The sequence below is a fragment of the Lachnoanaerobaculum saburreum DSM 3986 genome (assembly GCF_000185385.1).
GTDB classification, from domain to species: Bacteria; Bacillota; Clostridia; order Lachnospirales; family Lachnospiraceae; genus Lachnoanaerobaculum; species Lachnoanaerobaculum saburreum.
In genome coordinates, this window is sequence record NZ_GL622296.1 from 2,482,842 (window position 1) to 2,526,991 (window position 44,150).

Consider the following 44,150-nt stretch of genomic DNA (forward strand, 5'->3'; position numbering starts at 1 on the left):
TAAATCTACATTATATTTTATCTATATTTTCTCGTTGTTTTATGTATTTTATCCAAAATATAGTAATATAATTCCTTAGTATCAATATCCAACAACTCATCCCCATCTTCTATATCTACAAACAAGGTTTCTTCCATATGGTTTCTGATAAGTTTTTTGCCGCCTTCATCCTCACCAAGTGATAAAAGTTCATCAAACCATTTAGATGAAAATATACATGGATTACCAAGTCTGTCATTATATCTGACACTGCAAATACTCTTATCCGAATTTTGGAACTCATTTATTATTTTATTGACAGTCTTTGAGCTTAGAAGCGGCTGGTCACATACCCCAAACATTACACTGTCCAAACAGCCGATACCGTTTAATGCCTTAATTGCAAGCTTTATAGATCTTGACTTACCAAGCTCCGGTTTGTTATTGATAATATCTATAAATCCCTTTGATTTATAGTACTCAAGTATATGAATATCTCTGCCGACTATAATTTTATTTTTAAAATTATAGGCATTTTCATATATCTTTTCCATGTGCTTATAAAGCATCTCTCCGTTTATATCAGCCAAAAGCTTATTTTCTCCAAATCTTTTGCTCTCTCCGGCTGCCAAAATCACCAAATTCATCAATCCACCCTTGGATTTAATAAGCCAAGAACCGCCTCCAATACTCCACCGCCTACTGCACTTGCCTTATCTGAGATGGTAAAGCAATACTCTCTTTTAGCTCTCGGGTCAATATCACCTGATTTCATGCCCGTCTTTACTTTTACACCGTCCTGCAAAAGTCCTCTGACTGTTCCGTCAATATTTGCATATATAGGAGTCTCATCACAATATGCCAACAAATCTCCGGCTTTTACCGTATCACCGATATGTACTACAGTCTTAAATATCCCGTCTGATGTCGCCCTTATTATTCTTTCTACAGTATAACCGCCTATATTTCCCGGAACTCCTGTATTCGGGAAAGCACTCCCGGTCCATAAAACTCTTCCAAGATTATGCCCGCGCTTTGTTTCCACTACTGCATGGCAGTCCACACCTGCTTCAAATCCGGGACCAACTCCTATTACTATTTTTGCATCACTTTTCTTTGTTCCGATATTTGTCTTGGCTATAATGGCATCTATAATTATATCCGGCTTATATTCTCTCATAATATCTCCGCTCTCATCCGCCACTACAGCCACACAATTTGACTTAAGTATAGTATCTACTTCGGAAATATCTTCACACAGCTTTGCCTTAATGCCCTCAACAATCTGCTCACCCTGATATATAGCAGGCGAGAATGCTACAGTTCTTCTAACTGTCGTAGGAGTTTTGATATCGGACATTATTACATCAAAACCGGCTCTGAAAAACTTTGCGGCAATACCTGTTGCCAGATCTCCCGCACCTCTTATCCAAATATTTTTATTCATCACATTCCCTCTTTTAGAAAATTAAAATCGGAAAACTCCATATGATTTTTATATGAAGTTATTGAAACTTTAAAATTTTCAAAATTATTTTCTTTACAATAAAATTCAATATACTTTTTCACCTCTAAAGCTTTTTTCATATCATTTTCAGTATCCGCCTTATTTATCAAAAAGACGGTTTTCCTGTCTCCAACTCCCTTTAGGCCCGCCTTTTTGCTTGTCAAAATAAGTGCTGCGTCTTTTGGAGTCAATATATGTTCTTTATCCCATCCGAAAAACTCCAAAGCTCTTTCATATCTGAAGCATTTCTCACTTAAAGACTCACCGACAGCATCAATCCCCATACATACTATACATACATCGGTACTGACGGGAATTACAGGTTCATTATCCTCTCTCGGTATCTTTATAGGAAGTTTCTTTGCTCCGTCAGCTTCTACAAGTACAATATCTGCATACTTTGTAAAATTCTCCAACTCGCTAAGTTCAAGAGATGACAGTTTTTTGCCTTCATCTGTTCCTACAACTACAGGCTCGTTTCCACTAAAGAGATTTTCAAGTTCTTTTGCCGATTTTATCTCTGCAAATTTTTCAGGTTTTACAATATGTGTGGAGGTGGTGATAACCACTCTCTTACCTGTATTTGCAAAAAAGTTCCCAATATAAAACATGGTGGTAGTCTTTCCACCACCACCGACTAATGAAATCATCATTTACATTCCTGCCAATTTCTTTACATCCATATCTTTCGGTAAAATAAAATTCATAAGCATTGAAAGCACAAATACTCCCGCTACAGAGTTTCCTGCAAAGATATCAGCTATTATCTTCGGGAAATAGTTGAATATATCAGGTGTCTGTGTGAATCCTATACCGATACTTATAGACAGTGCCGCAATAATTGTATTTCTTTGATTAAAACCGCATTTGCCGATCATATTCATACCGCTTACAACTATGGTACCGAACATCATTATTGTACAACCTCCAAGCACAGGCTGTGGCAATGTTGAGAAGAACGCACCTATAGGTGGGAAAAGTCCCGCCAAAATAAGTGTGAGCGCACCGAACATTATGGTAAATCTGTTTACTACCTTGGTCATTGCAATAAGACCTACATTTTGTGAAAATGATGTTATAGGTGTACAGCCAAGAAGCCCCGATACGGCACTTAAAAAACCGTCACATGCAAGCGAACCTGAAATTTCTTTCTCTGTAATATCTCTGTCAAGACCGCCTGCCACCACTGCCGTAGTATCACCGATAGTTTCGGCGGCAGATACAAAGAACACTACTACTATTGATAAAACGGCACTTATATTAAATACCGGCTTATACGGCAATATTCTCGGCAATGCTATAAATCCTACTTCGTTTATGGTCGTAGAAAACTGTTTTAAAAGTTGCTGAATACTTATTATTCCTACTATAAAAGATACAATATACCCTACTACAAGACCGAACATTACATTAAGCTGCTTCAAAAAGCCCTTTGCCAAAGCACTGAATATGATACATGAAAGCAATGTTATAAGACCTACTATCATATACTTCGGAGCTCCGAAATCATCTACATATCCGCCTCCAAAGCTCCTTGCACCTACCGAAAGCAGTGAAAAACCGATAGTAGTAACTACACAGGCTGAAACTATCGGAGATACTATCCTCTTCCAATACCTGTATGTAAGTCCCAGACAACCTTCTACACATCCACCAACTATTATCGCACCTATCATCGTTTGATAATTAAAGTTCGTGGCTATATAGGTCAGAGTTGCCACAAAGGTAAAACTCACGCCCATAACTACAGGGAGTTTTGCTCCTATCCTCCACACCGGATACAGCTGTATCAGTGTTCCGAGACCTGCAATAAACATAGCACTTTGCAAAAGCCTTGCAAGTTCAATTCCGCTGATTCCTGTCTGATCGCTTCCAAGCAACTTTGCCACTCCACATACCATCGCTATCGGTGCCAGATTTGAGACAAACATTGCCATAACATGTTGCAGACCGAAAGGTATCGCCTTTGCAACCGGAACCCTACCGTCCAGTTTGTAAATATTATCAATACTTACATCCGGACTACTTGACTTTACACTCATTTCATCATCCTCCTTAAAAAGATATTATTTATCTTATATCTCCGCAGAGATAATTTACTAAGGATTTGTAACTTAATTTCCCCTAAAATAAACTATGACAAAAAAATATCTAAGTACCCCACAACAGTGAAGTACTTATTATATTTTAGACCAACCTTTATTTGATTGTCTAATAAAAAACTTTCTTTGTATAATTTCGTATAAAAAACTTCGTCCATTCGGATTTCTTTTTTATATAGTACCATTTTTTAGTGTAAAAATCAATAAAATTATTGTTCTTTATAAACCTACCTAAATATTTTTCAGAATTTTGTATTGTGAAAATTTACAAATTTCAGTTTAATGCCATACCTTGGCCGCCTTATCATACTGCGGATTTTCATTCTTTATCAGTTCGTCTATAAACTTCGCATCTTCAAACGGCACGCACCATGCCAGTCCACAGCCTGATGAGAGTTCTTTCGGTACCGGAATAAGCCTGCCCGGAACTTTTTTTTGCATACACAGATTTTCAAATGCCATAGCGGCGGTAGTTGTCTGAAATGTGACTATGTATTTCCAACTTTTCTCTCTCATTTTATCCTTTCTATATAAATATAGCTTAGAGGCATCTACTTTATAGATGTAGTTTTACCTATAGTTTAGAGATATCTCCTTTATTGCCTTTATTGTTTCATCCACCTCTTCCTCCGTATTGAAATATGAGAATGAAAATCTGGCTATACCTTCCTTCTCTGTATGAAAGGCTTTATGTATCAGAGGTGCGCAGTGTGCACCTGCTCTGATTGCAATATCATAGTCCTCTCCTAAACAATCCGCCAAATCGGCTGAAGGTATTTTTTTTAGATTAAAGGATACTATACTTCCATGTCTTATGTTTTCCGGCTCATTCTCTAATGATTCTTTGTCAAAGTAGAACTTAATTCCGTCAATATCTTTTATCCCGTTATAAAATCTTTTCACAAGCTGCATCTCTTTTTTATGAATATTTGCCTTACCTGTCTTATTTATAAAGTCAATACCGGCTGACAGTCCTGCAATACCCATAATATTTAATGTACCCGCCTCAAGCCTTGTAGGATATTCACTTGGCTGATTCTTATTAAAGGACTGTACTCCGCTGCCTCCTACCTTAAATGTGTCAAGCATTATATCACTGTTTATCACAATACCTCCGGTACCTCCCGGTCCGAATAAAGACTTATGACCTGTAAAGCAAAGTATATCAATACCCGTCTTATTCATATCTATATTTATGCTTCCTGCACTCTGTGAAGCATCAACTATCAGATATAAATTATGCTTTTTTGCTATTTCACCGACATACTCTATATCGGCAATCTCACCTGATACATTTGATATATGGTTAATTACTATTGCCTTTGTATCGTGGCGAATATATTTTTCAAATTCGTCATATTTTAATCTGCCACATTCATCTATACCTACAAAATCAAGGCCTACACCTTTCGTACTCTCAAGCTTATAAAGCGGTCTAAGAACACTGTTATGTTCCGTCACAGTGCTTATTACATGGTCTCCTGTATGAAATAAGCCGAATAATGTTATATTAAGTGCTTCCGTAGCATTGGATGTGAATATGACCCTTGACGGATCACAAGCACCAAAAAATGAAGCCAGCTTGACTCTGGCTTCATATACCATTCTGCCTGAGTCAAGCGCCGCCTTATATGCTCCTCTTCCGCTATTGGTATAAGAAACCAAAGCATAATTTATAGCATCTGTCACTTCTTTAGGTTTTTTGAATGTAGTGGCCGCATTGTCAAAATAAATCATTACGGTCTTACCACCAGGTCTGCATTAAGCAGATAACCTGCTATATCATACATATTTGTGACCTCTCCTATAAGCAGTTTTTCAGTCAAACCGTAATTGTTCAGACATGCACCGCATGAATAAATTTTTGCACCTGCATTTGCAAGTACTTTCAAGTCTTCAATGCTCTCTGAACCTTTGGTAGTCATTTTCACTCCTGTATTGTAGAATATTATCTTTGCAGGCGGAATATCCTGTGAGCTTAGTGCATAGATAAAGCCTTTCAATAAAGTCTTACTGAATTCCTCATCTCCGTCACCCATCTTATCAGAGTCAATCACAACCACTGTCTCTTTCAGACTTATCTCATCTTTTTGTGTACCCGATATCTTTGAAACTGTATTTGTATCTGTCTTACTGTCGGAATTTATACCGATAGTAACAATATACTCGGTATCCGACTTCTTCTCATAGCTAAACTCATAGTTTTTTTGTTTTGCCATCTTGTTTAAGTTTTGTACAGCAATCTCATTGTCTACACTTACTTCCACTACTCCGCCACTTCCAAGTTCCCTGATTGCATTCTTTGTCTTTACTACAGGTATCGGACAGGCATCACCTAATGCATTTACTTTTATCATATTTACCTCTTTTCTAATTCACTACTTTTATAACTGCATCTAATTTATCTTTTGATTTTTCTTTTATTTCTCCGACTATTGAAGCCGGCAAATTTATCTTTCTAAGTTCTTCTAAAAGAGCATCCGCCTCATCTGCACTTACTGCAAACATAAGACCTCCCGAGGTCTGGGGATCAAATAAAATCTCTTCCATTGCAAACGGGATATTATCAAAAAAAACATTCTCACCTACATGATTTCTGTTTCTTTGACCTCCCGCTGTTATCAAAAACTCATCTGCAAGTGCTTTTGCCTCTTCAAATACCGGCACTTTACTTGCATATATTTCACAGGACTTGTCATCTCCCATCATCTCTAAAAGATGCCCTAAGAATCCGAAACCTGTGACATCCGTACAGGCATGTATATTATATTTTTTTGAAACTTCACAGGCATACTTATTCAAGGTAGTCATAGACTCTATTGCCTCTTTTAGAGTCTTTTCATCACTCTCACCTATCCTTGCCGCAGTACAGATGATTCCCACACCGAGCTTCTTTGTAAGAATCAGTTTATCTCCTACTTTACCTGTATTGTTTGAATATATCTTTTGCGGTTTGACCACTCCTGTAACACTGAGTCCATATTTCACATCAGTATCGTCTATTGAATGTCCTCCCGCTAAAACTCCGCCTGCCTCTTTTACCTTTTCAAGTCCGCCGCGCATTATCTCACCAAGTATATTCAAATCACTGTTTTGTGGAAAACATACTATATTGAGTGCAGTCTTTACCTCACCGCCCATAGCATATATATCACTTAGTGCATTTGCGGCCGCTATCTGTCCGAATGTATATGGGTCTTCAACCATTGGCGGAAAAAAATCCAAAGTCTGTACAAAGGCTGTATCTTCACTTAACTTATATACTGCCGCATCATCCTTTGCATCAAATCCTACTATTAAATTTTCATCACGGTTTTGTGCCGGCAATCGTTCAAGTATATGACTGAGTATCCCTGCACCAAGCTTGGCTGTACAGCCTCCCCCTTTGCAATAAAGTTTATCCATATTCTCTCCTAAAACATCTGTGTTATTAAAATATTGTAACTCTTTTTAACTATTTCCTGCAATCCGTTATAGAAACAAACTATAGTTTATGTATATTTATTGCACTTGTCAATCAATGAAAGATTTCCGTAATATTTTAATTAATTGAACAAAATATTTTTATATGTTACAATGGGAAGCGGTAATAATTTTTACTATATTCTTTAGGAGGAAATATGCAATTAAAACGATTTTCAATTGTATTTGCGTCAGCACTGATGATTTCTTCATCCCTGCCGCTCGATACATTTGCAGCAACCATAAAAAGAAATGTCACAACTTCAGTCTCACCTGAAGCGACTGAAACTGCTGAAAGTACAACCGAAGCAACTGAAAGCACAAACGGAACAACTGAAAGCACAGCTAAAACCGTTGAAAGCACAAGTGCGGATAACACCGGCACCAACACCGCTCCTGATAAGGTCGGCACAGGTGATATCTCAGCCCCAAGTGATCATATACCGTCTACTGTAAACAACGTTACGGCACCAAGCAATCTTGACCTTGACAGTGTAGTAGCTAAGGCAGGTTTTGAAAAGGTAGGTAACGGAAATACAAACCCTGAACCTGTACTTGGTGAAACTCAGATGGTTCACTATGTTTTAAGAAATGCCTCGGAGCAGGATATCTCAGCTGCCGAATCAAATACAAGTGCTTATGCATATTCTAAGGACGGCTTTAACAATCTGTTCTTAGATCACTCAGGTATAGGCAGATATTACTTCAGAACATACAATACCAAATCAGGTTGGTCCAGATGGATGAACTCTAAGGAAAATGAAAACAATACAGATCCTGAGGACAAAGTTCAGGCTGTTCAGATCAGAGTAAAGGGCTATACAGGTGTGAGAAGTGACCTCTACTATAAGGCTGTTCTAAGTGACGGTACAGTACTTGACTGGGCAAAGAACGGTCAGACTCTCGGTACTGTCGGCACCGACAAATATATCGTAGCTCTTAAGCTTACTCTTTGGGATAAGCAGACAGCATTCAGTGAGCCGACAAAGGTACTTATGGAAGCTCCCGTATATGAGGGTACTTACCTTGATGCAGACGGACAGGTTCAGTACTCATCAGCCAATGCATATACAGGATGGGCATTCTACAACAATGACCAATACTATTTTAAAGACGGTGCAAAGCAAAAGGGATGGCAGTACATTGACGGATACAAGTATTATCTTGATGAGAATACAGGTGCTGTTGTAAAGGATCTTGAGCCGATTATGGGTCTACAGAGTTCTTATCAGATCAGGTTCAATAAGGCCTCTATGACTATGCATATTATGGCTAAAGACGGCAACAACGGATACATCATTCCTTATAAGACATTCATGTCAACCAACGGACCCGCCACACCTGAAGGATCATTTAAGACATATGTAAAATATAGGTGGAAGATAATGCATGACAATATATATTGCCAGTTCTTATCCAGATTTAAAGACGGATATATCATCCACTCACTTATCTACTATGACAAGGGTGATCCTAACAAACTTGATTCCGCTACATATAACTATATGGATGATGCCAGATCTGACGGATGCTTAAGACTCCGTGCAGGTGATGCGGCTTGGGTTTACTACAATACACCGATGGGTACACCTGTAATTGTATATACAGACTATTCAACTAAGGGTCCTGTGGAAAAAGATGCCATTGAACAGCCGATACCGGCTTCACAAACCTTTGATCCTACAGATCCGCTGATGCAGGGAAACAATTAAACATATTAAAGACCATGTGAAAGATTTTTGCATGGTCTTTTTTTACTAAGTTTTTCTTGTTTTTTATTCTATTTTTTATTAGAATACTAAGTAAAGGAGGTCTATCTACTTTTTTATATGGATATTTTAGCAAAATAAAATAAGTTCGTGGTTTTTGCCGAAATATTTTCATGCATCTGCAAATAAATATAGAAAGGAGTTATTTTATGGGTGCAAATTGGATTGTAACAGCTGTTGTAATAGTCTATTTGATTGCTATGCTCTTTATAGGATGGTATTCATCAACTAAAATCAACAGCAACACTGATTTTATGGTTGCAGGTAGGCGACTCGGTCCGCTGCTTATGGCAGGAACTCTGGCCGCAACGGAAATAGGAGGAGGCAGCTCTCTGGGTGTAGTACAAAACGGTATGTCCGGATACGGTTTAAGTGCCGCATGGTATATTATCACTATGGGACTTGCCTTTGTTATTCTTTCCTTTGTCGCTCCGAAATTTCGTGCGGCAACTGTCAAGACTGTTCCTGAATACTTTCGTAGGCGATACGGTAAGGAGTCGGGACTTGTTACCGCAATTATTATGCTGCTTCCGTTGATCGGTCTTACCGCCGGACAGTTTATCGCTTCTTCCGTTATTCTATCTACCATGCTTGGTCTCGGCTACAAGGTTTCCGTTATCATAGTGGCTGTGGTTGTGACTATTTATTCTATTATGGGAGGTCTGTGGAGCGTGACTTTAACAGACTTTGTACAGGTATTTTTGATTATCTTGGGTATGCTTGCCGCAGTACCTTTTGCACTGGGATATGCCGGCGGATGGAATGCGGTTGTTTCAAATGTTCCTAAAGAGACTATGAATATCTTTGCCAAATATGATTTGTTCGGAATCGTTTCACTGGTTATTATGTATGTCGGAACTTTTTCTGTAGGTCAAGAAGCCGTATCACGTTTCTATGCCGCCAAGAATGAGACCGCCGCAAAACAGGGAGCTTGGCTTGCGGCACTGATTAACTTTATCTATGCTTTTATCCCTACCGTCCTAGGTATCATTGTTCTGGCTCTTATAAATATGGGTAAATTTTCGGAAAGTGACTTTGCATCTGTAGGTGCAAGATATGCTCTGCCTATCTTGGCAATCCGTACAATGCCTGCAATTATCTGCGGTCTGCTCTTCTCAGGTGTAATTTCCGCCACTATGTCAAGTTCGGACTCCGACCTTCTGGGAGCAGGCTCCATATTTGCCAACGATATTTATAAAATATATATAAAACCTAAGGCAAGCAGCAATGAAGTTATGAATGTTACCAAGATTACTATGATTATAGTCGGAATTCTGTCAATGCTTATTGCACTCTTTAATACACAGAGTATAGTATCCATATTGATGTTCTGTTTTACACTGCGTGCGGCAGGCTCCTTCTTCCCATATGTACTTGGGCATTACTGGCCGAAGGCATCAAAGGCGGGTACCATTGCTTCTTTGCTTTGCGGAACTGTAGTGGTAGTATACCTTGAGCATATTTCAAAGGGTAATCTGTTCGGCTTACACTTCAGTCAGGCAATTATTCCCGGGCTTGTATTTGCATTTATCGGATTTATAGTATTTTCTATAATTTTCCCACCTAAAAATCCTACTACAGAACTTATACATGAAGATGATGATTGATATAAAGAGTCGCCATAGCTAAACTATGGCGACTCTTTTTATATCAGTTTGTTTTTTGTCTGAATTCTTCCCAAAGTTTATTGTGAAGTTCATTTGCTTCATCACTGATATTCTCTATCAGTTCTCCGTTTTCGATAAGTGAAAGCTTATCCTCAGGGAACACTATCAGATTCTTCCAGTCATCAGATACATACTGCTCAGCAGCTTTATTTGTAACGAAGTAGCCGATATACTCAAAGCACTTTGCCGCAACTTCAGGCTCATTGATATAGTCAAGGAAGGCATAGGCCGCTGCCGCATTCGGTGCCTTTGAAGGTATAAAACTTGCCATTACACCGAAACCCAGCCCCTCTTTCGGATAGACCGCTTTAAGTTCAGGGTTTGCCTTAAGTGCCTGACTTACCTGTGAAGTATACATAAAAGCCGCCCCGACCTCACCGCTTAACAAATAATCCTGTAGATTGTTGTCATTGATAAGGCGAATATTCGGAGCGAGATTCATCAGCTTATCTCCTGCCTGCTGTATCTGTGTCAAGTCATTTGTATTGAAGGAATATCCGAGAGTCTTCAGTGCAATACCGTCTATTACACGATAGTTTCCTACAATACCTACATTTCCTGCCAACTCAGGCTTCCAAAGATCCTCATAACCTGTAATCTCGGTCTTTACAGTCTCGGGATTGTATACAATCAAAGGAATACCTGCACCATAGGGCATTGTATACTTGTTATCAGGGTCGTAAAACTTACCTTGGAATAAAGGATTGATATTGTCATAGGTGGAAATCTTTGATTTATCAAGTTCCGCCACAAGACCGTCCTTGATAGCAAGCTGTACTATATAGTCATCAGCCACAACAATATCATAGTCACCTCCCTTGGTCTCTTCAAGCTTTGCAAGCATTGTTTCATCCAAATCAAAATTGGTATAATTTATCTTTACACTTGTCTTTTTTGTAAAACCCTCCAGTACTTCCTGTGGAAACATACCGTCCCAAGTATATAGATTAAGTGTAGTTCCCTTAAGGCTGTCGTCAGTCTTGCCCGCTTCACTGCTTTGAGCTTGTGAAGATGACCCGCTGTTACTTTGACCACATCCTGTAAGTGCAAGTATTGCACCAAACCCCAACAAACCTAATACCTTAAATTTCATTTAATTTACCTCCAAATAAATGTTGTTGAAAAGTCAGTCTTTTCTTGTTTTTTCTGAAATAAATATAATAAGCACGGTAATCACTAAGATAACAGTGGCAAGAGCATTTATCTCAGGGGTAATACCGGTTTTCATCTTTGTATATATCTTGACGGCAAGAGTATTTACAGAAGGACCGGTAGTAAATATAGATATTACCACATCATCAAATGACATTGCAAATGATAATAACAATCCGGATGCAATTCCAGGCAATATATATGGCAATGTCACATCTCTAAAAGTTTCAAGTTCGCTTGCACCAAGGTCTCTGGCGGCTTCCTCAAGCGAGCTGTCCATTCCCATAAGTCTGGCTCTTACAATAAGGAACACATAAGGTACACAAAATGAAGCATGTGCAATTGTCATGGTCACAAAACCGAAAGGCAGGTTCATATATGAAAATATAGCCATAAATACCATTCCAAGAATAATCTCAGGAATCATTATAGGCAAAGATGCAAAATTGCTGATAAAATCGTCAAAAAATAACTTCTTTCCCCGCATAGCAAGTGCCGCACTCACACCTATTATAAGTGCAAGTACACATGCCGAAAATGCAAGTATAATACTGTTTAAAAGTGCTTTCTTTATATCTCCGTCCCTTAAAAGCATTCTATACCAGTCAAGTGAAAAGCCCTCCCACATGCTTGACAGCTTTGACTTGTTGAAAGAATAGACCACAGTCAAAAGAATGGGAAGATAATTTAAAACAGTCACCACAGCCAAAAATACAATGGCAGCCTTTGATACTTTTTTCAAAACAGACCCTCCAATTCTCCTGTACCTGAAATTCTTTTGTATACTCTAAGGAATAATGTTGTAAGCAACATCAGTATTACACTGAGTGCCGCCGCAAAAGGAATATTTCTAAGCTTTGTAAGCTGCTCCACTATCACACTGCCTATAAGCACTATCTTATTTCCCCCAAGAATATCTGAAATATAGAATAATCCCATACTCGGCACAAATGTAAGTACCACTCCGCTTAAGAGTCCGGGCATTGTAAGCCTTAGTGTAACTGTAAGAAACGCCTCTATTTTGCCGGCACCCAGATCTCTTGCCGCCTCTATCAAACCCCAGTCCATCTTTTCAACACTTGAGTACACTGAAAGTATCATAAAAGGCAATAAAAAATAGACCATACCTACAAGCACCGCAGGATAGGTATATAAAAGCTTCAACGGTGACTTTGTTATGCCGAAAAACATTAACAGCTTATCCAGCACACCATTGCTTCTAAATATAATAATCCATCCGTTCAACCTTATAAGTCCGCTTGTCCAAAACGGAATCATAAGAAGCATCATCATTCTCCTCTTCCACTTCGTATCCAACCTGCCCATAAAGTATCCGAAAGGATATCCTATCAGTATAACAAGTACAGTTGAAACTACAGCAAGTTTTATTGACTCCAAAAATATATTCAAATAAAAAGGCTCAAAAACCTTTTTATAATTATCAGGCGTAAAAGCCGGATCAAAGCCCCATGTCTTTGCCTTTGTAAGAAAACTGATAATCACCATATATACCAAAGGTAAAACCACAAAAATTATTGTAAAAGTATATATCGGTATTCTAAGCAGATATTCTTTTATTTTTTTATTTTTCACCCTTTACCTCCACCATATCATTCTTATCCCAGCCGACGCTTATCTCATCACCTATATTCAGATCTATATTCATGCCCATATGTGATGAGGTGATCTCCTGGCCGTCTCTTAATCTGACTTTTACTTTAGAAAGACCTGCCATAAAGCTGTTTTCCGTCACCACTCCGGCATAGTCCCCCACACCGAGTCTTACATGCTCGGATCTTATGGCAAATATCTTTTCACCTTCTTTATACAGGTTTGCACCGCCCACAAACTCTGCTACAAAGGCGGTCTTCGGAGTATCATATACTTCACTTGGAGTACCTGTCTGCTCTATTTTGCCGTTTCTCATTACTACTATTCTTGACGACATATTAAGAGCTTCTTCCTGATCATGTGTGATATATATAAATGTTATTCCAAGTGCCTTTTGAAGCTTCTTAAGCTCCGTCTGCATCTGTCTTCTAAGCATAAGGTCAAGGGCTCCCAAAGGCTCATCAAGTAAAAGTACACTCGGCTTATTCACAACGGCTCTGGCTATTGCAACTCTTTGCTTTTGACCGCCTGAAAGCTGTGACGGATTTCTCTTTTCAAATCCCTCCAGCTGAACAAGTGAAAGTGCATTTTTTACTTCATTTTTTATCTCATTTTGAGACATTTTCTTTAGTCTCAGTCCATAACCGATGTTTTTTTCTACATTCATATGTGGAAAAAGGGCATAGTTTTGAAATACGGTATTTACATCTCTTTTTTCAGGTGCAAGTGCTGTTATATCTTTGCCGTTAAGTACCACCTTGCCGCCGTCAGGCGTTTCAAGACCTGCAATTATTCTTATTGTAGTGGTCTTTCCGCAACCGCTTGAGCCCAAAAGAGTGATAAACTCTCCTCTTCCTATATCAAGAGAGATATTTTTTAAAATTTTTTCTCCATCAAAACTTTTTTCTATATTTTCTAAACTCAATATAGTATCTGTCATTTTCTTAAATTCCCTCCGGGGTTATTTGATTTTAAACAATATTATATTATGATACCATTTTTTTTACTTTAATTCACTAAAAATATTATTCCCCCCAAACTTTACTTTTACAAGTTAAAATGCTAAAATATAAACATTATTTGATTGGAGTAAGTTATGAATGACAAGATTAGGACAAAAGCAGTAGACCATCTGTTTGATGCCATACTTACACTGAATAACAAAGAAGAGCTTTATACATTCTTTGAGGATGTTTGCACTGTGAACGAGTTGCTTTCTCTATCCCAAAGGTATGAAGTGGCTAAGATGTTGCGTGAGAAAAAGACTTACCTTGAGATTGCTGAAGAAACAGGTGCTTCTACAGCTACTATCTCCAGAGTCAATCGCTCTCTAAACTATGGAAATGATGGTTATGACCTGGTATTTAAAAGACTAGGCATATTAAATAAGAATACTGCTAAATAAACCGGAGTTTTTTCTCCGGTTTTTTATATCAGTCCAAGTGCTTTCTTTGCCAGTTCATCTGCCAAATCATTGTACTTATCTCCTGAATGCCCCTTTACCTTTATAAAATCCACATCTACCAATCTGCTTGCATCTTTATAAAATTCCACATATCTTTTTGTACCTTCTTTTTTAGCCTTCCAGTCACCGTTGCACCACTTTTGTATTCCCTCATAGTCATAGAAAATACTTATACTTTTTATACCGTTCTCAATGCAATACTTCATAGCCGCCATAGAACCCTCTATCTCTCCGGCCACATTCCTCATATCACTCATATCATCCTTTTCAAACTTTTTAAAAAAATGCAATTCATCTTCTCCATGCATCATTACCATTCCGTATGAATATGATTTTGTAGTATCGTCATAGCTTCCGTCTACATATGCAAAAGCTTCAGATTGTTTTTCTTCCCGGTTTTGTGCTTTTTGTGATTTTGCACTGCCGTTTACAAAATCAATTGCGTCCTCTCTGTTTGTAAAACTCTTATATGCCGCACCTGAAAATCCGCTTACAGCACTTTTACATTCATCCCAGCTTTCAAATACTCCCGTCTTTCTACCCGCTTTTACCGCATAATATTTCTTTGCCATATCATCTCCTACTTCCAAAACATCTTCTTTTCTTCATCACTTATATTCTCTGCAAACTCTCTTTTTATCTCCAAAAACTGCTCAATATTTACCAAAACGGAACGCAATGTGGCTCTGTCCTCAAACTCTGTTCCTGTTTTCGGCAATTCACTTGACTTATGTTTTTCTTTAACAAAATATAAATCAATCAGTGCATTCACGGCATTATTTGACTCATGCAGTTTCGGTATCATATTCTGTAGAAAATCCGCTATATCATATGCCTGTGCAGGTCTTGAGTTCATAGCACTTCCCTGAATAAATATATACCTGAGTACCATTATCTGTGATTTTCTCATCTCCATATAGTTGATAAAATACTTCAAATCATAGCTTAGTATATTGTCCTTGTCCGTATATGACTTTGCAACTGCATCATCTATTATCTTTTCCAAGGAATCGAAATCATACTCAAGCTTTGCCTCTGAACCGTTCAAAAATTTTACAAGTCTGTCAAGTATAATCTTTATCTCATTTTCTATCCTTGCCTGATACTCTCTTATATGCTTCAGATTCCTCGGCATATACATATTTAAAAGTATACCAAGTGATGTACCTGTCAACATCAGTGCGGCTTCATTTCTTACAATATCAATATTCATATATTTTTCCGACATTATATGTGTAACCAATACTGCACATGGTGACAAACTCTCATACAGTCCGAAGGCTATACATATAGCCACAAAAACCAGTAGATAGCAGGTAAATGCAGGCACATTATATCCTATTGTATTGAATGCCGCAAAAGCTATAAAAATAGATACTGCAAATCCCGCTATTCTCTTTAGTGCAATCTTAATAGTGGACTTTTTTGTATCCTGAATACTTAGCAATGTTATGATTCCGGCTGAGGATACATACTTTAACCCTAAAAATTCCGCAATTAAAATAGCCACACCGCTGCCGATTGCAATCTTTAATACCTTTGTAAAATTTATTCTTTCAAAAAAATCCATATATCTCCAAATCTATTTTCCCAAAATCTATTTCTTTAAGCTCAATGCCGCTTTCCTTACCGTTTTATATATATTCGGCAGGAAATACTCAAACTTTATAAAAAATCTCTCTCTAAAATCCAGTTCCTTATACTCAAGTCTGTATTCCTTTGATAAGATATTTTTAAAATCTCTTATATTTACATAGGTAAGAAAACGAAGTCGCTTTCTTGCACTTTCCACCTCTTTATGAAACCTGTAGTCGGAATCCTTGTCATATTCATCATACATCCGCTTCACATTTTGATAGTACTCTTCCTGCTTTTTCTTATAATCCCCACTAAACTGTGATGCGGTCCATGATGTCGGTACTCCCATTCTATATACACTCATTACTCTGTCAATATAGTAGGCATCACCATATTTTGCGGAAATTATCTGCATAGGAATATCCCCCACCTTACAGTCAAAATAATACTGTGGCAGTTTCTTCATATACTCGGTTCTAAGCAGCAGCGAAGCTGTAGGATAGTGAGTTCTTTTATTTATCACTTCTTTTGCACCAACTATCCCGCTCATCTCATACGGTCTTATCAGATTAGGTGAAAATGTATTGTCAAGATTTTCCACCTTTGCCGCATGAAAACAAAAACTTATATCCTTATTTGCATCCAGAATATCCACCTGAAGCTTCAGTTTTTCAACATCACACCAGTAGTCATCACCTTCACACATAGCTATATACTTACCGCTTGCTCTTGGAAAGTTATATACCCCACTGGGGTTGGTTACTCCTTTTGAATACATATTTTCATCATGAAAGAGCGGCTTTATAATATCAGGGTATTTTTTTTCATATTCTCTTATAATATCCGCCGTGTCATCTGTAGATGCATCATCATTTATCAAAATTTCTATATCAAAATCTCTTTTCTGTGCCAGAAAGGAATCTATGGCCTTTCTGATATATTTACCATGATTATAGGTAATACAGCATATACTTACTTTCATATATCCACTTTCTACTTATATTAATTATTAATATGTTAATATCAATAACCGATACTTATGCTCATATACTTCAAATATCAGTCACATTTAAAGCCTCTGACCACAGTATCATACTATATCATAAAACAGAGACTTATAGTAAATTTTTAAAATATTTTATAAATTTTGATAACTTGTAGATACATCATCACTATGATATCATTAATCTATTGGAGGCGGATATGACAAAATATAGTTTACTGCAATGGATTGCATTTTTTTACATATATTGCTTTTTGGGCTGGTGCTTTGAAACCGCTTATGCAAGTATTAAGAACAGAAAATTTGAAAACAGAGGTTTTCTCAGGGGACCTTATATACCCATATATGCCTTTGGTGCCATATTTGTGCTTGTGATTACAGACTCATTTCAGGGAAATATTTTAGGTATATACTTCTCGGGAATGATTGCGGCCACTATACTTGAATATGTCACAGGTTATGTGATGGAAAAACTTTTTAAAGTAAAATATTGGGACTACAGTGACCATAAATTTAACCTAAGCGGTTATATATCACTGTCAACTTCCATAGCATGGGGATTTTTATCTGTTGCACTTACAGATTTTTTACAGGTATATGTATACAGATTTGTTTTGGCCTTGACAGATTTTACTTTGAAAACCTCTATCCTTGTTATAAGTATTATATTTTTCTCGGATTTACTTCTTTCAATCAAGGCGGCATTCAGTCTTGCAAGAGCTTATGCCACACTTATGAAGGCAAAGTCTGAATTTGCCGAGGTCAGAGAGAAACTCACAGGTATGGCGGAAGGCTTTGTCAGTGATACTCAAAACAAACTTACAAGTATCAGAGAGACTGTATCAGGTCAAATGAGCAGAGCTAATGACTATATATCAAATGGAAAGATAAGCCTGTCATCACTGAAAGCCGATGTTGAAGGCAGACTTTCTTCACTTTCAAATACAGTGACATCCAAATCCGCTGCATATCTTGAACTGAAGCGCAAATATGAGCTTGCAATGGAAAAATATAATATCAACTTCCCAAAGATGGGCAAAATTATGTCATTCTTTATTAGAAATATGATTAAGGGTAATCCGGGACTTAATAAGAAATATTTAAACCAATTGAGGGAACTTAGTGAAATTAGAAAGAATAATAAATAATAAAACTGCGATTCAAATCGCAGTTTTTTGTAAAAGCTGTACAGCCTGTTATATAAATTTTTTTGTAAGTTTTGATAATTTTATATTATCATTCAATGAAGGATTTTCTATCACCTTCTTTAAAAGATACTCCAAGACCTCACCAATCTTAGGACCTTTTGAGATACCAAGCTCTATCAAATCTCTGCCTGTAATATCAAGCATACTGATTTCATATGCGTGATGCTCCTTCAGTATCCGTCTGCATCTGTTCTCCAACTCATCTATTCTGTCAAGAATATCCGTATTCCTTTTATCACTCTTTAAAATCTTTATATAGTCATAAAAAAGTTCTTCTCCAAGTCTGTGCAGTGACCATCTGATATCCTCATCAGACTCCGGCAAGGAATGTTTTAACTCTGATATAAGTAAATATGTATTATTCTTTGTGGCATTGTCGGACTTAAGTTCAGACAGTATCTTCTTTACAGCTTCTATATTGTCCTCTAAGAACACAGCCCAATACATATACTTCTTATTACCGAACTTCCCGGGATAAAAATCATATACTCTTTTATCAAGCTTAGAAAACTCTTTTCCTATATATTTGCAAAGTCCGCTTGTATAAATAAGCTTAATATTTTGTGCAAAATCTCCGCAGAGCAACTTATTTAACTCTACAAAGATTCTTTCCTTGCTGACATTAACTAAAAGTTTTGCCTTTTGCTTTATCGCCTCAAAGGTATTATCTTCTATTTCAAATCCAAGCTGAGATGCAAATCTGATTGCACGAAGCATTCTAAGAGCATCTTCATCAAATCTCTTTCCGGCATCACCGACCGCCCTTATAATGCCCTTTTGCAGATCTTCTCTGCCTTTATAGAGATCCACAATACCTTTTTGTGGAGAATAAGCCATGGCATTGACGGTAAAGTCTCTCCTGCACAGATCTTCTGAAAGATTTTTACTGAACGATACACTGTCGGGATGCCTGCCGTCAGTGTAATCTCCATCAATTCTATATGTGGTAATTTCATATCCGACACCGTCCATAAGCACTGTGACAGTTCCATGTGCAATGCCTGTATCAAATGTCTTTTTAAAGATTTTTTTTATATCGGCCGGAAGTGCATTTGTAGTAATATCCCAATCTGTCGGAATCTTGTTAAGCAGAGAGTCTCTCACACATCCGCCTACCGCAAAGCCCTCAAAGCCATGCTCGTTTAGGCTCTCTATAATCTTTTTGACATTCTTAGGTAAATCAATTATCATCCTTAATATGCTTTTCCCCAATATACCATTTTCTTTGCCTTCTTACCGCAGCAAACACATACATCACTGATTTGTTCCTGTTCATCCGGCATACATCTTGATGTAACTCCCGCAAATTCCTTAAGCTTATCCTCACAGGCTCTGTCACCGCACCACATAGCCTTTATAAATCCCGGCTTGTTATCTGCAATGTCCTTAAGCTCCTCCATAGTTCTTGCCTCATAGGTATGTGCATCTCTGTGTGCCAGTGCAGTTTCATACATATTTGTCTGAATATTTTCAAGACAATCTTTTGCATCACCCTCAACATTGTCAAGTGAAACAAAGCTCTTTTCTCCGGTATCTCTTCTGACAAACACACATTGATTATTCTCAATATCTTTCGGTCCAATCTCAATTCTTAGCGGAATACCTCTCATCTCAGACTCGGCAAACTTAAATCCCGGACTCTTTTCACTGTTATCAAGCTTCACTCTAAGCCCTGCAACCTTCAGTCTGTCATAAAGTGTATTTGCCGCATCAAGTACACCCTCCTTATGTGCCGCCACAGGTATTATATTCACCTGTACCGGTGCAATATGCGGCGGCAACTTAAGACCTGAATTGTCACCATGTACCATGATTACAGCACCTATAATTCTGGTGGTCATACCGAATGATGTTTCAAATACCGGCTTGACCTGATTATCTTTATCGGTAAATGTAACATTGAATGCCTTTGCAAAACCGTCTCCGAAATAGTGGCTTGTACCTGACTGTAATGCCTTACCGTCATGCATAAGCGCCTCTATAGTATAAGTCGCCTCTGCACCTGCAAATTTTTCCTTCTCAGTCTTTACTCCCTTTATAACAGGTATTGCAAGATCTTTCTCAAAGAAGTCCGCATACACATCAAGCATCTGTACCGTTCTGTCATGTGCTTCTTTTGCAGTGGCATGTACTGTATGTCCCTCCTGCCATAGAAACTCTCTGGAACGAAGGAAAGGTCTTGTAGTCTTTTCCCATCTTACTACAGAACACCACTGATTCAAAAGCTGTGGAAGATCTCTATAGCTTTTTACCGCTCCGGCATAGTAATCACAAAACAAAGTCTCGGAAGTAGGTCTGACACAAAGTCTCTCATCAAGCTTTTCCATTCCTCCATATGTGACCCATGCCACCTCAGGTGCAAATCCTTCCACATGATCCGCCTCTTTTTGTAATAAACTTTCAGGGATAAACATCGGCAGGTAACAGTTCTCAATTCCTGTCTCCTTGAATCTTCTGTCTATTTCATTTTTCATATTCTCCCATATAGCATATCCTGCCGGTCTTATTACAAGACAGCCCTTTACACTGGTGTAGTCAACCAACTCCGCCTTAAGTACAATGTCTGTATACCACCGGGCAAAATCCGTGTCCATGGAGGTAATCTCTTCTACAAGTTTCTTTTCCTTAGCCATTTCGTTTAATCCTCAATATCTTCCTTAATTTCTTTTTTCTTTCTGATTACCAGATCAGATTCGGCATCATCAATCTTTCTCTTTAAATAAAAATAAATGATGATTCCTACAATGAATAATATAATAATCAATGAAATCTCAACTATGTTTCTTGTTAACATTGCCCCTCGATTTTTCTCTTCTCTTCTTATTTATCCATTTGAATGCATCTACCATCGGCAACAGTACAATTGCAATCCACCAAGTATATGCACTTGCAGCTAAAAGTGTAACCCCGTCATATCCGTTAAAGCTTTTATCAGCTGATTTACCTTTTTCCTGCTTATTCAGACTTACAGTGTTACCGACCTTTTTACTTAAATTATCTTTATCGGTTTTATTTACTGAAACTTCAATTTTGTCCTCTGTTACAGTTTGATTTTCGGTTTGATCCTGTACTGCATTTTCATTTGAAGGTAAGATCTCTCTTGCCTTGTTCTCTGAAACTACATTGCCGCTTACCTTATAATGATTTGCAGGAGTATCTTTTACTATTTTACCGACTTTAGAACCGCCTGCTTTCGTTTCGGCAGTTTTATCGCCAGATACGGCACTCTCAGTAATGCCCTCACTCCTTGAAGCTTTTGTCTCCTCCTGTGAAGCTTTGGACTCATCTGTCGTTTCATTTTTGTTTTCATCATTTACTTTTTCAATACTTCTTTTTTTCTTGGAGCCGCTATGACTTCTATGATGTCTGTTTGTTTCCGGTTGCTTATCTTTATTATTTGAATCCTCTACAGTCTGACTTGGTTGTGAAGGAAGCGGTGCAGGTTTTTGAGTCTGTGCCGCTAAAGTCTCTTCCTTCTTTTCAGGCACCAAAGCCGGTTTTGACGGCTTAGGCAAAGCGGCTTCCGTCTCTTTTTGTGACGGAGCGGGGCTTGGTGTAGTCGGCTTTAGCGGAGCGGTTTCCGGCTCTTTTTTTGGCGGATCAGGCTTTGGAGGAACAGGGCTTGGAAGCGGTAAAAGCTTTGGAATTACCTCAAACTCTATATAGGCCTTACCCTTACCTGTAATAACCTCTCTTTTTCTTAGACCGTCCTCAAGTAAAGTAGGTTCTTTTACAATAACCCATTCGCCGTAAATATTTGCTTTTTCATTTTCATTATTTGAATTATTATTATTTGAATTATTATGTGAAGCATTACTGTTTGTATGTATGTCTTGCCCGTCATAAGAATAATCTATATTTCTTAAAGGCGAAGCCAAAATGCTCATCCCCTGTATTGATATAAAAGCTGTTGTAAGAACTATAGCTCTCATTGCCCTATATTTTTTTTTCATATTATCACCCTACTGCATTTTCTTTCATTGCCTCTTTCAGTCCGCTATAATACTTTCTGCCTACCGGAATCTCTTTATGATCCAGCAGAGTAATTCCGTCATAAGCGAATGTCTTTATATACTGCAATGCTACTAAAAATGATCTATGCACTCTCAAAAAACCTTTTGTAAACAATAGATTTTCAAGTTTTCCGATAGTTGAAATAAACTCAAAACTCTTACTGCCGTAGTACACGGTTATTATTTTTCCTCTAACTTCAAAATATTTTATATCATTGATTGCGATGTTCCTATATTCGCCAATACCTGTAAAGAGCATATACTCCTTTGACTTTTCTGATGCAATTTCAAACACATCCTTTATTATCTTTACAGTCTTGGTACTGTCTGTCTCACCTTTTACAATATAATTAAAAGCTCTCACATCAAATGCCATCAGCATATGTTCTTTTGAGACTGTAATAAATACTATTTCACCGATATAACCCCTTGAACGAAGTTTTGATGCCGCCTCCATGCCGTCTATTCCGGGCATATTTATATCCAAAAGCATCACATCTATAAGTTCTAATTTATCTTCCAGTTCAAACAACATCTGCTTGGCATTTTCAAAAACTTCAAATTCTGCATCATAGCCTTCAGACTTTGATATATGTGTGGCAACTTCTAACAGATTATTTCGTTCTATTGGATTATCATCACATATAACTATTCTCATAACCCAAAACCTTATATCTTATTTATTTTTTACCTTTTCAAGTAAATTATTGATTCTATTTGTAGGCGTCAACAGTCCGCTTATAGTAGAATCATGGTTCAAATTGTCTATAATAAGTGCTACGTACTTACTCATCTCAATACTGTGATAATAAGGTCTGCTTAAAAGATCCGGTGACTGATATACCAAATTGGTAGTAAATATGCCGTCTATAATACCGTCTTCATAGTACTGATCAAATCTTGCAAATCCGTTGGTAAAGAGTCCGAAAGTAGCACATACAAAAACTCTTCTTGCCTTTCTTTTCTTAAGTTCCTTAGCAACCTCCTGCACACTCTCTCCTGATGATATCATATCATCAATAATTACAAGATCCTTATCTTCCACATCCGCACCCAAAAACTCGTGTGCAATAATAGGATTTCTTCCGTCTACAACTTTGGTATAATCTCTTCTCTTATAGAACATACCCACATCAAGTTTAAGCATATTTGCAAAATAGATAGCTCTTCTCATACCGCCCTCATCAGGTGAAACTATCATCATATGCTCCGAATCCACTTTAAGGTCGGGGAAGTTCTTTAAAAGTCCCTTTGTATACTGATATATCGGCTGAACAGTTTCAAATCCCTTAAGCGGAATGGCATTTTGCACTCTCGGGTCATGTGCATCAAAGGTAATAATATTTTCCACACCCATATTTGTAAGTTCCTGTAATGCCAATGCACAGTCAAGCGACTCTCTGCCTGTCTTCTTGTGCTGACGACTCTCATATAAAAAGGGCATTATAACATTTATTCTTCTGGCCTTTCCTGCTATTGCTGCAATAATTCTCTTCAAATCTTGAAAATGATCATCAGGCGACATATGATTTATCCTGCCTGAGAGTGAATATGTCATAGAATAGTTGCATACATCCACAAGCAGATACAGATCATCACCTCTTACAGACTCCTCAATGGTTCCCTTTGCCTCACCTGAACCGAACCTTGAGATTGTAGACTTTATAATATAATTATCCTTTTCATATTCCGAGAATAAAATCGAATCCTTGTGTTCGCTTTCTCTTTCTTTACGCCATTCAACCAGGTAATCATTTACTTTTTTTGTAAACTCCTCCATACCCTTAAGCGGTATAAGCCCAAGCGGACCTACGGGAACAGTATCTATCTGTTTATCTTCGTATAACATTTTTCCTCCATCATAATCTTGCTCTAATATCATTTCCATATAACCTGATATAAATGAAGTTTTTCCTTATACGGGAGGTGACTCTCTCACTATAAGTATCTCTCATTTTGTCCAGACTTAAGTTGGTCGATATTATAGTAGACCTTTCGGTATTAATCCTACGATTTATTATATGGAAAAATTCACTGGTTGTAAAGTGATTGAAAAGCTCCGAACCAAGATCATCAATTATAAGCATATCACATTCATAAACTTCTTTTGCAAGCAATAAATATTTCTGCTCCTCACTTTTTTCGATATTTACCTTGACCAGAGTCTCAAACAACTCTTTTGCACTGAGATATATTACAGAATAATATCTGTCCAACAATACTTTTGCTATACAGTTACTTAGATAAGTCTTTCCGACTCCTGTACTGCCGCTGAATACAATACTTTTTCTGTCAATCTCACCTTGCGGCAGAGACTTTTTTTCATTCTTACTCCTGTCGAGGTTAAAGTACTTATCTGTAAACGCCTCACAAAACTTTTTTACACCCTCCATATATTTGGCATTTGTAATATTTTGTGAAGGCAAAAGATTTTTATCATCATAGTACTCAAATGAAAAATTATCAAAGTTCTCCTTGCCGACTATATCTTCCAGATTTGACTGTGCATACAAAAGCTTTCTGATTTTTGACTGTAGGCAATGACATTTTTTACTGTCAATATAACCTGTATCCTTACAGTCATTACAATCATATCTTATATCCATATAGTCGGTTGAAAAACCGGCTTCTTTTAAAAGTTCCTCTTTTTTATACTTTATACTGTCAATATCTTTTTTCAGATCTGTACTTGAAAATTCACCCGACTTTAAACTCTCTTTATATCTTGAGACTGCAAGGCTGCCGGTTGAAGAATTGAGTTCCCTCATCTTAGGTATCTTTTCATATACCTCTTCTATTCTTCTGACCTGTGCCGCCCTGTTGTTTGCTCTTATATTTTCATATTCTCTCATTATTGCATTATATGAAGAATTATCTATAGCCATATATCTCCTTTACGCCTGTACTACAGCTTATTCAGCTCATTCATAAACTTATTTTGCATATCGGAGTCTATATTGTCATTTCTTTGTTCAAAATTATTGAACTTGGATGCGGCAGTCACACCTGCCGGTCTGTTTGTACTCTTGACTTTATCATCATGCTTTTCATCAAGTGCCTTTATATCTGCAAGTGTATGGACATTTTCTTTATACCATCTTGTAAGTATACCGTCCGCATAGGTAAAGCTCTGTGATGAGGTATTTATCACAGTTCTGTTTATCGCCTCTACTACTATTTCAGGGCTGAAGCAGTACTCATCAAACCATTTCTTTACAAATCTTGACTCTACAGGTGCCAGAACTCTGTCATAGATTCCAAAAGCCTTTAACACGGCTCTGTTTTCATTGTAGAACTTTACATTATCTTCCTTTGCTTCCTCAACTGTAGTAATACCCTTCTCATGGAAAGAAAGTGCAATCTTTTCAATATAGCTGATACTCTTCTTACCCTTTTGAACTGAAATCTCTGCAATATACTCTAAGAGATCCTTTGACATTCCGACAACATCATAAAGATATGCCAGCTTTTCAGTATCTGTAGGTGAAAAAATCTTTTCAGTATATGTCTGTACACAAAAAACCAATTCCTGAAAGTCCTCATCGGATTTTAACTTAGGCAAATCTACAAGACTTCTGTCAGGAAGCTTGGGCGGTTTAGGCTCGGGCGGCTCTTCTATGGAATTTTCCTCTTTTTTTACTTCATCACCGGCTTGAGTTTCTAAGGTCTCATCTAAAACCTTATCAGGCTCATCGGTATTATCCTCCTCTGAATTTTTTTCGGCATCTTTGGTTATTTCTCTTCTTCTGTATATTTCATTTGCAGCATTTAAGATGCGTCTTGCCTCCTCCAGCTCTTCTTTAGACGGAAGATTCTTGGTAAGAAGTATCTCTTCAAAGTCATCTCCGTTGCCAAGCTTTGCAATATTTTCTTCCTTTTCAATCAATATACCGCTTTTACACCAATATGCTATGGCTCTCTCAACATCTTTTATGGTAAGTTCAAGGGCATCTGCTATGATCTCGGGATTTATCAATCTGTCAGCATTTCTCAGCATAAAAAGATATACTTTTATATAATCGCCATTTGCCTTTAGCATATATTTATCTATAAATTCTGACGGCAAACTTACAATACTCGTTATATCTGCCTTTAAAAAATCGTACTTCATAGCTCTCCCTTTATCAAAAAATCGATATTTCCATATCATTATAATTTATTTCATAATTTATTTCCCAAGCAAAAACTCACCCACTCTTAAGATATCTCCGGCACCCATTGTAATAAGCAAATCACCCTTATGTAAATCCTCCAAGAGGTAATTTTCTATCTCATCAAAAGTATCAAAGCTTGTAGCATTCCCGCCAAGTTCATTTATCCTGTCTGAGAGAAGATGTGAACTCACTCCGAGATTGTCGGTTTCTCTGGCCGGATAAATCTTTGCAATGATTACTTGTTCCACATTCTTTAAAACATTTGCAAAATCTTCAAATAATGCCTTAGTTCTGGTGTAGGTATGTGGCTGGAATACTACCACAAGTCTGTCATGAGGATATCTCTTTGCAATATTCAATGTAGCGGAGATCTCACTCGGATGATGTGCATAATCATCAACTATTGTTATGCCGTCAAGTTTTCCCTTGATTTCAAATCTTCTGTCCACACCCTTAAACTCCAAAAGTCCTCTTCTTATATCTTCAATACCGACTCCAAGTTCGAAGGCGACACAGACAGCCGCCAAGGCATTGTATATATTGTGATTTCCGCCTACACAAAGCTTAACATCCTCATATGTCTCTTCTTTATGAACCAGATCAAATGTAGGATATCCTATGGCATCATATCTTATATTTGCAGCATAACAGTCACTGTTTTCAGTTCCATATCTTACTACATTGCCTTCATATCCCATTGTAATCTCTCTGTTGTTTTTAATCTTATCATTTATTATTATACAACCCTCACGGCTTGTGTTTTTTACAAATTTCTTAAAAGAGTCTCTGATATCATCCAGATCCTTAAAAAAATCCAGATGATCCTCCTCAATATTCAGTATAACACCTACTGTAGGATACAATTCAAGAAAGCTGTTTGTATATTCACATGCTTCCGTAACAAAGGTGTCACCATTTCCTATATAAACATTTCCCCTTATCTTCTTTACAATTCCTCCTACCGAAATTGTAGGATCCAGATTTGTATCAAGTAAAATATATGATAACATAGAGGTGGTGGTGGTCTTTCCATGTGTACCGCTTATTGCAATACTTTCTTTAAATTTTGACATGACATATCCAAGCAACTGCGCTCTGGTCATCACCTTGATATTTTTTTCTTTTGCTTTGATAAATTCGGGATTGTCCTTATGTATGGCTGCCGTATATACAAATAAATCTATATCATCACTGATATTATTTTTATTTTGTCCTATAAATACTTTTATACCTCTGTTTTCAAGGTCTTTTGTCCTGTTACTTGCTTTTGTATCTGAGCCGCTCACTTTGAAGCCCTTCTCTAAAAGTACTCTTGCCAACCCGCTCATGCTGATACCGCCAATGCCACAAAAATATATGTGCTTTATGTCATTAAATTTAATCTCGCTCAAAAGATGCCTCCTAGGATTATCTTGTTTTTTTCTTTTTTACACTATAACCAAAGGTACCGAGTACCTTTGACAGCCCGATATACTCTCCATGATTATATACTACCATGTCGGCTTTTGTCAGGTCAAATTTGTTTTTTACATCCATATATTTTGAATCTACATTCACAGCCACAACCTTTGCTATAAACATATGATGTGAACCAAGCTCCAAGATATTTTCCACCTTACATTCTATACAGACCGGACTTTCCTTAACAGACGGAGCAGCTACCACTTTTGATGGCAACTGCTCTATCTTCATAACCTTCCATTTATCAATATCTCTGCCTGATTTTACACCACATTCATCTGCCGTTTTTATCAGCCTTTCATTGGTGAGATTGATAACAAACTCACCCGACTTTTTTATTATATCATATGAATATCTGCTTGGTCTAAGAGAAATATACAGCATAGGCGGGTTTGTACATATTGTACCTGTCCATGCTACAGTGACAATATCACTTCTTTTCCCGTCACTACAGCTCACCATCACCACAGGTACCGGATACAGCATATTTCCCGGTTTAAAATCAATTCTCATTTTTCTTAAAATATCTCTTCTTATTTTTTCCTTGGATACCGCTCTTAAAACTATTGCCGTCTTTACCGCTTCTTTCTTTTGCAGTCTTTTCTTTGCTCTTGGCTTTTGAAAGTCTTCTGCCTTTGAAATTTCTTTTTTTCCTCGGCTTTTCACCCAACATCTCACATATTTCATCAATGGTGTTTGCCAAAGTCTTCTTCATTTCATTGACTGTGATATCTGCATACTTTTCATAAAGCGGTGTTCTCTCAAGGTAAAGATCCTTTAAAGTCTGGCCTTCTTTTAGAGTGATTCCTCTCTCTCTCAAATCTCCCAGTCTTGACTTTATTGCAGTATATGACAGCTCTAAATATATTACAACACTTATTTCCTTCAGATGCTCCATGGCTTTAGTGCCGTATACTACACTTCCTCCGGGAGATATAATGCTGTTTGTAACATCAAGTGAGGCATTTACCTCGTCCTCTATTTTTCTAAAGCCGTCATCACCGTACTCTTTTATAAGTTCCTTTAAAAGCTTTCCATATCTTTCTTGAATTACTATATCTGTATCTACAAACTTTTTTCCAAGTCTTTTAGCTAAAACTATTCCCACTGAGGACTTGCCGGATGCCGGCATTCCAATCAATGTAATATTAGTCTTTCTTCCCATATCTCTCCTACATCTGTATTCCCAATACAAGACTCGGTACAAGTTGCTTCTTTCTTGATACCACCGATTCAAGCTCTATAACTCCGGCATCACCGACATCATAAGCACCCTCTTCAATCCTAAATGCCTTCATTACAAGTGACATGGCTCCGGAACCTACACATATAAGTCTTGTAGACTGTTCCAATATATTTGTCAACATAAAAAACATCATATCTTCTTCACTGCTCTCATGCAGCTTTATAAGAAAAGGCATCAGCCTGCTTTCTATCTCACTTAACTCTTCTTCATTAAGTGAACTTATCTGACCTATTCCTATGGTACTCTTACCAAGTGCAAAGGTCTTATAGTCCTGATGGAAAATCTGTTCATCGGTCTTTCCCTTCAGATTACTTGCAGATGCGAACATTTGATTTGCATATTTTTCTATATCAATACCTGCAATCTTTGCAAGTGCAAGTCCTGCCGCCTTATCCGCCGCAGTACATGTAGGAGAACGAAACAGCAATGTATCAGAAATGATTGCAGAACACATAAGTCCTGCTATATGAGGCGGAATCTCAATTCCCTTTTCATGATACATCTGATATATGATGGTAGAAGTGCAACCAAGAGGCTGATTTCTGAAATATACAGGTCCGATGGTCTCTATAGTGCCAAGTCTGTGGTGGTCAATTATTTCAAGGACATTTGCATGCTCTATACCGTCCACCGCCTGACTCTTTTCATTGTGGTCAACCATTATTACTCTCTTGCCCTTGGCACCCAGCAAATTTCTTCTTGAGAACATGCCAAGATACTTACCATGTTTATCAAGAACCGGAAAATCTCTATGCCTTACACTTGCCATTACATCCTTTACATCATCCAGATAATCTTCATTTTCAAATGTAATGAGATTTGCAGTCTTCATAAAATAATTAATAGGCATGGACTGGTTGATAAGCCTTGCAACTGTAAAGCTGTCATACGCGGTTGTTATAACTGTAGTACCATGATCTTTTGCAATCTTTTGAATAGTTCTGGATGCACCCGCACCCTCACATACTATTATACATGCCGCTCCCATCTCAATAGCACACAGCTGCATCTCATATCTGTTGCCAAGTATTACAAGATCATCCTTTTCGATATAAAACTCCATCATATCAGGATTTGCGGCCGCCACCACTACCTTGCCTTCATTAAAATAAGCATCTTCATCTCCCACCACCAGAGTGCCTTCCAGTGTCTCTATAATATTTGAGTATCTTGTATTAGCCTTTGCAAGTATCCTGCTGTCATATATATTCATATATGAGTTTGCAATATCGCTGACAGATATTATACCCTCAAGGTCACCGTCACTGTTTACTGCCGGCAAAGTCACCACATCAAGTTCCTGCATAAGTGACCATGCTTTTTTAAATGATATATTCTTATCAACACCCTTTGTATGCTTTATATCAATATCCTTTATCTGAGTCTTTACACTCTCAGTAAGCTTAGGCGGTTTAACCTTGAAATAATTCAATACGAATTTGGTCTCCTCATTGATTTCTCCGGCACGCCTTGGTAAAAACTCTCCTTCTTCAGTTTTTGACTTTAGATCGGCATAACTGATAGCCGCACAAATTGAATCTGTGTCCGGGTTTTTATGACCCATTATCAATGTTCTAAGCTTTGACATAATTTCCTCTTAACTAAATTTTTTCACTAAATAATTTTTCAGGGTACACTCCCTTATCTACCAGGTCTTTTATTGAATTAACAACAATTTCCCTGTCTTCTTTATAGGTTACTCCAAACCATTTATCATGGCTTTTTAATACCTCTACACTTGCTCTTTTTGACTTTATAGCTTCATCTATCACTGACGGCAGGAGATATTCACTTTTTAACTCATTTTTTATATTCTTTAAAAACTTAGGAAAGCCTTCCTCAAGAATATCCAAAAATTCCGGTGTAAGTCCCCACATATTCATTGAAACAATGTCGTCCAAGTCTATATCTCTCTTTTGCTTATTTTCATCCACCGCATTCAAAATGCCGTTTTTTACTTCTATTTCAAATGTCTCCGTTACATCTGCCAGCTTGTTATCGGCATCTACCTTACAAACTCCTCTTGTAACTCCGCCGTTGTCTGAAAGTGTATTCTTCAGCACAAACCCCGCCATACAAAGGTCAAGTTTATCACTGTCACCCTTCATATGCTCTTTCATATAGTCATATACTATTCTAAAGCCCTCTTTGCCGTAGTAATCGTCGGCATTTATTACCACAAAAGGCTCATTTACAAGTCCCTTTATCTCAAGCAATGCCTGACCTGTGCCCCATGGCTTTGTCCTACCCTTAGGACATGTAAAACCTTTCGGCAGATCGTCAAGCTCTTGGAAAGCGTAGTCCACATCTATATATTTTTTTATTCTGTCTCCGATAATCTCTTTAAAATCTTTCTCAAGGTCATGGCGTATGATAAAAATCACTTTATTAAAGCCTGCTTCTTTTGCATCATATATTGAATAGTCCATAATGATCTCACCGCCGGGTCCTACCGGTGTCAGCTGCTTTATGCCGCCGCCAAATCTTGAACCGATGCCTGCCGCCATAACTACTAATGTTGCGTCCATAATATTACTCCTCTGATGAATAATTCGGTGCCTCTTTTGTAATATGTATATCATGCGGATGGCTCTCTCTTAAAGCCGCCGCACTTATCTTGATAAACTGTGCATTTTCTTGTAAGGTCACAATATCCCCGGCACCGCAATAACCCATACCTGAACGAAGACCTCCAAGAAGTTGAAATACCGTATCTTCCACAAGACCCTTATATGCCACTCTGCCTTCTACGCCTTCCGGTACAAGTTTTTTGGCATCCGTTTGAAAATACCTGTCCTTACTTCCCTTTTCCATGGCGGCAAGTGAACCCATACCTCGATAAACCTTATACTTTCTGCCCTGATACAGTTCAAAATCTCCCGGAGACTCGTCACACCCTGCAAACAGTGAACCCATCATGCAGACATTTCCGCCTGCTGCAAGTGCCTTTGTAATATCTCCCGAAAACTTGATACCGCCGTCCGCAATAATAGGAACACCGTATTCCTTGGCTACAGCGTAGCAGTTCATTATTGCACTTATCTGCGGTACGCCGATGCCTGCCACAACTCTGGTAGTACATATGGAACCCGGTCCGATACCTACCTTTACACAGTTCGCACCTGCCTCTATAAGTGCCTTTGTCGCCTCACCTGTGGCGACATTTCCCGCTATAATATCAAGCTTTTTATATTTTTCTTTGATTGCCCTGATACAATTTATTACATTCTTTGAATGTCCATGTGCGGAATCAAGCACTACCACATCCACTTTTGCCTCCACAAGTGCATCACATCTCTCAATCACGTTTTCCGTAATTCCGAGTGCCGCACCGCACAGTAACCTTCCTTGTGAATCTTTGGCGGAGTTTGGATACTTTATCTGCTTTTCAATATCCTTTATAGTGATAAGTCCCTTCAGATTGCCCTCCTTATCCACTATCGGCAGTTTTTCCACTCTGGCCTTTGCCAAAATTTTCTTGGCTTCATCCAAGGTGGTACCCTCAAGTGCCGTAACCAGATGATCCTTAGTCATACACTCGGATATCTTCTTTGTATAATCTTCTTCAAACTTCAAATCTCTGTTGGTAATGATACCTACCAATTTCTTTCCTTCGGTTATCGGAACTCCTGAAATTCTGTATCTGGCCATAAGTTCATTGGCATCAAAAAGAGTATGCTTTGGTGAGAGATAAAAAGGATCTGTAATAACTCCGTTTTCGGAACGTTTTACCTTGTCCACCTCTTCCGCCTGCTCTTTGATACTCATATTTTTATGAATAATTCCGATGCCTCCCTGCCTTGCCATGGCTATTGCCATTCTATGCTCTGTAACTGTATCCATTCCTGCACTCATCAAAGGAATATTTAATTTAATATTCTTTGTTAAATATGTAGAAATATCGATTTGATTTCCTATAACTTCTGAATATGCCGGTTGCAATAGGACATCATCAAATGTGATGCCTTCACCTATGATTCTTGCCACTGCTTTTTCTCCTTTTTACGGATACAATAGTACCTGTCTTTAGTGACTTTCACAAACATAAAGTACTAATAAACAATAATTATTTTTCTCATTAGTCTAACAAATACAAACTATACTGTCAATCATACGAGTCTATACTTATTCCGATATCATTTCTCATATACTTGTTTTCAAAGTTTATAAGCTTTGTTGCCTCATAAGCCTTATTTCTTGCCTCTTTTAAAGTAGGTGCCGTTGCGGTGATACCTAAAACCCTGCCTCCGTTTGTGAGTACATCACCGTTTACCCTTTTTGTACCTGCATGAAAAGCAAATATATCGTTTTTTCTTTCAAAGTTTTCAAGTCCCGATATTTTCTTACCCCTCTCATACTTTAGAGGATAGCCTTTGCTTGCAAGTACCACACATACTGCCGCATTGTCCTTAAACTTAAGATCAATCTTATCAAGATGCCCGTCAATACAGGCCTCAAAAACATCTATAATATCATTTTCCATCCTTGGAAGCACTACCTGAGTTTCAGGGTCGCCAAATCTGGCATTGTATTCAAGTACCTTTACACCGCTTTTTGTAAGCATCAGACCGTAGAATATAATTCCCTTAAACTCTCTGTCCTCGGCTCTCATAGCATCCACAGTTTTTTGATAGATATGTTCCCTACAGTATCTGTCAATCTCCTCGGTATAAAAAGGACTTGGGCTGAAAGTCCCCATTCCGCCTGTATTAAGACCCTTATCTCCATCATTTGCCCTCTTGTGATCCTGTGCGGAGGTCATAAGTGCATAGTGAGTACCGTCTACAAATGAGAGTACACTCACCTCTCTGCCCTCCAAAAACTCTTCTATTACTACAGTATTTCCGGCATCACCGAAACTCTTATCAATCATAAGTTCTTCAATACCTGTTTTTGCTTCTTCAAAATTCTTACAGATTAACACTCCTTTTCCCAGTGCAAGTCCGTCCGCCTTTAAAACTACAGGATAATCAGCTCCTTTTAAATACTTAAGCGCTTTTTGAGGGTCATTAAATTTTTCATAATCTGCTGTCGGTATACCGTATTTTTTCATAAGCTCTTTAGAGAATGCTTTCGACCCCTCAAGTATGGCCGCATTCTTCCTTGGTCCGAATACTCTAAGCCCCTTCTTTTCAAACCTGTCGACTATTCCGCCTACAAGCGGGTCGTCCATCCCTATTATGGTCAGGTCTATCTTTTCATTTTTTGCAAAGTCCACAAGTGAGTCAAAGTCCGTCACGGATATTGCGATATTTGTTGCAATTTCTTCCGTACCTGCATTTCCCGGTGCAACATAGATTTTCGGATTTTTCTTACTCTCTGAAAGCTTCTTTACAATAGCATGCTCTCTTCCGCCGCCACCTACAACCAATATCTTCATAAAACCTCTCCGTTTGCAATCATTTCAACAGCCTTCGGTAAAATAATCCACTCAGCCTCTTCCATTACCCGTCTTTGCAAAGTCATTGCATCATCACCCGGTAATACATTTACCGCTTTTTGAATTATTATTCTGCCTGTATCTATACCGGTATCTACAAAATGCACAGTGGCACCTGTCACCTTGACACCGCGATTTAATGCCGCCTCATGTACCTTCAGTCCATAATAGCCTTTTCCGCAAAAACTCGGTATCAGTGAAGGATGAATATTTATTATCCTGTTTTCAAATGCATCCACTATATCTTTTGAAATATTTACCAAAAACCCCGCCAACACTATAAGGTCGGGGTTTAATCTTTTCAATTCATCAAGTAATGCCTTATCAAAATCATCTCTGTTTAAAAAGCTCTTCGGTAAGATACATTTGTTTTCTATTCCGGCTTCTTTTGCTCTTTTAAGTGCATAGGCATCTGCATTATTTGAGATAACCGACTTTACCCTGATATTTTTTATATCGCCTTTATCTATTGCCTTTATAATGGCGGCAAGATTGGTACCGCCACCTGAAACTAAACATACGATATCAAACATAGATTCTCCTATATAAGCTCTATTCCCTTTGTTCCTTTATCAATATATCCTATTTCAAAGGCTTTTTCTCCTGCCTTATTTATTGCATCTAAAGTTTTTTCAACATCGCCTTTATCTACCGATATTACCATACCGATTCCCATATTGAAGGTGTTGTACATCATTTCCTCACTGATATCACCCTTTTTTGCCATAAGTGTAAATATAGCCGGTACCTCATAAGAGTCTTTTTTTACCACCGCCTTTGTGCCTTCTGTCAACATTCTCGGAATATTCTCATAAAAGCCGCCGCCTGTTATATGTGAACATGCCTTTATTTTGATACCGTTTTCTTTTACGGATTTTAATGCCCTTACATAGATTTTTGTAGGAGCCAAAAGCACCTCTCCCAAAGTCTTATTAAGTTCTTCATAGTAAGTATTAAGTGATTCCTTTGTCATATCAAACACCTTCCTTACCAAAGAAAATCCGTTTGAATGTACACCGCTTGATGCAATACCGATAAGTGCATCTCCGGTCTTCAAATCCTTGCCGTCTATAAGGTCACATTTGTCGGCCACTCCTACACAAAAGCCTGCAAGGTCATATTCATCCTCCGAATAAAATCCCGGCATCTCTGCCGTCTCTCCGCCAATCAAGGCTGCATTTGACTGTACACAACCGTCTGCCACTCCCTTTACAATAGCAGCTATTTTTTGCGGCTCATTCCTGCCGCAGGCTATATAGTCTAAGAAAAACAGCGGCTCACCGCCTGCACATGCCACATCATTCACGCACATTGCCACACAGTCAATGCCTATAGTATCATGCTTATCCATAATAAAGGCAAGCTTTAACTTGGTTCCTACTCCGTCTGTTCCGGATAAAAGTATAGGTTCTTGCATCTCCTTAATCTTACTAAGTGAAAATGCACCTGAGAAACCTCCAAGTCCGCCTAAGACCTCCGCTCTCATAGTTGACTTCACATGCTCTTTCATCAGCTCCACGGCCTTATAACCCGCTTTGATATCCACACCGGCACTCTTGTAATCCATATTACCTCCAATTTGACTCTTATCAGCTCTTCAAAAAAGCATCCGCTCCTATGCTCTTTAACCTGTTATCCTTATTCTCCACCTCTTTTGCCATTTCATCACTGAATTTTTCAAGTTTATCAAAAAGCTTTTCATCATTTACAGCCAGTATCTTTGTTGCAAGTATTCCCGCATTTTTTGCTCCGTTGATTGCTACGGTTGCCACCGGTATACCTGACGGCATCTGAACTATTGAATATAATGAGTCCACCCCTCCAAGATCTGATGTCTTTATAGGCACTCCTATTACAGGCAACGGTGTAAGTGCCGCACACATTCCGGGCAGATGTGCCGCCTTACCGGCTCCTGCAATCACCACTTTAATACCTCTGTCCTTAAGCTCCCTTGCCCATTTAAAGAATATATCAGGTTCACGATGTGCTGATATTATATTGTATTCATACTCTATCCCCATCTTTGTAAGGAAATCACCTGCCGCTCTCATTGTTGCCAAATCGGAATCACTTCCCATCACTATCGCTACTTTGCTCATAGTTCCTCCGTTATTCATTGAGTATTTCACTGCCTTTAAGCACGAACTTTCCGTCCTTTATAATATATGTATGTATGCCGTCAGGCTCATTTGTATATATATCTCCCAGCTCTGCAAGAGGTATTGTGATATCGGTGTGACAGTTAAAATAGGCCTTTTTGATATCTGTTTTTCTTCTTATAGAGCATTCATTATCTCTTGCTATGATTGCCTTACCGTTAGGATTATATGTAATATTGTCCTCTTCATGTGAATAACAGGTATCACCGAAAGCAAAATGCGGTCCCATCTTTTCGGCTATCAAAATAGGCATTTTCTCAAAGATATCATATTTCTTTGCCACATTGTAGGCAATCACATTGGTACCTATAGCAAACTCACCCATCGGCAGGCTCTTATGCCCCTTTAAAACGGCATCGTCAATGATTCTTTTATTGTCTTCTTCACTTTCAAAGTTCTCACAATTGTAGTCCTCAATCATTCCGTCCTTAACTTTGATATACAGATTCTTAATGCGATAACCTGAAAGAAAAACATCCTTTACAAAAAGTGTGCCTTCAGTACCATTAAGCACAGGTGATGTGAATACCTCACCCACCGGAATATTTACATCCGCCCCGCAGTTTTCAAAATTGGTCTCCTTGTTTGCATCCTTCAGCTTATGCAGCTTTATCGTAAGCTCAGTCTTATTGCCCACACCGCCCACTACACTTACCGTATCCGCTTTATCCAATGCATCAATAATTTTTTGCTGTGCATCTTTATACTTTGTTGCATCCAATGTATTGATTCTTATAATATCATCAAAAATATTTGAATAAATCTTTTCATCTTTTGCAATACTTGGAAGCGGCCATGCTATTATACAAAATGCGGTACCCGAAGTATCAATATACTCATCCTGTAAAAGCATCAGTTCATTTCTGTAACCGGTCATAAGATTATTCTGCTTTTCACTGAATGCATTGGCACTTTTCTTCTTTACAGGCAAAAACTCTCTCTCTCCAAAAGACTCCATCAGTGCAGGACCACCATACTTTGACATATCTTCCTTTATCTCTTCAAATGTTCTTTTACACACTTCAAGCTTTCTGTCAAGGTAAGCCTTCTTTGTAAATATATTCATATCAAACTTGTGGTCATACTCAAACTGTCTGTTTACTCCGCCGCTACATATACCTCTGTTTTTTACAGGTGACATATCTGCAAGTCTGTACGGCTTTCTTTGCAATACCACTTCAAATCCCATATCTTCAAAGAAAATAACAGCTTCTTTTACTATTCTCTCAAATCCGATATTATATACCAATGATACAACACTTCTCTTTGTGATATCCTTTTGCATTGCAAAAAAACCGTCTCTATATCCGTCTACAAAAGTTTTTGCACATAGTCTGACAGTTTCACTATCTAATGAATTCAAATATTTTGCTGTATTTATTTCATTTGAGCCAATGTATTCACCGAATTTAAAAAGATATCTCAGATCTGACAGATCGTCATTCATTATGATATTGTAAAAGAATCTGTTAGAAGCAGTAAAGTTTTCAATTATTCTCTTTCTTGCAGTTATATCCAGATAGTCTGAAGCGTACCAATATATCACATCTGTAATCTCTTTTGCACTTGCACCTTCCATAGCTGTTCCATAGACCTGCAAAAACAGTTCAAGAATATTTACAAAACCTTCAAAATCACCCTCAAAAACTGTAATAAATGCGGCTCTCACCTCAAAACCCAAGCTTAAAAAAGGAGAAACAAAATCCTTATCAAATATCTTCTCCAATACATCAGGATTGTACACTGAACCTGCATAAATCTCTTCTCTCAAATCATAGAACAGCTCATTTTGAATATCTGTAAGTTCTTCAAAACTTAAAGCTTCAAACTCTCCTGTCTCCTTTTTTTTCCTGATGTCATTTACTTTTTCTAAAAATGATGCCAACTCCGCAAAAAAATCCTTGAACTTAACATCTGCACACAATGCATCATCTTCTTCTCTTATCTGAGATATTCTGTCCATTGCCAGATTTATTCTCTCAGCTGTTACCCTCTTATCCCAAGAATAAATATCATAAACCATAGTAAAAATATAACTCCTCCAATCAATGTTGTAATCACCGACAGTGATTTTCTGGCCAATCCGTCTTTAAAAGATTTTATCGAATAATAAAATCCGGCTCCGGCAAACAAAAATGAGCAAAGTGCAAAAGCTGACACCTGTATGCTTGGTGCCCCCTGATTTTCTATCACTTTTCTGAGTGCAAATCCTAATAACACTACAGCAACCAAATCCATAAACAGAGCAAACTTTGCATCCTTTGCAAAAGGTCTCTTCATATAGTCAACCATATCACTTCTGCTTGTGGCAAACTTCACCTTGTCCTCTGCCGATAAAAATCTGTCAGAGTCTAATATATTCTCTTCTCTTCTAAAAGGCGTTCCTATTCTTTTTCTTTTAAAAAAACTCATTCACGTCTCCATATGATAATCCTAAATAAAGCAAAAACAATGTATCCAAGCGCTACCCCGACAGTATTCAAAATAATATCATCCACATCAAAGCTTCCGACATTGGTTGTAAGCTGTATAACTTCTACAATACATGAGAGCAAACAGCCTTCTATCAATGTTTTAAAGAAACCGCTTTTTTTTCTGCTGATTACCGGTCTGAAAAATCCGAAAGGCATAAAAGCAAGTATATTGCCGCCTACATTTATCACCGATATCATACCAAGTCTATCAAAATTGTTGATATATCTTCTGATTTCATTAAAAGGCACTGTATTATAACCATGTACCTCCACCGCCATACCTCTTCCAAAGCCCTCGGCAAAGAAAAGAACATAGCATAAAATCAAAATATATAATATAAATAATACCAATCCCAAAAATCTAAACTTAGTTTTAAGTTTATCCATATCAAAACTCTATATTTTTCTTTCCTACAAGCAATCTTGCTCCGTTTACAATTGACATAACACCTGTAGCAACACCTACAACTATCATTATCACTCCGACAGCAATACCTGCTCCGCCACAAAATTTCATAAGTTTATATGTTTTTTCCATATCTTTCACCTGTCTTTATTTTACACCGTAAATCTTATAGTAATCATCAATAGCACATTTTAATTTATCATCAATTATAACTCTGCCGTCCGTCTCTTTATTATACAGATACTCCACCACCTCATTCATAGTAACAATGGCTGTAGTCTTTATTCCGTATTTTTCACTTATCTCTGCAAGTGCCGACTTCTCTCCCTTACCTCTTTCACATCTGTCAACACTCACTGCAAGTCCGAGTACATCTACATCTCCCTGTGCCTTTATTATAGGTAATGTCTCCTCAATAGAAGTTCCGGCTGTGGTCACATCCTCTATTATAACAACTCTGTCTCCGTCTTTTATAGGTGAGCCGAGCAAAATACCTGTATCTCCATGGTCTTTTACTTCTTTTCTGTTTGAGCAATACTTTACATCCACACCCTCATCACTAAGTGCCATAGATGTAGCCACACTGAGAGGAATACCCTTGTATGCAGGTCCGAAAAGAATATCAAATTCATCACCGAAAGCACCTCTTATCGCCTTTGCATAGTATTTTCCAAGTCTGCCAAGTTGTGAACCTGTTCTGTAAAACCCTGTATTTACAAAGAAAGGTGTCTTTCTGCCGCTCTTTGTAACAAAGTCTCCAAACTTAAGCACTTCACACTCTATCATAAAGTCAATAAATTCTTTTTTATAATCTTCCATCGCTACTCCGTTTCTTTATTTTACAAGACCTATAATCTCATTTACATCACCAAAGCCGTTTTTTTCAAGATACTTTTCTATGCCGTCAACCACCATAATACTTGCATCAGGATTGAAAAAATTTGCAGTCCCGACACTTACCATAGTCGCACCGGCAAGCAAAAATTCTATGGCATCATCAGCGGTAACTATTCCACCCATACCTATAACAGGTATCTTCACCGCATTTGCAACCTGATATACCATCCTCAGTGCAACAGGCTTTATAGCAGGTCCCGACATACCGCCTGTCTTATTGGCTATAGCAAAGCACCTCTTATTTATATCTATCTTCATTCCTGTTACAGTATTTATAAGTGAAAGTGCGTCAGCCCCGGCATCCTCCGCCGCCTTTGCAATCTCAGTAATATCCGTAACATTCGGTGAGAGTTTCATAATAACAGGCTTTTTTGAATGAACCTTTACCTGACTTGTAATATCTCTTACACTGTCCACATTTGTACCGAAGGTAATACCTCCATGTGATACATTCGGGCAGGAAATATTGATCTCAAGCATATCAACAGCCTCATGTGAGAGTCTTTCCACAGTCTCTATATAGTCTGAGATGCTTCTGCCACATACATTTACAATTATCTTTGTATCCTTTTGCTTAAGAAATTTCAAATCTCTTTCTATAAAGGTGTCCACTCCGGGGTTTTGAAGTCCGATAGCATTTAACATTCCTCCATAGACTTCCGCAATCCTTGGTGTAGGATTTCCCTCCCATGGGATATTTGCAACGCCCTTTGTTGTAACCGCACCAAGTCTGTTGATATCTACAAGTTCACAAAACTCCTCTCCATGTCCGAAAGTTCCGCTTGCAACCGTCACAGGATTTTTAAACTCCACATCCGCTATCTTTACTTTTGTATTTATCATAGTTCCACCTCAAAAGCATTAAAAACGGGACCTTCTGTGCAGACCCTCTTATTCTTTACTTTGGAGTGAGAGTCAATCTCACTTGATTTACAGGTGCAGGCCAGACAGGCACCTATACCGCATGCCATCTTTTCCTCCAGTGACAAAAAGCACTCTATATTATTTTCAAATGCATATTTTTTTATAGCTCTAAGCATTGGAGCAGGCCCGCAGGCAAGTATTCTCTTTGCATTCAGATTATTTTTTCTGACAGCATCCAAAACATTTCCCTTTGTACCGATACTGCCGTCTTCAGAAGCAATATATACCCTGCCGTATTGACTCAGATCGTCTACAAGGAAGGTATCACTGTCTCTAAATCCAAGTACCGTTATCTTTTCACCTTCAAGTTTCTTTGCAAGTTCAAGCATAGGCGGGATTCCGATACCTCCGCCGATAAGTATACTTGATATTGAATCGGTAGGAAATCCGTTGCCTAGAGGTCCCAAAAGCTTAATATCATCTCCTGCTTCAAGCTTTGAAAACTCGGCCGTTCCCGTATCTTTACCTGTGACCCTGTATACAAGTCTGATAGAATCCTTATCCGTCTCACAGATACTTACAGGTCTTGGCAGAAGTTTTGACGGATTTTTTGTATAGACATTTACAAATTGTCCGGGAGCGGCATACTTTGCTATATCTGTCCTTATCCAAACCGAAAAAATATCCTTACTTAATTCATCTTGGGAAAGCACCTTCCCGTTGTCCATTATCTTTGTCATTATTATAAAACCCTGTTTATATCTGCTATCATATCTTTAACCGCCGCTCTTGACGCATTTGCAAAATCAAGTGAAGCATACTTTTCCTGCTTGTATGCGGCTATTATTCCTCTTGATGAGTTCACTATTGCACCGAGTCCGTCTTTATTAAAGCAGGGCTTTAAATCCTCTGCCGTAGCTCCCTGTGCACCGTATCCCGGTACAAGGAAAAAAGTATGAGGCATCTTCTCTCTAAGTATTGCACTCATTTTCGGATATGTGGCACCTACTACCGCACCTACATTTGAGTACTCTCCGTCCATACTAAGTTCACCCCACTCACAGGTCTTTTTTGCCACAAGCTCATAAAGAGGTGTGCCGTCTATCTGTCTATCCTGAAACTCTCCGCTTGAAGGATTTGATGTCTTTACAAGTACAAAGATACCCTTATCCTCACTGTTGCATACATCTATAAAAGGCTTTATGCCGTCGGTTCCAAGGTATGGATTTACCGTAACAAAATCCGTATCAAATCCTGACAACTTCTCACCTGAAATCTCACTTACACCTATATGAGCCTTGGCATAGGCAAGTGAAGTGGAACCTATATCTCCTCTTTTTGCATCACCTATTACAAGAAGCCCTTTACTCTTTGCATAGTCAACAGTATTCTTATAGGCAATCATTCCGTCTATACCGAACTCTTCATACATAGCTATCTGCGGTTTCACTGCCGGAATAAGGTCAAATGTCTTATCTATTATTGCCATATTAAAGTCATAGAAAGCCTCAGCCACAGCCTTTGTGCTTTTTCCATATTTCTTTATTTTCTCGTCTAATATATAATCGGGTATATGTGAAATAAGCGGATCCAGTCCGACACATATAGGGGCATTTGTTTGCTTGATTTTTTCAATAAGTTTTGCAATCATATTTTCTCCTAAAGCCTTTAGGGCATAATGTATTTATGAAAGTATAACACATAAACACGCAATATTTCAATAAATGCACTTGGAGTTTGAGATGAATATAATAAAAACAAAAGAACTTACACAATATTATATAGAAGAGATAAATAATCTGGTGGAAGCACAGGATAAAGTCAATCACCTTCCGCTCTACTTTGACTTTGATGATGACAGATGTACTTACTATCTCTGCTTTGAAAATAAAGCGTTGATGTCTGTAACGGCACTTTTTGAGATAGATACCGATATATACGAGGCGATAGCCTATACAGATATACTCAACAGATGTAAAGGCTATTTTAGAGCTGTATATGAATACATTTGTAATGAACTCGGTACCGGTTTCAGTATTTCATTTATCTGTGAAAGAAACTACACTCCTGCTATAAAGACAGCAAAAAAAATGTCACTTAAATATGACTGTACTGAAACTATGATGGAACTTGACTTATCAGAATATACAGGAAATAATATTGCAGATATTGATATAATCAAAGAAGATGATATCTGCTATATTTTTAAATCTGATACCGAGATTGGTTCATTTTGCTTTTATACCTTTACATTTAACAGTAATAATATATATTTTCACAGCTTCAATATATATGAGGATTATAGAAATAAAGGACTTGGAAGACTTTCTATGAAGGCAATACTTTATTTTTTAAAAAATCTCGGTAAAACAAAAATACATTTACAATTATTGCTTGAAAATCTCCCTGCCTATAAGATATATACCGAACTTGGCTTCAATATTGTAAGTGAGATAAGTTATTATAAAAAAGTTTGCTGATTAAATGCCTTAAAATATTTTATACAATTAAATTTATTTCTATTTATTTGTAT

General features: G+C 37.8%; 46 protein-coding genes. 5 read left to right on the forward strand and 41 right to left on the reverse strand.

Features of this window, described 5'->3' with window-relative positions; all coding sequences use genetic code 11:
- Positions 1–17 precede the first annotated feature (17 nt).
- The 8 genes from HMPREF0381_RS11450 to selD all read right to left on the reverse strand — a co-directional run bounded on the left by HMPREF0381_RS11450 (position 18) and on the right by selD (position 6,993).
- Positions 18–626, reverse strand: a complete 609-nt coding sequence (locus HMPREF0381_RS11450; RefSeq protein ID WP_008752141.1) for a nucleotidyltransferase family protein — start codon at positions 624–626, stop codon at positions 18–20.
- A complete protein-coding gene (gene yqeB / locus HMPREF0381_RS11455) occupies positions 626–1,426 on the reverse strand; it encodes a selenium-dependent molybdenum cofactor biosynthesis protein YqeB (RefSeq protein WP_008752142.1) in 801 nt (266 codons plus the stop codon). Before yqeB ends, HMPREF0381_RS11450 begins: the two co-directional genes overlap by 1 nt.
- Positions 1,426–2,139 carry a selenium cofactor biosynthesis protein YqeC gene (yqeC, locus tag HMPREF0381_RS11460; RefSeq protein WP_008752143.1) on the reverse strand — a complete coding sequence of 238 codons (714 nt, stop codon included), beginning with the start codon at positions 2,137–2,139 and terminating at the stop codon, positions 1,426–1,428. The genes yqeB and yqeC overlap by 1 nt, the downstream gene beginning before the upstream one ends.
- Positions 2,140–3,528, reverse strand: coding sequence for a uracil-xanthine permease family protein (locus HMPREF0381_RS11465; protein WP_008752144.1), 1,389 nt, complete (start codon positions 3,526–3,528; stop codon positions 2,140–2,142). It abuts the gene before it with no gap.
- A 339-nt stretch (positions 3,529–3,867) separates the two neighbouring features.
- Positions 3,868–4,104, reverse strand: a complete 237-nt coding sequence (locus tag HMPREF0381_RS11470) for a DUF3343 domain-containing protein (protein WP_008752146.1) — start codon at positions 4,102–4,104, stop codon at positions 3,868–3,870.
- 54 nt (positions 4,105–4,158) lie between these two features.
- Positions 4,159–5,325 carry an aminotransferase class V-fold PLP-dependent enzyme gene (locus HMPREF0381_RS11475; RefSeq protein WP_008752147.1) on the reverse strand — a complete coding sequence of 389 codons (1,167 nt, stop codon included), beginning with the start codon at positions 5,323–5,325 and terminating at the stop codon, positions 4,159–4,161.
- Positions 5,325–5,945 carry a sulfurtransferase-like selenium metabolism protein YedF gene (gene yedF, locus HMPREF0381_RS11480; RefSeq protein WP_008752148.1) on the reverse strand — a complete coding sequence of 207 codons (621 nt, stop codon included), beginning with the start codon at positions 5,943–5,945 and terminating at the stop codon, positions 5,325–5,327. Before yedF ends, HMPREF0381_RS11475 begins: the two co-directional genes overlap by 1 nt.
- A gap of 13 nt (positions 5,946–5,958) precedes the next feature.
- Positions 5,959–6,993 carry a selenide, water dikinase SelD gene (gene selD, locus HMPREF0381_RS11485; RefSeq protein WP_008752149.1) on the reverse strand — a complete coding sequence of 345 codons (1,035 nt, stop codon included), beginning with the start codon at positions 6,991–6,993 and terminating at the stop codon, positions 5,959–5,961.
- 215 nt (positions 6,994–7,208) lie between these two features.
- On the opposite strand from selD, the gene HMPREF0381_RS11490 reads away from it, so the two are divergent.
- Both HMPREF0381_RS11490 and HMPREF0381_RS11495 read left to right on the forward strand, forming a co-directional pair.
- Positions 7,209–8,762 carry a L,D-transpeptidase family protein gene (locus HMPREF0381_RS11490; protein ID WP_008752150.1) on the forward strand — a complete coding sequence of 518 codons (1,554 nt, stop codon included), beginning with the start codon at positions 7,209–7,211 and terminating at the stop codon, positions 8,760–8,762.
- A gap of 206 nt (positions 8,763–8,968) precedes the next feature.
- On the forward strand, positions 8,969–10,426 hold the full coding sequence (locus HMPREF0381_RS11495) for a sodium:solute symporter family protein (RefSeq protein ID WP_040461427.1): 1,458 nt from the start codon (positions 8,969–8,971) through the stop codon (positions 10,424–10,426).
- Between the two features lie 43 nt (positions 10,427–10,469).
- Here the strand turns inward: HMPREF0381_RS11495 and HMPREF0381_RS11500 are convergent, their stop codons facing one another.
- Genes HMPREF0381_RS11500 through HMPREF0381_RS11515 form a run of 4 tightly spaced genes read right to left on the reverse strand, consistent with a single transcriptional unit; the run spans position 10,470 to position 14,189 of the window.
- Positions 10,470–11,579, reverse strand: coding sequence for a polyamine ABC transporter substrate-binding protein (locus HMPREF0381_RS11500; RefSeq protein ID WP_008752152.1), 1,110 nt, complete (start codon positions 11,577–11,579; stop codon positions 10,470–10,472).
- A 33-nt stretch (positions 11,580–11,612) separates the two neighbouring features.
- Entirely contained in the window at positions 11,613–12,380 is a 768-nt protein-coding gene (locus tag HMPREF0381_RS11505; protein WP_008752153.1) for an ABC transporter permease, read from the reverse strand.
- Positions 12,377–13,231 (reverse strand): ABC transporter permease, encoded by an 855-nt coding sequence (locus HMPREF0381_RS11510; protein WP_008752154.1) that lies wholly within the window; start codon positions 13,229–13,231, stop codon positions 12,377–12,379. Before HMPREF0381_RS11510 ends, HMPREF0381_RS11505 begins: the two co-directional genes overlap by 4 nt.
- Positions 13,221–14,189: an ABC transporter ATP-binding protein gene (locus HMPREF0381_RS11515; protein ID WP_008752155.1), complete on the reverse strand. Its 969-nt coding sequence runs from the start codon at positions 14,187–14,189 to the stop codon at positions 13,221–13,223. Before HMPREF0381_RS11515 ends, HMPREF0381_RS11510 begins: the two co-directional genes overlap by 11 nt.
- 156 nt (positions 14,190–14,345) lie before the next feature.
- On the opposite strand from HMPREF0381_RS11515, the gene HMPREF0381_RS11520 reads away from it, so the two are divergent.
- Positions 14,346–14,654 (forward strand): YerC/YecD family TrpR-related protein, encoded by a 309-nt coding sequence (locus HMPREF0381_RS11520; RefSeq protein ID WP_008752156.1) that lies wholly within the window; start codon positions 14,346–14,348, stop codon positions 14,652–14,654.
- Positions 14,655–14,677: 23 nt separating this feature from the next.
- Here HMPREF0381_RS11520 and HMPREF0381_RS11525 read toward each other — a convergent pair whose 3' ends face one another.
- Genes HMPREF0381_RS11525 through HMPREF0381_RS11535 form a run of 3 tightly spaced genes read right to left on the reverse strand, consistent with a single transcriptional unit; the run spans position 14,678 to position 17,274 of the window.
- Complete coding sequence (locus HMPREF0381_RS11525; protein WP_040461872.1) at positions 14,678–15,286, reverse strand: ribonuclease H1 domain-containing protein; 609 nt, start codon at positions 15,284–15,286, stop codon at positions 14,678–14,680.
- Positions 15,287–15,294: 8 nt separating this feature from the next.
- Complete coding sequence (locus HMPREF0381_RS11530) at positions 15,295–16,284, reverse strand: aromatic acid exporter family protein (protein WP_008752158.1); 990 nt, start codon at positions 16,282–16,284, stop codon at positions 15,295–15,297.
- A 27-nt stretch (positions 16,285–16,311) separates the two neighbouring features.
- A complete protein-coding gene (locus HMPREF0381_RS11535; protein ID WP_008752159.1) occupies positions 16,312–17,274 on the reverse strand; it encodes a glycosyltransferase in 963 nt (320 codons plus the stop codon).
- 221 nt (positions 17,275–17,495) lie between these two features.
- Between HMPREF0381_RS11535 and HMPREF0381_RS11540 the strand changes: the two genes are divergently transcribed.
- Entirely contained in the window at positions 17,496–18,443 is a 948-nt protein-coding gene (locus tag HMPREF0381_RS11540) for a putative ABC transporter permease (protein WP_008752160.1), read from the forward strand.
- A 48-nt stretch (positions 18,444–18,491) separates the two neighbouring features.
- Here HMPREF0381_RS11540 and HMPREF0381_RS11545 read toward each other — a convergent pair whose 3' ends face one another.
- From HMPREF0381_RS11545 to pyrF, 26 genes are all read right to left on the reverse strand, one after another.
- Positions 18,492–19,694 (reverse strand): CCA tRNA nucleotidyltransferase, encoded by a 1,203-nt coding sequence (locus HMPREF0381_RS11545; RefSeq protein WP_008752161.1) that lies wholly within the window; start codon positions 19,692–19,694, stop codon positions 18,492–18,494.
- Positions 19,695–19,696: 2 nt separating this feature from the next.
- A complete protein-coding gene (gene proS, locus HMPREF0381_RS11550; protein ID WP_008752162.1) occupies positions 19,697–21,136 on the reverse strand; it encodes a proline--tRNA ligase in 1,440 nt (479 codons plus the stop codon).
- Between the two features lie 5 nt (positions 21,137–21,141).
- Complete coding sequence (locus tag HMPREF0381_RS15055) at positions 21,142–21,297, reverse strand: hypothetical protein (RefSeq protein ID WP_008752163.1); 156 nt, start codon at positions 21,295–21,297, stop codon at positions 21,142–21,144.
- Positions 21,275–22,456, reverse strand: coding sequence for a hypothetical protein (locus tag HMPREF0381_RS11555; RefSeq protein WP_008752164.1), 1,182 nt, complete (start codon positions 22,454–22,456; stop codon positions 21,275–21,277). Before HMPREF0381_RS11555 ends, HMPREF0381_RS15055 begins: the two co-directional genes overlap by 23 nt.
- Positions 22,457–22,460: 4 nt before the next feature.
- On the reverse strand, positions 22,461–23,174 hold the full coding sequence (locus HMPREF0381_RS11560; protein WP_008752165.1) for a LytR/AlgR family response regulator transcription factor: 714 nt from the start codon (positions 23,172–23,174) through the stop codon (positions 22,461–22,463).
- Positions 23,175–23,192: 18 nt separating this feature from the next.
- On the reverse strand, positions 23,193–24,365 hold the full coding sequence (locus HMPREF0381_RS11565) for a ribose-phosphate pyrophosphokinase (protein ID WP_008753254.1): 1,173 nt from the start codon (positions 24,363–24,365) through the stop codon (positions 23,193–23,195).
- 10 nt (positions 24,366–24,375) lie between these two features.
- Positions 24,376–25,401, reverse strand: a complete 1,026-nt coding sequence (locus HMPREF0381_RS11570; RefSeq protein WP_008752167.1) for an ATP-binding protein — start codon at positions 25,399–25,401, stop codon at positions 24,376–24,378.
- A gap of 20 nt (positions 25,402–25,421) precedes the next feature.
- Positions 25,422–26,627 (reverse strand): DnaD domain protein, encoded by a 1,206-nt coding sequence (locus HMPREF0381_RS11575; protein WP_040461429.1) that lies wholly within the window; start codon positions 26,625–26,627, stop codon positions 25,422–25,424.
- Between the two features lie 57 nt (positions 26,628–26,684).
- A complete protein-coding gene (murC, locus tag HMPREF0381_RS11580; protein ID WP_040461430.1) occupies positions 26,685–28,061 on the reverse strand; it encodes a UDP-N-acetylmuramate--L-alanine ligase in 1,377 nt (458 codons plus the stop codon).
- 16 nt (positions 28,062–28,077) lie between these two features.
- Positions 28,078–28,644 carry a flavin reductase family protein gene (locus tag HMPREF0381_RS11585; protein WP_008752170.1) on the reverse strand — a complete coding sequence of 189 codons (567 nt, stop codon included), beginning with the start codon at positions 28,642–28,644 and terminating at the stop codon, positions 28,078–28,080.
- The gene (locus HMPREF0381_RS11590; RefSeq protein ID WP_008752171.1) at positions 28,634–29,296 is read right to left on the reverse strand and encodes a shikimate kinase; all 663 of its coding nucleotides are present in this window, start codon (positions 29,294–29,296) and stop codon (positions 28,634–28,636) included. The genes HMPREF0381_RS11585 and HMPREF0381_RS11590 overlap by 11 nt, the downstream gene beginning before the upstream one ends.
- Positions 29,297–29,303: 7 nt before the next feature.
- Positions 29,304–30,965, reverse strand: a complete 1,662-nt coding sequence (locus HMPREF0381_RS11595; protein ID WP_008752172.1) for a putative manganese-dependent inorganic diphosphatase — start codon at positions 30,963–30,965, stop codon at positions 29,304–29,306.
- A 13-nt stretch (positions 30,966–30,978) separates the two neighbouring features.
- The gene (locus HMPREF0381_RS11600; protein ID WP_008752173.1) at positions 30,979–31,905 is read right to left on the reverse strand and encodes a nucleotidyltransferase family protein; all 927 of its coding nucleotides are present in this window, start codon (positions 31,903–31,905) and stop codon (positions 30,979–30,981) included.
- Positions 31,906–31,909: 4 nt separating this feature from the next.
- Positions 31,910–33,364, reverse strand: a complete 1,455-nt coding sequence (gene guaB / locus HMPREF0381_RS11605) for an IMP dehydrogenase (protein WP_008752174.1) — start codon at positions 33,362–33,364, stop codon at positions 31,910–31,912.
- A gap of 118 nt (positions 33,365–33,482) precedes the next feature.
- On the reverse strand, positions 33,483–34,757 hold the full coding sequence (gene purD / locus HMPREF0381_RS11610) for a phosphoribosylamine--glycine ligase (RefSeq protein ID WP_008752175.1): 1,275 nt from the start codon (positions 34,755–34,757) through the stop codon (positions 33,483–33,485).
- A complete protein-coding gene (gene purN / locus HMPREF0381_RS11615; protein ID WP_008752176.1) occupies positions 34,754–35,350 on the reverse strand; it encodes a phosphoribosylglycinamide formyltransferase in 597 nt (198 codons plus the stop codon). Before purN ends, purD begins: the two co-directional genes overlap by 4 nt.
- Positions 35,351–35,358: 8 nt before the next feature.
- Positions 35,359–36,384 (reverse strand): phosphoribosylformylglycinamidine cyclo-ligase, encoded by a 1,026-nt coding sequence (gene purM / locus HMPREF0381_RS11620; protein ID WP_008752177.1) that lies wholly within the window; start codon positions 36,382–36,384, stop codon positions 35,359–35,361.
- Between the two features lie 22 nt (positions 36,385–36,406).
- Positions 36,407–36,916 (reverse strand): 5-(carboxyamino)imidazole ribonucleotide mutase, encoded by a 510-nt coding sequence (purE, locus tag HMPREF0381_RS11625; RefSeq protein ID WP_040461431.1) that lies wholly within the window; start codon positions 36,914–36,916, stop codon positions 36,407–36,409.
- Positions 36,917–36,926: 10 nt separating this feature from the next.
- The gene (locus HMPREF0381_RS11630; protein WP_008752179.1) at positions 36,927–38,999 is read right to left on the reverse strand and encodes an aminopeptidase; all 2,073 of its coding nucleotides are present in this window, start codon (positions 38,997–38,999) and stop codon (positions 36,927–36,929) included.
- Positions 38,963–39,388: a hypothetical protein gene (locus HMPREF0381_RS11635; protein ID WP_008752180.1), complete on the reverse strand. Its 426-nt coding sequence runs from the start codon at positions 39,386–39,388 to the stop codon at positions 38,963–38,965. Before HMPREF0381_RS11635 ends, HMPREF0381_RS11630 begins: the two co-directional genes overlap by 37 nt.
- On the reverse strand, positions 39,385–39,837 hold the full coding sequence (locus tag HMPREF0381_RS11640; RefSeq protein ID WP_008752181.1) for a VanZ family protein: 453 nt from the start codon (positions 39,835–39,837) through the stop codon (positions 39,385–39,387). Before HMPREF0381_RS11640 ends, HMPREF0381_RS11635 begins: the two co-directional genes overlap by 4 nt.
- Position 39,838: 1 nt before the next feature.
- Entirely contained in the window at positions 39,839–39,988 is a 150-nt protein-coding gene (locus tag HMPREF0381_RS15060) for a hypothetical protein (RefSeq protein WP_008753214.1), read from the reverse strand.
- 15 nt (positions 39,989–40,003) lie between these two features.
- On the reverse strand, positions 40,004–40,675 hold the full coding sequence (gene pyrE / locus HMPREF0381_RS14915; protein WP_008752183.1) for an orotate phosphoribosyltransferase: 672 nt from the start codon (positions 40,673–40,675) through the stop codon (positions 40,004–40,006).
- A gap of 15 nt (positions 40,676–40,690) precedes the next feature.
- A complete protein-coding gene (locus HMPREF0381_RS14920) occupies positions 40,691–41,596 on the reverse strand; it encodes a dihydroorotate dehydrogenase (protein WP_008752184.1) in 906 nt (301 codons plus the stop codon).
- Positions 41,593–42,357: a dihydroorotate dehydrogenase electron transfer subunit gene (locus HMPREF0381_RS11660; protein ID WP_008752185.1), complete on the reverse strand. Its 765-nt coding sequence runs from the start codon at positions 42,355–42,357 to the stop codon at positions 41,593–41,595. Before HMPREF0381_RS11660 ends, HMPREF0381_RS14920 begins: the two co-directional genes overlap by 4 nt.
- Before the next feature lie 2 nt (positions 42,358–42,359).
- Complete coding sequence (gene pyrF / locus HMPREF0381_RS11665; protein ID WP_008752186.1) at positions 42,360–43,268, reverse strand: orotidine-5'-phosphate decarboxylase; 909 nt, start codon at positions 43,266–43,268, stop codon at positions 42,360–42,362.
- A gap of 91 nt (positions 43,269–43,359) precedes the next feature.
- Here pyrF and HMPREF0381_RS11670 point away from each other — a divergent pair, with 91 nt between their 5' ends.
- A complete protein-coding gene (locus tag HMPREF0381_RS11670; RefSeq protein ID WP_040461432.1) occupies positions 43,360–44,097 on the forward strand; it encodes a GNAT family N-acetyltransferase in 738 nt (245 codons plus the stop codon).
- Positions 44,098–44,150 lie beyond the last annotated feature (53 nt).

Coding starts and splice junctions, on each gene's coding strand:
- HMPREF0381_RS11500 (WP_008752152.1), bottom strand. CDS start 11,579: ATGAAATTTAAGGTATTAGGTTTGTTGGGGTTTGGTGCAATACTTGCA.
- HMPREF0381_RS11450 (WP_008752141.1), bottom strand. CDS start 626: ATGAATTTGGTGATTTTGGCAGCCGGAGAGAGCAAAAGATTTGGAGAA.
- purD (WP_008752175.1), bottom strand. CDS start 34,757: ATGAAGATATTGGTTGTAGGTGGCGGCGGAAGAGAGCATGCTATTGTA.
- HMPREF0381_RS11475 (WP_008752147.1), bottom strand. CDS start 5,325: ATGATTTATTTTGACAATGCGGCCACTACATTCAAAAAACCTAAAGAA.
- HMPREF0381_RS11635 (WP_008752180.1), bottom strand. CDS start 39,388: ATGAGTTTTTTTAAAAGAAAAAGAATAGGAACGCCTTTTAGAAGAGAA.
- HMPREF0381_RS11560 (WP_008752165.1), bottom strand. CDS start 23,174: ATGAGAATAGTTATATGTGATGATAATCCAATAGAACGAAATAATCTG.
- HMPREF0381_RS11525 (WP_040461872.1), bottom strand. CDS start 15,286: ATGGCAAAGAAATATTATGCGGTAAAAGCGGGTAGAAAGACGGGAGTA.
- HMPREF0381_RS11640 (WP_008752181.1), bottom strand. CDS start 39,837: ATGGATAAACTTAAAACTAAGTTTAGATTTTTGGGATTGGTATTATTT.
- HMPREF0381_RS11600 (WP_008752173.1), bottom strand. CDS start 31,905: ATGGACGCAACATTAGTAGTTATGGCGGCAGGCATCGGTTCAAGATTT.
- HMPREF0381_RS11565 (WP_008753254.1), bottom strand. CDS start 24,365: ATGTTATACGAAGATAAACAGATAGATACTGTTCCCGTAGGTCCGCTT.
- HMPREF0381_RS15060 (WP_008753214.1), bottom strand. CDS start 39,988: ATGGAAAAAACATATAAACTTATGAAATTTTGTGGCGGAGCAGGTATT.
- HMPREF0381_RS11515 (WP_008752155.1), bottom strand. CDS start 14,189: ATGACAGATACTATATTGAGTTTAGAAAATATAGAAAAAAGTTTTGAT.
- HMPREF0381_RS11545 (WP_008752161.1), bottom strand. CDS start 19,694: ATGATAATTGATTTACCTAAGAATGTCAAAAAGATTATAGAGAGCCTA.
- purN (WP_008752176.1), bottom strand. CDS start 35,350: ATGTTTGATATCGTATGTTTAGTTTCAGGTGGCGGTACCAATCTTGCC.
- HMPREF0381_RS11575 (WP_040461429.1), bottom strand. CDS start 26,627: ATGAAGTACGATTTTTTAAAGGCAGATATAACGAGTATTGTAAGTTTG.
- HMPREF0381_RS11490 (WP_008752150.1), top strand. CDS start 7,209: ATGCAATTAAAACGATTTTCAATTGTATTTGCGTCAGCACTGATGATT.
- proS (WP_008752162.1), bottom strand. CDS start 21,136: ATGGCTAAGGAAAAGAAACTTGTAGAAGAGATTACCTCCATGGACACG.
- HMPREF0381_RS11555 (WP_008752164.1), bottom strand. CDS start 22,456: ATGAAAAAAAAATATAGGGCAATGAGAGCTATAGTTCTTACAACAGCT.
- HMPREF0381_RS11535 (WP_008752159.1), bottom strand. CDS start 17,274: ATGAAAGTAAGTATATGCTGTATTACCTATAATCATGGTAAATATATC.
- yedF (WP_008752148.1), bottom strand. CDS start 5,945: ATGATAAAAGTAAATGCATTAGGTGATGCCTGTCCGATACCTGTAGTA.
- HMPREF0381_RS11585 (WP_008752170.1), bottom strand. CDS start 28,644: ATGAGAATTGATTTTAAACCGGGAAATATGCTGTATCCGGTACCTGTG.
- HMPREF0381_RS11540 (WP_008752160.1), top strand. CDS start 17,496: ATGACAAAATATAGTTTACTGCAATGGATTGCATTTTTTTACATATAT.
- HMPREF0381_RS11520 (WP_008752156.1), top strand. CDS start 14,346: ATGAATGACAAGATTAGGACAAAAGCAGTAGACCATCTGTTTGATGCC.
- HMPREF0381_RS11595 (WP_008752172.1), bottom strand. CDS start 30,965: ATGTCAAAGCTTAGAACATTGATAATGGGTCATAAAAACCCGGACACA.
- yqeC (WP_008752143.1), bottom strand. CDS start 2,139: ATGATGATTTCATTAGTCGGTGGTGGTGGAAAGACTACCACCATGTTT.
- HMPREF0381_RS14920 (WP_008752184.1), bottom strand. CDS start 41,596: ATGATAAATACAAAAGTAAAGATAGCGGATGTGGAGTTTAAAAATCCT.
- HMPREF0381_RS11470 (WP_008752146.1), bottom strand. CDS start 4,104: ATGAGAGAGAAAAGTTGGAAATACATAGTCACATTTCAGACAACTACC.
- purE (WP_040461431.1), bottom strand. CDS start 36,916: ATGAGCAAAGTAGCGATAGTGATGGGAAGTGATTCCGATTTGGCAACA.
- HMPREF0381_RS11660 (WP_008752185.1), bottom strand. CDS start 42,357: ATGACAAAGATAATGGACAACGGGAAGGTGCTTTCCCAAGATGAATTA.
- selD (WP_008752149.1), bottom strand. CDS start 6,993: ATGGATAAACTTTATTGCAAAGGGGGAGGCTGTACAGCCAAGCTTGGT.
- HMPREF0381_RS11570 (WP_008752167.1), bottom strand. CDS start 25,401: ATGGCTATAGATAATTCTTCATATAATGCAATAATGAGAGAATATGAA.
- purM (WP_008752177.1), bottom strand. CDS start 36,384: ATGGATTACAAGAGTGCCGGTGTGGATATCAAAGCGGGTTATAAGGCC.
- HMPREF0381_RS11590 (WP_008752171.1), bottom strand. CDS start 29,296: ATGGGAAGAAAGACTAATATTACATTGATTGGAATGCCGGCATCCGGC.
- HMPREF0381_RS11495 (WP_040461427.1), top strand. CDS start 8,969: ATGGGTGCAAATTGGATTGTAACAGCTGTTGTAATAGTCTATTTGATT.
- HMPREF0381_RS15055 (WP_008752163.1), bottom strand. CDS start 21,297: ATGTTAACAAGAAACATAGTTGAGATTTCATTGATTATTATATTATTC.
- HMPREF0381_RS11530 (WP_008752158.1), bottom strand. CDS start 16,284: ATGGATTTTTTTGAAAGAATAAATTTTACAAAGGTATTAAAGATTGCA.
- yqeB (WP_008752142.1), bottom strand. CDS start 1,426: ATGAATAAAAATATTTGGATAAGAGGTGCGGGAGATCTGGCAACAGGT.
- HMPREF0381_RS11465 (WP_008752144.1), bottom strand. CDS start 3,528: ATGAGTGTAAAGTCAAGTAGTCCGGATGTAAGTATTGATAATATTTAC.
- HMPREF0381_RS11670 (WP_040461432.1), top strand. CDS start 43,360: ATGAATATAATAAAAACAAAAGAACTTACACAATATTATATAGAAGAG.
- pyrF (WP_008752186.1), bottom strand. CDS start 43,268: ATGATTGCAAAACTTATTGAAAAAATCAAGCAAACAAATGCCCCTATA.
- pyrE (WP_008752183.1), bottom strand. CDS start 40,675: ATGGAAGATTATAAAAAAGAATTTATTGACTTTATGATAGAGTGTGAA.
- HMPREF0381_RS11630 (WP_008752179.1), bottom strand. CDS start 38,999: ATGGTTTATGATATTTATTCTTGGGATAAGAGGGTAACAGCTGAGAGA.